This is a genomic window from Roseomonas indoligenes (genome assembly GCF_017813365.1).
GTDB classification, from domain to species: domain Bacteria; phylum Pseudomonadota; class Alphaproteobacteria; order Acetobacterales; family Acetobacteraceae; genus Roseomonas; species Roseomonas indoligenes.
On sequence record NZ_JAGIZA010000010.1, the window covers coordinates 55,442 to 108,672 of the forward strand.

Annotated in this window: 65 protein-coding genes (2 of these 65 running past the window's edge); 45 read left to right on the forward strand and 20 right to left on the reverse strand. The window is 70.2% G+C overall.

All coding sequences use genetic code 11. The features are described 5' to 3' along the window. The 27 genes from rplD to J5Y10_RS16545 form a co-directional block, all read left to right on the forward strand. On the forward strand, nucleotides 1–102 hold the 3' portion of the coding sequence (rplD, locus tag J5Y10_RS16415; RefSeq protein WP_209375120.1) for a 50S ribosomal protein L4. It extends 519 nt beyond the left edge of the window; 102 of the gene's 621 nt are visible here — the last part of the coding sequence; its start codon lies beyond the left edge, outside the window; the stop codon is at nucleotides 100–102. A 26-nt stretch (nucleotides 103–128) separates the two neighbouring features. Continuing rightward, nucleotides 129–425, forward strand: coding sequence for a 50S ribosomal protein L23 (locus J5Y10_RS16420; protein ID WP_432761257.1), 297 nt, complete (start codon nucleotides 129–131; stop codon nucleotides 423–425). Between the two features lie 3 nt (nucleotides 426–428). Continuing rightward, nucleotides 429–1,265, forward strand: coding sequence for a 50S ribosomal protein L2 (gene rplB, locus J5Y10_RS16425; protein WP_209375121.1), 837 nt, complete (start codon nucleotides 429–431; stop codon nucleotides 1,263–1,265). A gap of 5 nt (nucleotides 1,266–1,270) precedes the next feature. Continuing rightward, complete coding sequence (gene rpsS / locus J5Y10_RS16430) at nucleotides 1,271–1,549, forward strand: 30S ribosomal protein S19 (protein WP_209375122.1); 279 nt, start codon at nucleotides 1,271–1,273, stop codon at nucleotides 1,547–1,549. A 4-nt stretch (nucleotides 1,550–1,553) separates the two neighbouring features. Then, nucleotides 1,554–1,952, forward strand: coding sequence for a 50S ribosomal protein L22 (gene rplV, locus J5Y10_RS16435; RefSeq protein ID WP_209375123.1), 399 nt, complete (start codon nucleotides 1,554–1,556; stop codon nucleotides 1,950–1,952). A gap of 1 nt (nucleotide 1,953) precedes the next feature. Continuing rightward, entirely contained in the window at nucleotides 1,954–2,631 is a 678-nt protein-coding gene (rpsC, locus tag J5Y10_RS16440; protein ID WP_209375124.1) for a 30S ribosomal protein S3, read from the forward strand. Between the two features lie 24 nt (nucleotides 2,632–2,655). Then, entirely contained in the window at nucleotides 2,656–3,078 is a 423-nt protein-coding gene (rplP, locus tag J5Y10_RS16445; protein WP_209375125.1) for a 50S ribosomal protein L16, read from the forward strand. A 4-nt stretch (nucleotides 3,079–3,082) separates the two neighbouring features. Next, the gene (gene rpmC, locus J5Y10_RS16450; protein ID WP_209375126.1) at nucleotides 3,083–3,289 is read left to right on the forward strand and encodes a 50S ribosomal protein L29; all 207 of its coding nucleotides are present in this window, start codon (nucleotides 3,083–3,085) and stop codon (nucleotides 3,287–3,289) included. Nucleotides 3,290–3,305: 16 nt separating this feature from the next. After that, nucleotides 3,306–3,611, forward strand: coding sequence for a 30S ribosomal protein S17 (gene rpsQ / locus J5Y10_RS16455; RefSeq protein ID WP_209375127.1), 306 nt, complete (start codon nucleotides 3,306–3,308; stop codon nucleotides 3,609–3,611). Next, nucleotides 3,608–3,976: a 50S ribosomal protein L14 gene (gene rplN, locus J5Y10_RS16460; protein ID WP_073130847.1), complete on the forward strand. Its 369-nt coding sequence runs from the start codon at nucleotides 3,608–3,610 to the stop codon at nucleotides 3,974–3,976. Before rpsQ ends, rplN begins: the two co-directional genes overlap by 4 nt. Continuing rightward, on the forward strand, nucleotides 3,976–4,290 hold the full coding sequence (gene rplX, locus J5Y10_RS16465) for a 50S ribosomal protein L24 (RefSeq protein WP_209375128.1): 315 nt from the start codon (nucleotides 3,976–3,978) through the stop codon (nucleotides 4,288–4,290). The genes rplN and rplX overlap by 1 nt, the downstream gene beginning before the upstream one ends. Beyond that, entirely contained in the window at nucleotides 4,287–4,862 is a 576-nt protein-coding gene (rplE, locus tag J5Y10_RS16470) for a 50S ribosomal protein L5 (RefSeq protein WP_280855281.1), read from the forward strand. Before rplX ends, rplE begins: the two co-directional genes overlap by 4 nt. Nucleotides 4,863–4,925: 63 nt before the next feature. After that, nucleotides 4,926–5,231: a 30S ribosomal protein S14 gene (gene rpsN, locus J5Y10_RS16475; protein ID WP_209375129.1), complete on the forward strand. Its 306-nt coding sequence runs from the start codon at nucleotides 4,926–4,928 to the stop codon at nucleotides 5,229–5,231. A gap of 12 nt (nucleotides 5,232–5,243) precedes the next feature. Beyond that, complete coding sequence (rpsH, locus tag J5Y10_RS16480; RefSeq protein ID WP_209375130.1) at nucleotides 5,244–5,642, forward strand: 30S ribosomal protein S8; 399 nt, start codon at nucleotides 5,244–5,246, stop codon at nucleotides 5,640–5,642. Nucleotides 5,643–5,658: 16 nt separating this feature from the next. After that, entirely contained in the window at nucleotides 5,659–6,192 is a 534-nt protein-coding gene (gene rplF, locus J5Y10_RS16485) for a 50S ribosomal protein L6 (RefSeq protein ID WP_209375131.1), read from the forward strand. Next, complete coding sequence (rplR, locus tag J5Y10_RS16490) at nucleotides 6,192–6,554, forward strand: 50S ribosomal protein L18 (protein ID WP_209375132.1); 363 nt, start codon at nucleotides 6,192–6,194, stop codon at nucleotides 6,552–6,554. Before rplF ends, rplR begins: the two co-directional genes overlap by 1 nt. Nucleotides 6,555–6,564: 10 nt before the next feature. Continuing rightward, nucleotides 6,565–7,209 carry a 30S ribosomal protein S5 gene (gene rpsE / locus J5Y10_RS16495; protein ID WP_209375133.1) on the forward strand — a complete coding sequence of 215 codons (645 nt, stop codon included), beginning with the start codon at nucleotides 6,565–6,567 and terminating at the stop codon, nucleotides 7,207–7,209. Next, nucleotides 7,202–7,390 carry a 50S ribosomal protein L30 gene (gene rpmD / locus J5Y10_RS16500; RefSeq protein ID WP_209375134.1) on the forward strand — a complete coding sequence of 63 codons (189 nt, stop codon included), beginning with the start codon at nucleotides 7,202–7,204 and terminating at the stop codon, nucleotides 7,388–7,390. The genes rpsE and rpmD overlap by 8 nt, the downstream gene beginning before the upstream one ends. Nucleotides 7,391–7,393: 3 nt before the next feature. Then, entirely contained in the window at nucleotides 7,394–7,885 is a 492-nt protein-coding gene (gene rplO / locus J5Y10_RS16505) for a 50S ribosomal protein L15 (RefSeq protein ID WP_209375135.1), read from the forward strand. A 99-nt stretch (nucleotides 7,886–7,984) separates the two neighbouring features. Further along, nucleotides 7,985–9,373, forward strand: coding sequence for a preprotein translocase subunit SecY (secY, locus tag J5Y10_RS16510; protein WP_209375136.1), 1,389 nt, complete (start codon nucleotides 7,985–7,987; stop codon nucleotides 9,371–9,373). Continuing rightward, nucleotides 9,370–10,053, forward strand: a complete 684-nt coding sequence (locus J5Y10_RS16515; protein ID WP_209375137.1) for an adenylate kinase — start codon at nucleotides 9,370–9,372, stop codon at nucleotides 10,051–10,053. Before secY ends, J5Y10_RS16515 begins: the two co-directional genes overlap by 4 nt. 171 nt (nucleotides 10,054–10,224) lie before the next feature. Continuing rightward, nucleotides 10,225–10,602: a 30S ribosomal protein S13 gene (gene rpsM, locus J5Y10_RS16520; RefSeq protein ID WP_209375138.1), complete on the forward strand. Its 378-nt coding sequence runs from the start codon at nucleotides 10,225–10,227 to the stop codon at nucleotides 10,600–10,602. A gap of 1 nt (nucleotide 10,603) precedes the next feature. Further along, nucleotides 10,604–11,002: a 30S ribosomal protein S11 gene (gene rpsK / locus J5Y10_RS16525; RefSeq protein ID WP_043835425.1), complete on the forward strand. Its 399-nt coding sequence runs from the start codon at nucleotides 10,604–10,606 to the stop codon at nucleotides 11,000–11,002. 27 nt (nucleotides 11,003–11,029) lie between these two features. Continuing rightward, nucleotides 11,030–12,043: a DNA-directed RNA polymerase subunit alpha gene (locus J5Y10_RS16530; protein WP_245214795.1), complete on the forward strand. Its 1,014-nt coding sequence runs from the start codon at nucleotides 11,030–11,032 to the stop codon at nucleotides 12,041–12,043. A gap of 25 nt (nucleotides 12,044–12,068) precedes the next feature. After that, nucleotides 12,069–12,494 (forward strand): 50S ribosomal protein L17, encoded by a 426-nt coding sequence (gene rplQ, locus J5Y10_RS16535; RefSeq protein ID WP_209375140.1) that lies wholly within the window; start codon nucleotides 12,069–12,071, stop codon nucleotides 12,492–12,494. A 137-nt stretch (nucleotides 12,495–12,631) separates the two neighbouring features. Continuing rightward, on the forward strand, nucleotides 12,632–12,973 hold the full coding sequence (locus J5Y10_RS16540; protein WP_209375141.1) for an Ivy family c-type lysozyme inhibitor: 342 nt from the start codon (nucleotides 12,632–12,634) through the stop codon (nucleotides 12,971–12,973). A gap of 58 nt (nucleotides 12,974–13,031) precedes the next feature. Beyond that, the gene (locus J5Y10_RS16545) at nucleotides 13,032–13,223 is read left to right on the forward strand and encodes a hypothetical protein (RefSeq protein WP_209375142.1); all 192 of its coding nucleotides are present in this window, start codon (nucleotides 13,032–13,034) and stop codon (nucleotides 13,221–13,223) included. 2 nt (nucleotides 13,224–13,225) lie between these two features. Here J5Y10_RS16545 and J5Y10_RS16550 read toward each other — a convergent pair whose 3' ends face one another. Further along, entirely contained in the window at nucleotides 13,226–14,137 is a 912-nt protein-coding gene (locus tag J5Y10_RS16550; RefSeq protein WP_209375143.1) for an NAD-dependent epimerase/dehydratase family protein, read from the reverse strand. A gap of 10 nt (nucleotides 14,138–14,147) precedes the next feature. Continuing rightward, nucleotides 14,148–15,134 (reverse strand): Bug family tripartite tricarboxylate transporter substrate binding protein, encoded by a 987-nt coding sequence (locus J5Y10_RS16555; protein WP_209375144.1) that lies wholly within the window; start codon nucleotides 15,132–15,134, stop codon nucleotides 14,148–14,150. A gap of 164 nt (nucleotides 15,135–15,298) precedes the next feature. On the opposite strand from J5Y10_RS16555, the gene J5Y10_RS16560 reads away from it, so the two are divergent. Further along, nucleotides 15,299–16,183: an alpha/beta fold hydrolase gene (locus tag J5Y10_RS16560; protein WP_209375145.1), complete on the forward strand. Its 885-nt coding sequence runs from the start codon at nucleotides 15,299–15,301 to the stop codon at nucleotides 16,181–16,183. On the opposite strand, the gene J5Y10_RS16565 is transcribed toward J5Y10_RS16560, so the two are convergent. Next, entirely contained in the window at nucleotides 16,173–17,000 is an 828-nt protein-coding gene (locus J5Y10_RS16565) for an NAD kinase (protein WP_209375146.1), read from the reverse strand. The two genes, J5Y10_RS16560 and J5Y10_RS16565, sit on opposite strands and share 11 nt — an antisense overlap. Before the next feature lie 154 nt (nucleotides 17,001–17,154). On the opposite strand from J5Y10_RS16565, the gene J5Y10_RS16570 reads away from it, so the two are divergent. After that, nucleotides 17,155–18,135 (forward strand): Bug family tripartite tricarboxylate transporter substrate binding protein, encoded by a 981-nt coding sequence (locus J5Y10_RS16570; RefSeq protein ID WP_209375147.1) that lies wholly within the window; start codon nucleotides 17,155–17,157, stop codon nucleotides 18,133–18,135. A 63-nt stretch (nucleotides 18,136–18,198) separates the two neighbouring features. On the opposite strand, the gene J5Y10_RS16575 is transcribed toward J5Y10_RS16570, so the two are convergent. Then, the gene (locus J5Y10_RS16575) at nucleotides 18,199–18,579 is read right to left on the reverse strand and encodes a DUF6481 family protein (RefSeq protein WP_209375148.1); all 381 of its coding nucleotides are present in this window, start codon (nucleotides 18,577–18,579) and stop codon (nucleotides 18,199–18,201) included. A gap of 494 nt (nucleotides 18,580–19,073) precedes the next feature. On the opposite strand from J5Y10_RS16575, the gene J5Y10_RS16580 reads away from it, so the two are divergent. Together J5Y10_RS16580 and J5Y10_RS16585 are read left to right on the forward strand one after the other, a co-directional pair. Then, complete coding sequence (locus tag J5Y10_RS16580) at nucleotides 19,074–20,051, forward strand: isopenicillin N synthase family dioxygenase (protein ID WP_209375149.1); 978 nt, start codon at nucleotides 19,074–19,076, stop codon at nucleotides 20,049–20,051. Nucleotides 20,052–20,138: 87 nt separating this feature from the next. Next, nucleotides 20,139–21,719, forward strand: coding sequence for an ABC transporter substrate-binding protein (locus J5Y10_RS16585; protein WP_209375150.1), 1,581 nt, complete (start codon nucleotides 20,139–20,141; stop codon nucleotides 21,717–21,719). Between the two features lie 31 nt (nucleotides 21,720–21,750). On the opposite strand, the gene J5Y10_RS16590 is transcribed toward J5Y10_RS16585, so the two are convergent. Both J5Y10_RS16590 and trxB read right to left on the reverse strand, forming a co-directional pair. Next, a complete protein-coding gene (locus J5Y10_RS16590; protein ID WP_209375151.1) occupies nucleotides 21,751–22,641 on the reverse strand; it encodes a LysR family transcriptional regulator in 891 nt (296 codons plus the stop codon). Beyond that, nucleotides 22,641–23,630, reverse strand: coding sequence for a thioredoxin-disulfide reductase (gene trxB, locus J5Y10_RS16595; protein WP_342452943.1), 990 nt, complete (start codon nucleotides 23,628–23,630; stop codon nucleotides 22,641–22,643). Before trxB ends, J5Y10_RS16590 begins: the two co-directional genes overlap by 1 nt. Before the next feature lie 229 nt (nucleotides 23,631–23,859). Here trxB and J5Y10_RS16600 point away from each other — a divergent pair, with 229 nt between their 5' ends. The 4 genes from J5Y10_RS16600 (at nucleotide 23,860) to J5Y10_RS16615 (ending at nucleotide 28,105) form a co-directional block, all read left to right on the forward strand. After that, nucleotides 23,860–24,351, forward strand: coding sequence for an Lrp/AsnC family transcriptional regulator (locus J5Y10_RS16600; RefSeq protein WP_245214796.1), 492 nt, complete (start codon nucleotides 23,860–23,862; stop codon nucleotides 24,349–24,351). A gap of 47 nt (nucleotides 24,352–24,398) precedes the next feature. Continuing rightward, on the forward strand, nucleotides 24,399–25,100 hold the full coding sequence (locus tag J5Y10_RS16605) for a GntR family transcriptional regulator (RefSeq protein ID WP_209375153.1): 702 nt from the start codon (nucleotides 24,399–24,401) through the stop codon (nucleotides 25,098–25,100). An 81-nt stretch (nucleotides 25,101–25,181) separates the two neighbouring features. Further along, on the forward strand, nucleotides 25,182–26,762 hold the full coding sequence (locus J5Y10_RS16610; RefSeq protein WP_408901588.1) for an ABC transporter substrate-binding protein: 1,581 nt from the start codon (nucleotides 25,182–25,184) through the stop codon (nucleotides 26,760–26,762). Further along, nucleotides 26,762–28,105, forward strand: coding sequence for an LLM class flavin-dependent oxidoreductase (locus tag J5Y10_RS16615; protein WP_209375155.1), 1,344 nt, complete (start codon nucleotides 26,762–26,764; stop codon nucleotides 28,103–28,105). Before J5Y10_RS16610 ends, J5Y10_RS16615 begins: the two co-directional genes overlap by 1 nt. Nucleotides 28,106–28,108: 3 nt before the next feature. Here the strand turns inward: J5Y10_RS16615 and J5Y10_RS16620 are convergent, their stop codons facing one another. From J5Y10_RS16620 to carA, 9 genes are all read right to left on the reverse strand, one after another. Beyond that, nucleotides 28,109–30,232 carry a PBP1A family penicillin-binding protein gene (locus J5Y10_RS16620; protein WP_342452945.1) on the reverse strand — a complete coding sequence of 708 codons (2,124 nt, stop codon included), beginning with the start codon at nucleotides 30,230–30,232 and terminating at the stop codon, nucleotides 28,109–28,111. 223 nt (nucleotides 30,233–30,455) lie between these two features. Then, entirely contained in the window at nucleotides 30,456–30,908 is a 453-nt protein-coding gene (locus J5Y10_RS16625) for a hypothetical protein (RefSeq protein WP_209375156.1), read from the reverse strand. Between the two features lie 78 nt (nucleotides 30,909–30,986). Next, complete coding sequence (locus tag J5Y10_RS16630; RefSeq protein WP_209375157.1) at nucleotides 30,987–32,219, reverse strand: threonine ammonia-lyase; 1,233 nt, start codon at nucleotides 32,217–32,219, stop codon at nucleotides 30,987–30,989. A gap of 10 nt (nucleotides 32,220–32,229) precedes the next feature. After that, nucleotides 32,230–32,700: a transcription elongation factor GreA gene (greA, locus tag J5Y10_RS16635; protein ID WP_209375158.1), complete on the reverse strand. Its 471-nt coding sequence runs from the start codon at nucleotides 32,698–32,700 to the stop codon at nucleotides 32,230–32,232. Nucleotides 32,701–32,890: 190 nt separating this feature from the next. Further along, nucleotides 32,891–36,139, reverse strand: coding sequence for a carbamoyl-phosphate synthase large subunit (gene carB / locus J5Y10_RS16640; RefSeq protein WP_209375159.1), 3,249 nt, complete (start codon nucleotides 36,137–36,139; stop codon nucleotides 32,891–32,893). An 11-nt stretch (nucleotides 36,140–36,150) separates the two neighbouring features. Then, entirely contained in the window at nucleotides 36,151–36,537 is a 387-nt protein-coding gene (locus J5Y10_RS16645; RefSeq protein WP_209375160.1) for a hypothetical protein, read from the reverse strand. Beyond that, the gene (locus J5Y10_RS16650; protein WP_209375161.1) at nucleotides 36,537–36,782 is read right to left on the reverse strand and encodes a hypothetical protein; all 246 of its coding nucleotides are present in this window, start codon (nucleotides 36,780–36,782) and stop codon (nucleotides 36,537–36,539) included. The genes J5Y10_RS16645 and J5Y10_RS16650 overlap by 1 nt, the downstream gene beginning before the upstream one ends. Further along, a complete protein-coding gene (locus J5Y10_RS16655) occupies nucleotides 36,779–37,411 on the reverse strand; it encodes a LysE family translocator (protein ID WP_209375162.1) in 633 nt (210 codons plus the stop codon). The genes J5Y10_RS16650 and J5Y10_RS16655 overlap by 4 nt, the downstream gene beginning before the upstream one ends. Then, entirely contained in the window at nucleotides 37,412–38,815 is a 1,404-nt protein-coding gene (carA, locus tag J5Y10_RS16660) for a glutamine-hydrolyzing carbamoyl-phosphate synthase small subunit (protein WP_209375267.1), read from the reverse strand. Nucleotides 38,816–38,953: 138 nt separating this feature from the next. Between carA and J5Y10_RS16665 the strand changes: the two genes are divergently transcribed. The 5 genes from J5Y10_RS16665 (at nucleotide 38,954) to cax (ending at nucleotide 45,123) form a co-directional block, all read left to right on the forward strand. Continuing rightward, complete coding sequence (locus tag J5Y10_RS16665; RefSeq protein WP_209375163.1) at nucleotides 38,954–39,412, forward strand: GatB/YqeY domain-containing protein; 459 nt, start codon at nucleotides 38,954–38,956, stop codon at nucleotides 39,410–39,412. Between the two features lie 65 nt (nucleotides 39,413–39,477). Then, nucleotides 39,478–41,373, forward strand: coding sequence for a DNA primase (gene dnaG, locus J5Y10_RS16670; protein WP_209375164.1), 1,896 nt, complete (start codon nucleotides 39,478–39,480; stop codon nucleotides 41,371–41,373). Nucleotides 41,374–41,444: 71 nt separating this feature from the next. Then, entirely contained in the window at nucleotides 41,445–43,382 is a 1,938-nt protein-coding gene (rpoD, locus tag J5Y10_RS16675) for an RNA polymerase sigma factor RpoD (protein WP_209375165.1), read from the forward strand. Between the two features lie 76 nt (nucleotides 43,383–43,458). Further along, complete coding sequence (locus J5Y10_RS16680; protein WP_245214814.1) at nucleotides 43,459–43,974, forward strand: GNAT family N-acetyltransferase; 516 nt, start codon at nucleotides 43,459–43,461, stop codon at nucleotides 43,972–43,974. Nucleotides 43,975–44,052: 78 nt separating this feature from the next. Beyond that, nucleotides 44,053–45,123: a calcium/proton exchanger gene (cax, locus tag J5Y10_RS16685; protein ID WP_209375167.1), complete on the forward strand. Its 1,071-nt coding sequence runs from the start codon at nucleotides 44,053–44,055 to the stop codon at nucleotides 45,121–45,123. Nucleotides 45,124–45,129: 6 nt separating this feature from the next. Here the strand turns inward: cax and J5Y10_RS16690 are convergent, their stop codons facing one another. The 3 genes from J5Y10_RS16690 to J5Y10_RS16700 form a co-directional block, all read right to left on the reverse strand. Further along, nucleotides 45,130–46,026: a tyrosine recombinase XerC gene (locus tag J5Y10_RS16690; protein ID WP_408901587.1), complete on the reverse strand. Its 897-nt coding sequence runs from the start codon at nucleotides 46,024–46,026 to the stop codon at nucleotides 45,130–45,132. Next, the gene (locus tag J5Y10_RS16695) at nucleotides 46,023–46,604 is read right to left on the reverse strand and encodes a hypothetical protein (RefSeq protein ID WP_209375168.1); all 582 of its coding nucleotides are present in this window, start codon (nucleotides 46,602–46,604) and stop codon (nucleotides 46,023–46,025) included. Before J5Y10_RS16695 ends, J5Y10_RS16690 begins: the two co-directional genes overlap by 4 nt. A 99-nt stretch (nucleotides 46,605–46,703) precedes the next feature. Then, nucleotides 46,704–47,633, reverse strand: a complete 930-nt coding sequence (locus J5Y10_RS16700) for a LysR family transcriptional regulator (protein ID WP_209375169.1) — start codon at nucleotides 47,631–47,633, stop codon at nucleotides 46,704–46,706. 84 nt (nucleotides 47,634–47,717) lie between these two features. On the opposite strand from J5Y10_RS16700, the gene J5Y10_RS16705 reads away from it, so the two are divergent. From J5Y10_RS16705 to J5Y10_RS16725, 5 genes are all read left to right on the forward strand, one after another. Continuing rightward, nucleotides 47,718–48,539 (forward strand): dihydroorotate dehydrogenase electron transfer subunit, encoded by an 822-nt coding sequence (locus J5Y10_RS16705; protein ID WP_209375170.1) that lies wholly within the window; start codon nucleotides 47,718–47,720, stop codon nucleotides 48,537–48,539. After that, nucleotides 48,536–49,498: a dihydroorotate dehydrogenase gene (locus J5Y10_RS16710; RefSeq protein WP_245214797.1), complete on the forward strand. Its 963-nt coding sequence runs from the start codon at nucleotides 48,536–48,538 to the stop codon at nucleotides 49,496–49,498. The genes J5Y10_RS16705 and J5Y10_RS16710 overlap by 4 nt, the downstream gene beginning before the upstream one ends. Beyond that, complete coding sequence (locus J5Y10_RS16715) at nucleotides 49,495–50,766, forward strand: Zn-dependent hydrolase (protein ID WP_245214798.1); 1,272 nt, start codon at nucleotides 49,495–49,497, stop codon at nucleotides 50,764–50,766. The genes J5Y10_RS16710 and J5Y10_RS16715 overlap by 4 nt, the downstream gene beginning before the upstream one ends. Further along, nucleotides 50,763–51,431 carry an orotate phosphoribosyltransferase gene (locus tag J5Y10_RS16720; RefSeq protein ID WP_342452946.1) on the forward strand — a complete coding sequence of 223 codons (669 nt, stop codon included), beginning with the start codon at nucleotides 50,763–50,765 and terminating at the stop codon, nucleotides 51,429–51,431. Before J5Y10_RS16715 ends, J5Y10_RS16720 begins: the two co-directional genes overlap by 4 nt. A gap of 111 nt (nucleotides 51,432–51,542) precedes the next feature. Then, nucleotides 51,543–52,514 (forward strand): alpha/beta fold hydrolase, encoded by a 972-nt coding sequence (locus tag J5Y10_RS16725; RefSeq protein WP_209375171.1) that lies wholly within the window; start codon nucleotides 51,543–51,545, stop codon nucleotides 52,512–52,514. Nucleotides 52,515–52,575: 61 nt separating this feature from the next. On the opposite strand, the gene J5Y10_RS16730 is transcribed toward J5Y10_RS16725, so the two are convergent. Continuing rightward, complete coding sequence (locus J5Y10_RS16730; protein WP_209375172.1) at nucleotides 52,576–52,815, reverse strand: hypothetical protein; 240 nt, start codon at nucleotides 52,813–52,815, stop codon at nucleotides 52,576–52,578. After that, nucleotides 52,815–53,231 carry the 3' portion of a fructose-6-phosphate aldolase gene (gene fsa, locus J5Y10_RS16735; RefSeq protein WP_209375173.1) on the reverse strand. The gene runs 240 nt beyond the window's last position, so the window shows 417 of its 657 coding nt (coding positions 241–657); the start codon falls outside the window, past its right edge; the stop codon is at nucleotides 52,815–52,817. The genes J5Y10_RS16730 and fsa overlap by 1 nt, the downstream gene beginning before the upstream one ends.

Genomic DNA, 53,231 nt, shown 5'->3' on the forward strand with positions numbered 1-53,231 from the left:
GTGCTGCCGACCGTCGGCGCCAACGTGTACGACATCGTGCGCCACGACGTCCTCGTCGTGACCCGCGCGGGTGTCGAGGCCCTGAAGGAGCGCCTGTCGTGAGCGAGACCAAGGCCAAGAAGCCGGTCATCTCGCAGGAGCGGATGTACCAGCTGATCGTCGCCCCGGTGATCACCGAGAAGGCGACGGTGCTGAACGAGGTGGGCCAGGTGACCTTCAAGGTCATCTCGGACGCGACCAAGCCTGAGATCAAGGCCGCGGTCGAGGGCCTGTTCGGCGTGAACGTCACCGCCGTGAACACGGTGGTGGTGAAGGGCAAGTCCAAGCGGTTCCGCGGCCGTCCCGGCCAGCGCTCCGACTGGAAGAAGGCGATCGTCAGCCTGGCCGAGGGCCAGAGCATCGATCTGACGACGGGGCTCGCGTAAGCCATGGCGCTGAAGCAATTCAATCCGGTCACGCCGAGCCTTCGCGGCACGGTGCTGGTCGACAAGTCCGAGCTGTGGAAGGGCAAGCCCGTCAAGCAGCTGACCGAGGGCAAGAGCCATTCGGGCGGGCGTAACAACCACGGTCGCACCACCGTCCGGTTTCGTGGCGGCGGACATAAGCAGACCTACCGCTATGTGGACTTCAAGCGCCGCGCGAAGTTCAACATGCCCGGCACGGTCGAGCGCCTGGAGTACGATCCGAACCGCACGGCCTGGATCGCCCTGATCAAGTACCAGGACGGCGAGCTGTCCTACATCATCGCGCCGCAGCGCCTGAAGGCGGGTGACACGGTGGTTGCGGGCGACCGCGTGGACATCAAGCCCGGCAATGCGATGCCGCTTTCGGCCATTCCGGTCGGCACGATTGTGCACGCGCTGGAGATGAAGCCGGGCGCCGGCGCCAAGATCGCCCGTTCGGCCGGCACCTACTGCCAGCTGGTCGGCAAGGATGCCGGCTATGCCCAGGTCAAGCTGATGTCCGGCGAGGTGCGGCTGCTCCGCGGCGAGTGCCTGGCTTCCATCGGGGCCGTGTCCAATCCGGATAACTCCAACCAGCAGCTCGGCAAGGCCGGGCGCCGACGCTGGATGGGCTTCCGTCCGCACAATCGCGGCGTCGTCATGAACCCGGTCGATCACCCGCATGGTGGTGGTGAGGGCCGGACCTCGGGCGGCCGGCACCCGGTTACCCCCTGGGGCAAGCCGACCAAGGGTTACAAGACCCGCACCAACAAGCGCACGGACCGTCTCATCGTCCGTCGCCGTACCGCGAAGAAGGGCTGATCGCCATGTCGCGCAGCGTTTGGAAGGGGCCGTTTGTCGACGGCTACCTGCTCAACAAGGCGGAGGCGGCCCGGGCGTCGACGCGCAACGAGATTATCAAGATCTGGTCGCGCCGTTCCACGATCCTGCCGCAGTTCGTCGGGCTGGTCTTCGGTGTCTACAACGGCAAGAAGTTCATCCCCGTCCAGGTGACCGAGAACATGGTGGGCCACAAGTTCGGCGAGTTCTCGCCGACGCGCACCTTCACCGGCCACTCGTCGGACAAGAAGGCGAAGCGGGGCTGATCCGATGAGCAAGCCGAAGCACGAGCGCAGCCTCGCCGAGACCGAGGCCCAGGCCATCACCCGGAACATCCGGGTGTCGCCGCGCAAGCTCAACCTGGCGGCGGGCCTTATCCGCGGCCGCCGGGCCCAGGATGCGGTCGCCACGCTGACCTTCAGCAAGCGCCGCATCTCCGACACGGTGAAGAAGACGCTTGAGAGCGCCATCGCGAACGCCGAGAACAACCACAGCTTGGACGTGGACAAGCTGGTTGTGGCTCGGGTCGAGGTGGGTCGTTCCATCGTCATGAAGCGCTTCCAGGCGCGTGGCCGCGGCAAGGCGGCGCGCGTGGAGAAGTGGTTCAGCCACCTGAAGATCGTCGTCGCCGAGCAGCAGCCGGTGCCGGTGGCCGAGGAGGCCGCATAGTATGGGTCACAAAGTCAATCCGATCGGGCTTCGGCTCGGCATCAACCGCACCTGGGACAGCCGCTGGTACGCCGGCGCTGACTACGCGTCCCTGCTTCATGACGACCTGAAGCTCCGGACCAAGCTGCGCGAGCGCCTGAAGGGCGCCGGCGTGGCCAAGGTGGTGATCGAGCGCCCGGCCAAGAAGCCGCGCGTCACGATCCACGCCGCCCGTCCGGGTGTCGTGATCGGCAAGAAGGGCGCCGACATTGAGGTGCTGCGCAAGGACCTGGCCAAGATGGCCGGGGCCGAGGTGTCGCTGAACATCGTCGAGATCCGCAAGCCGGAGCTGGACGCCGTTCTCGTCGCCGAGAGCATCGCCCAGCAGCTGGAGCGCCGCGTGGCCTTCCGCCGCGCGATGAAGCGCGCCGTGCAGTCCGCCATGCGCCTCGGCGCCGGCGGGATCCGCATCAACTGCGGTGGTCGCCTCGGCGGCGCCGAGATCGCCCGCATGGAGTGGTACCGTGAGGGCCGCGTGCCCCTGCATACCCTTCGCGCCGACATCGACTTTGGAACGGCGACCGCGAAGACCAACTACGGCACCTGCGGTGTCAAGGTCTGGATCTTCAAGGGGGAGGTCATGGGGCACGATCCGATGGCGCAGGACAAGCGCGCCGCGGAGCAGGCGCCTCAGCGCTGAGCGACGGTCTAGGGAACACGAACAATGCTGTCGCCGAAGCGGACGACGTATCGCAAGGCCCATAAGGGCCGCATCAAGGGCGTGGCGAAGGGCGGGTTCACCCTGTCCTTCGGTGGCTACGGCCTGAAGGCGCTGGAGCCGGAGCGGGTGACCGCACGGCAGATCGAGGCGGCCCGCCGCGCGATCACCCGCGCTATGAAGCGTCAGGGGCGCGTGTGGATCCGGATCTTCCCGGATGTGCCCGTCTCCACCAAGCCGGCTGAGGTCCGTATGGGCTCCGGCAAGGGGGCCCCTGAGTACTGGGTGGTCCGGATCAAGCCGGGCCGCATCATGTTCGAGATCGACGGCGTGAGCCAGGAGACGGCCCGCGAGGCGCTGGCTCTCGGGGCCGCCAAGCTGCCGATCAAGACGAAGGTCGTCGCCCGTCTGGGCGCGGCGGAGGCTTGAGGCTATGACGAAGATCGCGGATGTCCGCGGCAAGACCGCGGACGAGCTGAAGACCATGCTGCTCGACCTGCGGAAGGAGCAGTTCAACCTGCGCTTCCAGCGGGCGACTGGCCAGTTGGAGGCCGTTGGGCGAATTCGTGCTGTTCGGCGCGACATCGCCCGTGTTAAGACCGTGCTGGGCGAACAGGCCCGCACATCCCAGAAGTCCTGAGAGGAGACCCCGGCTGATGCCGAAGCGAGTCCTCACGGGGCGGGTCACGAGCGACAAGCAGGACAAGACGGTCACCGTCTTGATCGAGCGTCGCGTGATGCACCCGCTCTATAAGAAGTTCATCCGGCGCTCGAAGAAGTACGCCGCGCACGACGAAGAGAACCTGTGCCGCGAGGGCGACATGGTCTCCATCGAAGAGTGCCGGCCGATCTCCAAGAGCAAGTCCTGGTTGGTCGTTCAGCGCAACGGCGAGACCGTGGCGCGGCCCGTGGCCTATGAGCTGCTCGAGAACATCGAGCTGCCAGAGGAGCAGGGCGCATGATCCAGGTTGAGTCCAACCTCGACGTTGCCGACAACTCCGGCGCGCGTCGGGTCCAGTGCATCAAGGTGCTGGGCGGCTCCAAGCGCAAGACGGCCTCGGTGGGCGATATCATCGTCGTCTCCGTTAAGGACGCCATTCCCCGCGCTAAGGTGAAGAAGGGCGAGGTGCATCGCGCCGTGATCGTGCGGACGGCCTACGCCGTTCGCCGTCAGGACGGCACTGCGATCCGTTTCGACAACAATGCGGCCGTTCTGATCAACAAGCAGAACGAGCCGATCGGTACCCGCATCTTCGGGCCGGTCGTGCGTGAGCTGCGGGCCCGGAAGTATATGAAGATCATCTCCCTGGCTCCGGAGGTGCTGTGATGGCTGCGAAGATCAAGAAGGGCGATCGCGTCCAGGTCCTCGCCGGCAAGGACAAGGGCAAGCGCGGCGAGGTTCTCTCCGTGATCCCGACCGAGAACCGGGCCGTCGTCCAGGGCGTGAACGTCGTGAAGCGCCACGCCAAGCCGCAGGGCATGAACCAGCCCGGTGGCATCCAGGAGAAGGAGGCGCCGATCCACCTCTCGAACCTGGCGGTGATCGACCCGAAGAGCGACAAGCCGACCCGCGTCGGCTTCCGCATGGACGGTGACAAGAAGGTCCGGGTGGCGAAGGCCTCCGGCGAGGTGATCGCATGAGCGACGCGACCACGCCCCAGGAGAAGGGGCCACTGCCGCGCCTGCAGCAGCAGTACCTGGAGCAGATCCGCAAGGCTCTGTCGGAGGAGTTCGGCTACAAGAACCCGATGGAGGTTCCGAAGCTGGAGAAGATCGTCATCAACATGGGTGTCGGTGAGGCCGCGGGCGACCAGAAGAAGCTGGACGCCGCCGTTGCCGAGCTGACGGCCATTGCCGGCCAGAAGCCGGTGAAGACGAAGGCGAAGAAGGCGATCGCGGGCTTCAAGATCCGCGAGGGTCAGCTCATCGGCACGAAGGTGACGCTGCGCCGCGCCCGGATGTACGAGTTCCTCGACCGCCTGGTCACGATCGCGCTGCCGCGCGTGCGCGACTTCCGCGGCATCTCCGGCAAGGGCTTCGATGGCCGTGGCAATTACGCCTTTGGCCTGAAGGAGCAGATCATCTTCCCGGAGATCGCCTACGACAAGGTCGATGCGATCCGCGGTATGGACATCGTTTTCGTCACCACGGCGAAGACGGACAAGGAAGCGAAGGCCCTGCTCAAGGGCTTCCAGCTTCCCTTCATCAATTGATCTTGGAAAACCGCCCGCCCCTGCCTGAGCAGGGCCGGGCAGGTTCCGGAGGACACTGATCGAATGGCCAAGACTTCGGCAGTCGAGAAGAACAAGTACCGGATGCACCTCGCGAAGGCGCATGCGGAGAAGCGCGCCGCGCTGAAGAGCGTGGTGATGGACCGCGAGCTTCCGGTGGAGGACCGCTTCGAGGCGACGATCAAGCTGGCGCAGCTGCCGCGGAACGGTGCGAAGAACCGCATCCGCCTGCGTTGCGAGCTGACCGGCCGCCCGCGCGGCAATTACCGTAAGTTCAAGCTGAGCCGGAACATGCTCCGCGAGCTGGCCTCGAGTGGCCAGATTCCGGGGCTGGTCAAGGCCTCCTGGTAAGGACAAGGGGCCATGCAGCTCTCCGATCCCTTGGGTGACATGCTCACCCGTATCCGCAACGGCCAGCGCGCACGCCAGGCCCGCGTGGTTTCCCCCGCCTCGCGTCTGCGCTCCGACGTGCTCGAGGTTCTGAAGCGCGAGGGCTACATCCGTGGCTTCCGCGGCGAGGAGCTCCGCCCGGGCATCAAGGTGCTCGACATCGAGCTGAAGTATTCCGAGGGCGAGCCCGCCATCAAGGAGATCACCCGCGTCTCCAAGCCGGGCCGCCGGGTCTACTCCAAGATCAAGGAACTGCCGAAGTTCTACAACGGGCTCGGCATTTCCATCCTCTCCACGCCTCGCGGCGTGATGAGCGACCTCGAGGCCCGCGCCGCCAATGTTGGCGGCGAGGTCCTCTGCCGCGTGTTCTGACGGAGGGCAGAGGGATATGTCTCGCGTAGGCAAATACCCGGTGAAGGTGCCGTCCGGCGTCACTCTCACCATGGACAACAACGTGATCGTCGCGAAGGGCAAGCTCGGCGAGCTTCGCCTGCCGCTGACGGACAAGGTCGATGTCACGATCGGGGACGGCGAAGTGGCCGTCGCCCCGCGGGGCGAGGACCGCGCCGCCCGGACGATGTGGGGCACCACGCGCTCCCTCATCAACGGGATGGTGATCGGCGTCTCCACGGGCTTCACCAAGTCCATGGAGATCACCGGCACGGGCTACCGTGCGGCGGTCCAGGGCAAGGATCTGGTGCTGAGCCTCGGCTACAGCCACGAGATCCGCTACCCGATCCCAGAGGGTATCAAGATCACCACCGAGCGCCCCACGGCGATCAAGGTCGAGGGTGCTGACAAGCAGCGCGTCGGCCAGGTGGCGGCGGAGATCCGGGCGTATCGTGGTCCCGAGCCCTACAAGGGCAAGGGCATCAAGTACGACAACGAGACGATCCTCCGGAAGGAGGGTAAGAAGAAGTAATGTCGAACAAGCTCGCACTGACCCAGCGCCGGCGCTCGCGCACGCGCTATCAGATCAAGCTGAAGGGCGCGGGGCGCGTGCGCCTTTCCGTCCACCGCTCCGGCCGCCACATCTACGCCCAGGTGATCGACGACGTGCAGGGCCGTACCCTCGCCGCCGCCTCCACCCTGGAGAAGGAGGTGCGCGACGCCAGCAAGACCGGTGCCGACACCGAGGCGGCTTCGGCCATCGGCAAGCTGGTTGCGGAGCGTGCTCTCGCGGCCGGCGTGACCGAGGTGGTATTCGACCGCGGTCCTTATCTCTACCATGGCCGGGTCAAGGCCCTGGCGGACGGCGCCCGCGAGGGCGGGCTGTCGTTCTGAGGAGCTGAGCATGGCTTACGCACCGCGTTCCAACGCGCCGCGTTCCGGCGAAGGCGGCGAGGGCGGCGATCGCCGCCGTGGCCGTCGTCGGGACGAAAATCGTGATGCTCGCCAGGATCGCGAGCAGGATGAGTTCAAGGACAAGCTCGTCACCATCAATCGCGTCGCCAAGGTCGTGAAGGGCGGCCGGCGCTTCTCCTTCGCGGCCCTCGTGGTCGTGGGCGATGAGAAGGGCCGGGTCGGCTGGGGCGCCGGCAAGGCGCGCGAGGTGCCGGAGGCGATCCGCAAGGCGACGGAGAGGGCCAAGCGCGGCCTGATCCGCGTGCCGATGCGCGAGGGCCGGACCCTGCACCACGATGTGATCGGCGAGTTCGGCGCCGGCCGCGTGATCCTGCGCGCGGCCCCGGCCGGCACGGGCATCATCGCCGGCGGCCCGATGCGCGCCGTCTTCGAGGTCCTCGGCATGGGCGACGTGGTCGCGAAGTGCACGGGCACCACGAACCCGCACAACATGGTCAAGGCGACCTTCGCCGGTCTGGCCCGCTGCACCTCCCCCCGGGCGGTTGCTGCGCGCCGCGGCAAGAAGGTGGCTGACCTGCTCCCCAACCCGCCCCGCGGCGGCGCGGAGCCGGCGACGGAGGCCGCAGGTGTCTGAGACGACGAAGAAGACCGTGAAGGTGACCCAGATCGGGTCGCCGATCGGCCGCAAGCCCGGTCAGCGCGAGACGCTGATCGGCCTGGGGCTGAACAAGATGCATCGGTCCCGCGAGCTTGAGGACACCCCTGCCGTGCAGGGGATGATCCGCAAGGTCGCGCACCTGATCAAGGTGGGCTGAACCATGCCGAAACTGAATGAGCTACGCGACAACGCGGGCGCCCGCCCGAAGTTCAAGCGCATCGGCCGGGGCATCGGCTCCGGCAAGGGCAAGACCGGTGGTCGCGGCGTGAAGGGCCAGAAGGCCCGCAGCGGCGTGTCCCTGAACGGCTTCGAGGGTGGTCAGCTCCCGCTGTATCGCCGTCTGCCGAAGCGCGGCTTCCACAACCTGTTCCGCAAGGAATACGCCGTCATCAACCTCGGCACGCTGGACAAGGCGATCGAGGACGGCAAGCTCCCCGCGGGTGAGACGGTTGACGAGGCTGCTCTGGAGAAGGCCGGTCTGGTCCGCGTCGGCAAGAAGGCGGGCGTCCGCCTGCTGGCCAAGGGCGAGATCAAGCGCGCCGTGACCCTGTCGCTGGCCGGTGCCTCCGAGGCGGCCATCGCTGCGGTGCAGGCCGCGGGTGGCACGATCACCGTCCGCGTCCAGGCCGCTGAGGAAGCTCCGGCCGCTTGATTGCGGTCAAAGCCCACCCCAGTCTGATTCTGCTGTAATGTGCTGCGGCGCCGCGGGCTCTCCCTCGGCGCCGCAGTCGTGAGGAAGAGGGTCTATCCCATGGCGTCCGCCGCCGAGCAGCTCGCGGCCAATCTGAACCTTGGCGTGCTTTCCCGCGCGACCGAGCTGAAGAAGCGGCTGTGGTTCACCCTGGGTGCGCTGATCGTGTACCGCCTGGGCACCTACATTCCCGTGCCGGGCGTGGATGCGGCCGTGATGGCCGAGATCCTGAACCAGCACGGCGGCGGCATCCTCGGCATGTTCGACATGTTCACGGGCGGGGCCCTCGGGCGCATGACCGTCTTCGCCCTGAACATCATGCCCTATATCTCCGCCTCTATCATCGTGCAGCTGATGTCGGCGGCGATCCCGGCCTGGGAGGCCCTCAAGAAGGAGGGTGAGTCCGGCCGCAAGCGGCTGAACCAGTACACGCGGTACCTCACCGTCCTGATCGCCTTTTTCCAAGCCTACGGCATCTCCGTCGGGCTGGAGGGAATGCGCGGGAACTTCGGGGCCGCCGTGCTGGATCCCGGCCTCTTCTTCCGCGTTTCCTGCGTCACCACGCTGGTGGGCGGGACGATGTTCCTGATGTGGCTGGGTGAGCAGATCACGGCGCGCGGGGTCGGCAACGGCATCTCGCTCATCATCTTCGCGGGCATTGTCGCTAATATCCCGCACGCCCTGGTCTCCACACTCGAGCTGGGCCGCACCGGCGCCCTCTCGCCCTTCTTCATCCTATTCTTCCTGCTGCTGGCCCTCGCGGTGATCGCCTTCGTGGTCTTCATCGAGCGGGCGCAGCGGAAAATCCCCATCCAGTATCCCAAGCGCCAGGTGGGGCAGCGCATGTTCGGCGGGGACTCGACGCACCTGCCCCTAAAGCTGAACACCGCCGGCGTCATCCCGCCGATCTTCGCCTCCTCCCTGTTGCTGCTGCCGGCCACCTTCTCCGGCTTCGCGGCCACCCAGGGCGAGGATAGCTGGCTGACACGCACGGCGGCGCTGCTGGCGCACGGGCAGCCCCTCTACATGGGCCTCTACATCGCGCTCATCATCTTCTTCGCCTTCTTCTACACGGCGGTGGTCTTCAACCCCGTAGAGACGGCGGACAACCTGAAGAAGTACGGCGGCTTCGTGCCGGGCATCCGCCCGGGTGCGGCCACGGCAGAGTATTTCGACCGGGTTCTTACCCGCCTGACCCTGGTGGGCGCGGTCTATCTCTGCATCGTCTGCCTGATCCCGGAATTCCTGATCAGCCAGTACGGCGTTCCCTTCTACTTCGGCGGCACCTCGCTCCTGATCATCGTCTCCGTCACCATGGACACGGTGGCCCAGGTGCAGTCCCATCTGTTCGCGCACCAGTATGAGGGCCTGATTCGCAAGGCCCGGGTGGGGGGCCGCGGCGCCGGCCCCGCGCCCGTCACCCCGCGCGGAGGGAGCCCCCGCCGATGAACCTGATCCTTCTGGGCCCGCCCGGCGCGGGGAAGGGGACCCAGGCCAAGATCCTGCAGGACCGGCACGGCATCGCCCAGATCTCGACCGGTGACATGCTGCGGGCCGAGGTAAGGTCGGGCTCGGAGATCGGGAACGAGGCGAAGGCGATCATGGAACGCGGTGACCTGGTGCCGGACGCCATCATCACCGCCATGCTCGCCATCCGCGTGCAGAAGCCGGACTGCGTGGCCGGCTTCATCCTGGACGGCTTCCCCCGTACCGTGCCCCAGGCCGAGGCGCTGGACGTGATGCTCGCCGAGATGGGTCTGGCGCTGAACCACGTCATCGAACTCAAGGTGGACGACGGGGCGCTGGTCGAGCGAATCGCTGGTCGCTTCACCTGCTCCTCCTGTGGGGCGGGCTACCACGACCGCTTCAAGCCCACCCAAATCCCCGGGATCTGCGATGTTTGCGGCAGCCACGACTTCACGCGTCGCGCGGACGACAAGGCGGAGACGGTCGCGGCGCGGCTGGACGCCTACCATCGCTCGACAGCGCCCCTGCTGCCCTACTACGCCGAGCAGGGTAAGCTGAAGCACGTGGACGGGATGGCCGACATGCCCACGGTGGCCGCCCAGATCGGGGCGATCCTCGACCAGTCGGAATCCGGGCTTGACTCCCGGGGCACCAGCACGTAAATCGCCGACCTTCGCGGCGGGGCCCAACTCTGCCGCCATTCCGCTTGCACGGACGGTTTCCGTCCAAGAATCGCCGTTGATCCGGGGGCCATTGCGGCGCCCGGGTCAGGATCACCTCGCCGGACGGTTCCCGCCCGGCCCGAACGGAACCCCGGGTTCCAGGAGAGCAACGTGGCGCGCATCGCCGGCGTGAACATCCCCGACAATAAGCGCGTGCATATTTCGCTGCGCTACATCTTCGGCATCGGCCCCAAGAACGCGGCCGACATCTGCGAGAAGCTCGGCATCCCCGAGGAGCGCCGGGTGAACCAGCTCTCCGAAGATGAGCTGCTTCGCCTGCGCGAGACGATGGATCGCGACTACCGCGTGGAGGGCGACCTTCGCCGCGAGGTGGCGATGAACATCAAGCGCCTGATGGACATGGCCTGCTATCGCGGCCTGCGTCATCGCCGCGGCCTGCCGGTGCGCGGTCAGCGCACGCACACGAACGCGCGCACCCGCAAGGGCAAGGCCGTCGCGATCGCCGGCAAGAAGAAGGTGACGAAGTAAGATGGCGCGTCAGCCGAATGCGGGGTCTCGTCCCCGCAAGAAGGAGCGGAAGAACATTTCTTCCGGCGTGGCCCATGTGCTCGCCTCCTTCAACAACACGATCGTGACGATCACGGACAGCCAGGGCAACGCGATCGCCTGGTCGTCCTCCGGCTCCCAGGGCTTCAAGGGCAGCCGCAAGTCCACCCCCTACGCCGCCCAGGTGGCGGCGGAGGACGCGGGCAAGAAGGCGCGCGAGCACGGCATGGAGACGCTGGAGATCATGGTCTCCGGTCCCGGCTCGGGCCGCGAGAGCGCGCTTCGCGCCCTGCAGGCCGTCGGCTTCTACGTCACCGCGATCAAGGACGTGACGCCGATCCCGCACAATGGCTGCCGCCCCCGCAAGCGGCGCCGCGTCTAAGGGGGTAACACCACCATGAGTGGCGCGATGGATCGCAACTGGCGTTCCCTCATCAAGCCCGAGCGTCTGGACGTGGAGGGCGGCAACGACCCCTCCCGTTCCGCGACCATCGTCGCGGAGCCGCTGGAGCGCGGCTTCGGCATGACGCTCGGCAACGCTCTGCGCCGCATCCTGCTGTCGTCCCTTCAGGGCGCGGCGGTGACGGCGGTCCAGATCGACGGTGCGCTGCACGAGTTCAGCAGCCTGCCCGGCGTCCGCGAGGACGTGACGGACATCGTGCTGAACATCAAGCGCTTGGCCATCCGCATGCAGGGCGAGGGCTCCAAGCGCCTTTCCCTGACGGCGACCGGCCCGGGCGAGGTGACGGCTGGCCAGATCCAGGTGACCGGCGACATCGAGATCGCCAACCCGGAGATGGTGATCTGCACGCTGGACGACGGCGCGAGACTCAATGCCGAGCTGACCGTCTCCACGGGCAAGGGCTATGTCCCCGCCTCCGAGAACCGCCCCGAGGATGCGCCGATCGGCCTCATCCCCGTGGACGCCATCTACTCCCCGGTGCGCCGCGTGGCCTATCGCGTGGAGCCGACCCGCGTCGGTCAGCGCACGGACTACGACAAGCTGGTGCTGAACGTGGAGACGGACGGCACGGTCACGCCGGATGACGCCGTGGCGCTCGCCGCGCGCATCCTGCAGGACCAGCTGCAGCTCTTCATCAACTTCGACGAGCCGCGCGAGGCGCGCCCCGCCGAGGTCGAGGACGACCTGCCGTTCAACCGCAACCTGCTCCGCAAGGTGGACGAGCTCGAGCTCTCCGTCCGCTCGGCGAACTGCCTGAAGAACGACAACATCGTCTATATCGGCGATCTCGTTCAGAAGTCCGAGCAGGAGATGCTGCGTACCCCGAACTTCGGCCGCAAGTCTCTCAATGAGATCAAGGAGGTTCTCACCTCCATGGGGCTGCAGCTCGGCATGAACGTCCCGGGCTGGCCGCCCGAGAACATCGAGGACCTGGCCCGCAAGGTCGACGAGCCCTTCTAGAGCGGCCGAGGAAAGGACTAAGTCAATGCGTCACGGGGTCTCGGGCCGGAAGCTCGGCGTCACCTCTTCTCACCGGCTCTCCATGTTCCGTAACATGGCGACCAGCCTGCTCAAGCACGAGCAGATCACCACCACGCTGCCGAAGGCCAAGGAGCTGCGCCCCTACGTGGAGCGCATCATCACCCTCGGCAAGCGTGGCGACCTGCACGCCCGCCGTCAGGCGGCCGCGCAGATCCGCGATGCGGCGGTGGTTCGCAAGCTGTTCGATACGCTTGCGCCGCGCTACTCGGCCCGCAACGGCGGCTACACCCGCGTGCTGCGCGCCGGCATTCGCTACGGCGATGCCGCCCAGATGGCGGTGATCGAGCTGGTTGAGCGCGACATCGGCGCCAAGGGCCTGGACAGCGGTCCGAAGCCCGAGGTGGTTGAGGAAGAAGCGGCCGAGGCGTGATTTCGCTTCGCCGCAACGTTCTGCGAAGGGCGGGTGGGAAACCACTCGCCCTTCTGCTTTTCGCCATCCTGCTAGCCGGTCCTGCCAGCGCGCAGCCGCTGCCGGAACCTTCACCGCTGACGCTGGCCGGGCAACCCGTGACCCGGCTCGCCGCACATCCCGACGTCTCGATCGGCTTCCGTTCCGTGACGCGAGGCCGCCAGACCTACATCCTGCGCCACCTGCACGCCGCCGATCCGGGGGCCTTGCGGGTGGCGGAGAACCGCTACGTCTTCGGCTGGACCTGCGACGGCGGGGACTGCGCGGAAGCCGGGCTCTTCCTGGGCTACGACAGCCGCACGGAGCGCTTCTACCTGCTGCTGCTGGACGAAGGTTCCGCCAGCCTCACCGTGCCGACCCGCGGCGCCCCCTGGCCCGCGCCGCTGGCCGAGGCGGTGCTGGCGATCAAGCCGGATCTCCGATCCTTCCGTTCGGAGTAGCGCGCGCAACGACCGGCCTGCGGCACCGTTGCCCTGGGGATCGGGAAGGATCCTTACGATGATGCGCTGGGCCCTCGGCCTCGCCGTTCTCTTCGCGGTTCTCGCGCTGGTAGCGCGGGTGCTGCAGTTCGGCTTCTCCGTCGCGCTGCTTGTGGTGGCGGGCATCGCGCTGGTGGCAGCCCTGGTCACCGGCTTGATGGCGAAGGCCGGGGCTGGCCGGGACACGCCACGACCCCCGCCGGATCGCTAGGCCTAAGCCACGACTCTCCCTAGCCGGATGGCGTGCTCACTGATGATCGCGCCAAGCCCGGCATCGGCCAGGTCGGCCGAGAAATCCGGGTGCAGCGTTTCCAACCGTTCCGGCCAGCCAGCCACCAGGGCCTGCACGGCCGGGTCTGGGCGGCACTCGATCCGGCCTTCCACGCCCTGTGCGACCAGAGCGTCGCGGGTGGACTCGGCCGATGCAGCGAGCGAAGGCACATGCAGGAGCCGCTCCGGCAGAACCTCCAGGGCCGCCCGCAGGATCAGGCCCACCGTCGCGCGGTAGGAAGCAACGGGGATGGCATGCCCTGGCGTGAAAGGGGCCGTGCAGGGCAATTCCCGCAGCGCCGCGTCGATGTAGGCGGAAACGAAGCCCGCGCCCGGCGGCGCCGTGCGGGCGCCTGTCCGCACCACCACCACGGGCAGGCGCAACACCACCCCGTCCACCTCGCCCCGGCGCGTGGCGTCCATCATCAACCGCTCTGCGATCAGCTTCGTCGTGCCATAGGCGCTGCGCGGATCCGGAGGTGTCGCCTCGGTCGCCACCGCATCCCCGGCGCCGAACACGGCGACGCTGGAGAGCAGCACCACCCTTGGCGGCCGCGGCTGGGCCCGCGCCCAGCGGAGCACGGCTCGCGTGCCCTCGACGTTGATGGCGTAGGCGAGGTCGGGGTCGTCCTCGCTGGCCTGGGTGGTGATGGCGGCGGCATGGACGACCAGATCCGCCGCTGGCACCAACTCCGGGATCCGCGCCACCTCGCCCCGAATACCGGCGAAGGGCGCACCGGCCGGCGCAGCCACCCTGTCCAGCCCCGTCACGGCGTCCACGCGCGGATCGGCGGCCAGCCCCGCCGCAATCATCCCGCCGAGGAAGCCGGAAGACCCGGTGACGACCGCCTTCAAGCAACGGCCCTCATTCCGGCTTCACGTTCGCCACGCGGATCACCTCGGCCCAGCGCGCGATGTCCTCCCTCAGGAAGGCCCCCATTGCGTCGGCGTTCCGCACATTCACCGTCATGCCCACCTCGGTCGTCCGCGCGCGCACCGGCTCCCGCGCCATGGCGGCGAGCGCCAGGGCCCGCAGCCGCGACAGCGCCGGGGCAGGGACGGCCGCCGGGGCGAAGAGGCCGAACCACGCATCGGCTTCCACCCCCTGCACGCCTGCCTCGGCCAGGGTGGGCAGTTCCGGCAGATGCGGCGACCGCCGCGGCGAGGCCACGGCGAGCCCGCGCAGCTTGCCCGTCTGCACCTGGGTCAGCACGGTCGGCGCTGTGGCGAAGCTGACCTGCACATGCCCGCCCAGAAGGTCGTTCAGCATCGGCGAGGAGCCGCGATAGGGCACGTGCACCATGTCCGCCCCCGTCTTCGCCCGGAACAGCTCCAGCGTGAGGTGGGACGCGGAGCCCTGGCCGGTGGAGGCGCAGGTGATCGTGCCGGGCTTCGCCTTCGCTAGGGCCAGGAGCTCGGCTACCGTCTTCGCCGGCACGTCCGGCCGCACCACCAGGATGTGCTGCAGGTCCGCCAGCCCGGCGATCGGGGTGAAGTCCTTCACCGGGTCGTAGCCGCCACCATCCGGCAGCAGCGAGAGGTTGGTGGCGTGGGTCTGGTTGGAGGCGAGCATGATGGAGGTGCCGTCCGCCGGCCCCGTCGCCACGCGGCGGGAGCCGATGGAGCCGCCGCCGCCCGCCACGTTCTCCACCACCACGGCCGTGCCGAGGTCCTTCGCCATCTCCCCGGCCACCATCCGCGCCAGCACGTCGGTGGGGCCGCCGGCGGGGTAGGGCACCACGAGCACGATCGGACGCGTCGGTACCCAGTCCGGGCTACCGGTCTGGGCGCGCGCGACGGCGGGCATGGCGAGAAGGCCCGTCAGGGCCAGGGCGTGGCGGCGAGTGAGCATGGCGGGGACCTCCCATCCCTTGATTGGCGATCCGCGCCGGGCGCGGGGGATTACCCGGACGGATCGCACGGATCGCGGCATCTGGAAACGGTGTCCCGCCCAGGGCTGACGCGCGCCGCGCGCCGGAGCAGGATGCGCGCGGACCGGATGGGGGAAGGGGCCGCATGATCTTCGAGGGCTTCACGATGGAAACCCGGGAGGTGAACGGCACCACCCTGCGCCTCCGCCGCGCGGGGGAGGGGCCGCCGCTGCTCCTGCTGCACGGCAACCCGCAAACCCATGCCATGTGGCACAAGGTGGCACCGGTGCTCGCCCGGCGCTTCACCCTGGTCCTTCCGGACCTGCGCGGCTACGGCTTCAGCGGCAAGCCGCCCGTCGCCCCCGGCAGCGCCGCCTTCAGCAAGCGCGAGATGGCGGCCGACATGGCCGCGCTGATGACCGCCCTGGGCCATGAGACCTTCGGCGTCGTGAGCCATGACCGCGGCGCCCGCGTGGCGCACCGCCTCGCGCTGGACCACGGCGACAGGGTGGAGCGGCTCTGCACGATGGACATCGTGCCGACGCTCGCCCATTTCGAGCGCACCGACATGGACTTCGCCCTCGGCTACTACCACTGGTTTTGGCTGGCCCAGCCGCACCCCCTGCCGGAGCGCCTGATCCGCCGCGACGTGGAGGACTGGTTCCGCCTGCACACCTCCCGCGAGCCCAAGGATGACGGCTTCTTCCACCCGGAGGCGCGGGCCGACTACCTCGCCGCGCTGAACCTGCCGGGCACGGTCGAGTCCATCTGCGAGGACTACCGCGCCGCAACCGGCATCGACCTGGAGCACGACCGCGCGTCCCGCACCGAGGGGGGGCGGGTGCGCTGCCCGATGCTCGTGCTCTGGGGCGCGAAGGGGAAGATCGGGAAGTGGTACGAGCCCCTGAAGCTCTGGCGGGACTACGCGGACAACACGATCGAGGGGGGCGCGGTGAACAGCGGCCACTACCTCGCCGAGGAGGCGCCGGAGGAGGTCCTCGCCGCCCTGGAGGGCTTCCTCAGACCGTGAACTGCTCGGCCAGGATTCGCTCGGGCAGCCCGTGGTCGGGATCGAACAGCATGGTCAGCCGCACGCGCGCGTCCTCGCAGATCTCCACCCGGCGGATGTCGCGCACCTCCGTGTAGTCCGCCACCGCCGCCACGGGGCGCTTTTCCCCCTCCAGGATCTCGAAGGCGACGGAGGCGTTGCCCGGCAGCAGCGCCCCGCGCCAGCGGCGGGGCCGGAAGGCGGAGATGGGCGTCATCGCCAGCAGGTTCGTCCCCAGCGGGATGATCGGCCCATGGGCCGAGAGGTTGTAGGCCGTGCTGCCCGCCGGCGTGGCCACCAGGATGCCATCGCAGATCAGCTCCGCCATCCGCTCCTTCCCATCCACGAGGATGCGGATCTTCGCGGCCTGCCGGGTCTCCCGCAGTAGGGAGACCTCGTTGATCGCCAGCGCCTCCGCCACCGTCCCGTCCGAGCGCGTGGTGCGCATCCGCAGGGGCTGCAGCAGCGCGGCCTGGGCGGCCTGCAGCCGCTCCACCAGCCCCTCCTTGCGGTAGGGGTTCATCAGGAACCCCACGCTGCCGCGATTCATGCCGTAGACCGGGATGTTGCGGCCGAGCAGCCGATGCTGCGTCTCCAGCATCGCGCCATCGCCGCCCAAAGCGACCACCACGGCGGCTTCCTCTGCTGGCACGTCGCCGTAGATCTGCACCAGCTCCGCATGGGCGGCCGCGGCCTCCTCCGAGGTGGCGGCGACGAAGCCGATCCGGCCGGACAGATCCTCCGGCAACTCGCGCAGCCCGTCGGGATCGGGCGCGCCGCCGAGAAGGGCGGCCGTCATGCCCGGAGGAAGGGGGCGTGGGCGCGCCCGGCGATCAGTGTCATCGGCATAACCCCATGAAGCGCGTCCCCTGAGCGCACCGCAAGCCGCGGGGGTTGACCTTCGCCGCGCCCGCGGCATCCATCCCCGGAACGACAGGGGAGGAGAGGGGGCCATGTTCGAACGCCGCAGGATGCTGGGCTGGGCAGGCGCCACCATGGGGGTGCTGGCCGGGCCGCGCGCTCTCCGCGCCCAGGCGCCCTGGCCCAACCGCCCCATCCGCCTGATCGTCGCCTTCGCCGCCGGCGGCGCCGCGGACAGCGTGGCCCGCGTGCTGGCGCCGCGCCTGGGCGACCGCCTCGGCCAGACGGTGGTGGTGGAGAACCGCACGGGCGGCAGCGGCTCCAACGGCGGCGCGCTGGTGGCCCAGGCCGCGCCGGATGGCCACACCTTGCTATGGGACGCCTCCTCCCACCTCGTGAACCCCAGCCTGCTGAAGGGCCTGTCCTTCGACTACGCCACCGCCTTCCTGCCAGTGACGCTGGCTACCACTTTCCCGCAGGTGCTGGCGGTGAAGGCCGACAGTCCCATCCGCAGCGTGGCGGAGTTCATCGCGGCGGCGAAGGCGCGGCCGGGCACGCTGAACATGGGCACCCAGGGCAACGCCACGGCGGGCCATCTGGCGCTCGCGCAGTTGCAGCGGCTGGCGGGAATCGAGGTGACGCACGCCCCCTATCGCGGCGGCGCCGATGCGGCGCGCGACCTGGCGGCAGGGGTGCTGGACGGTGCCTTCATCACCGTCCTCTCCGCCGGACCTATCGCGGACTCGGGCCGGGCGCGGCTGCTGGCGGTGGCGACCGAGTCGCGGATCGCCGCGCGGCCGGATGTGCCGACCTTCGCGGAGGCCGGGCTGCCCGGGCTGACCATCGCCGAGTGGTGCGCCCTCTTCGCCCCGGCCGGCACGCCGATGGGCATCGCGGAACGGCTGCATGCCGCCACGGCCTCCGCCCTCGCGGATCCGGAGGTGAAGGCGCGGCTGGACGGGCTGGTGGCGGTTCCCGTCGGCTCCTCCCCCGCCGATTTTGCCCGCTTCGTCGTGCAGGGGCGGGCGGAGATGGGAACCCTGGTGCGGGAAGCCGGGATCAGGGCCGAGTAGCGGACACGAAAACGCCGCCGGCCCCTGGGGACCGGCGGCGCGAAACGGGCGGCGTAAGGGCGCCTACTTCTTGCCCTTCGCCCGGGCCTTGCGGGCCGCGTAACGGCGGTCGCGCTCCAGCTTGGCCTCGATCAGCTCCTGGCGGGCGCGCTCGGTGGCCTCGGCGGCCTCGCGGGCCAGCTCGGCCTGCCGCGCTTCCTCCTCGGCGATCAGCCGCAGGCGCTCGGCCTCCTGGCGGGCCTTCTCCTCCTCCTTCAGGCGGCGGCGCTCGGCCTCCCGGGCTTCACGGGCCTGGATGATCTGCCGGCGCTCCTCCTGTCGGGCCGCCACGGCCGGATCTTCCGCCGCCGTCGGGCGCGACTTGAAGCGCTCGAGAAGGGCCTTCTTGGCCTCGAGGGAGTTCTTGCTACGATCGTTGAAGTCTGTGCCCTTGAGGGTTCGCATCGTGTCTCTCTGATGGGGGCCGGTGCGGGGCCCCGCCGGCTGGTCCTGCCCGCCCGACGGTCCGCGCCGCGCGTCCGCGCTCACGTGGCATCGCGCGGGCAAAAAAGAAAGCCCGGAAAGCCGCGGCCTGAAGCCTGAGCCTTCCGGGCAAGTACATACAGGGAGGCTTCACGTCTGGGAGACGCGGGGTTCCAAGAACCCGGTCCGGATCAATCACCGGACGGAAGGAAGGTTAGGCCTCGCCGGATGGTGCAGCGCGCGCCAAGAACGTCCACCCGCCATGCGGGCGATGCATGACGCGGCGCAGCACGAAACGGATGCCCGTCGGCCAGGGGCGATGCCGCCAACCCAGGCAATATGGGTCTGTCGTGCCCGGGATGGCAGCACTGACAGGGAGGCGCCGCCGAAATATGCGGCAGGCTTCACTTGACGTCGCGCGCCGGACGCCCGGAGGATCGCCCCGCGTCCTGACGCCCAAAATGCGGAGCCCGCCCATGCCCCTCGATTCCGACCGCACGGATTCCATCCCGGTCATCGACCTCGGCCCCTGCTTCGCCGGGGAACCAGGGGCGCTGGAGGCCACCGCCGCCGACCTGCACCGAATCTGCGAGACGGTGGGCTTTCTCTTCATCCGGAACCACGGCGTGCCCGTGGACCTGATGCGCGAGACCTTCGCCGCCGCCGCCGCCTTCCACGCCCTGCCGCTGGAGGAGAAGATGGCCCTGAAGCTGGACGACCGAATGCAGGGCTACCTGCCCTACAAATCCAGTGTCGCGCGGGCCAATGGGCTGAATGCCGTCCGCAAGCCGAATGAGAACGAGGCCTTCTTCGTCAATCCGGAGCGCGATCCGGCCCACCCTGTGAACCGCTGGCCCGACTCGCTGCCCTCCTTCCGGGAGGTCACGCTCCGCTACTACGCGGCGGTGGAAGCGCTGGCGCTGCGGATGCTGCCGATCTACGCCCGCGCCCTGGACCTGCCGGCCGACTATTTCGGCCCGCTCTGCGACCGCTCCCTCAGTTCCCTCCGCCTGACCCACTACCCGCCGGTGGAATACGGCGCGGACGAGTTCGGCATCGCCCCGCACACGGACTCCAGCTTCATCACCCTGCTGGCCCAGAACCCCGTCCCCGGCCTGCAGATCCGCACCCAGGCCGGCGAGTGGATCGACGCGCCGGTGCTGCCCGACACCTTCGTGGTGAACACGGGCGACGTGCTGAACCGCTGGACCAACGGGCGCTTCCTCTCCACCCCGCACCGGGCCTTCAACAAGGAACCGAAGCCCCGCTACGCCATCCCCTTCTTCTTCCACCCCAACCCGGAGACGCTGATCGAGGCGCTGCCGGGCTGCACGGACGCGGCGAACCCGCCGAAGTTCCCGCCGCAGACGGTGGGCGACTACATGGCCGCCTTCCGCGGGGCGAATTACGACCACTTCCGTCAGAAGAAGGGGGAGGCCGCCCCCGCCAGCTGAGGGGGGCAGGGAAGGGGAGAAGGACCGCCGCCCCCGTTCCCCGGGGCATCGCACGGCAGCGCGACGACCACGAACAAAGGAACGGCGATGCGATTCTCTCGGCTGGCGGGGGCCTGCGCCCTCGCCTCCATGGTCCTTGGCGCGGGCATCCTTCCTGCTGCGCCCGCGCGGGCGCAGGGCAGCACCCTCCGCGTCTCGTTGAACACCGAACTGCAGGTGCTGGACCCGATCGTGACCACGATCAACTCCGCCCGGGTCTTCGCCTATCTCGTCTTCGACACGCTGGTGGCCATCGACAGCCAGGGCAGGTTCCACCCGCAGATGCTGGAGGGGTGGGAGGTCACCCCGGACCGGATGGCCTGGCGCTTCACCCTGCGCGACGGGCTGGAGTTCCACGACGGCACGCCCGTGACGGCGGAGGACTGCGTCGCCTCCATCCGCCGCTGGGCGAAGCGCGAGGCCTTTGGCACGGCGATGATGGACGCGGTGCGAGAGGTTCAGGTCACCGGCCCCAAGACCTTCGAGTTCCGGATGAGCCGGCCCTTTGCTTTCGTGATCGAGGCGCTGGGCCGATCCGGCCACCAGGTGCCGGTTATCATGCCGGCGCGGCTGGCGAACATGGACGCCGCGGTGCCGGTGCCGGAGGTGATGGGCTCCGGCCCCTTCCTCTTCCTGCGGAATGAGTGGCGGCCGGGTGAGCGCGCCAGCTTCATCCGCAACCCCCGCTACCGCCCGCGCGCGGAGGCGCCGGACGGCCTCTCCGGCGGCAAGGTGGCGCGGATGGAACGGGTGGAACTGCTCAGCGTGACGGACCAGTCCACCCGCGCCGCCGCCCTGCAATCCGGCGAGCTGGACTACCTGGAGATCCTGCCGCCGGACTTCGTGGCGCCGATGCGCCGGAACCGCAGCGTCGTCGTCGGCAAGCCGGCGGGAGTCGACCAGTTCCTGGCGCTGGTGAACGTGAACCACGCCGCCCCGCCTTTCAACGACCCCAAGGCGCGGCAGGCCCTGCAGGCGGCGGTGCTGCAGCCCGAGGTGATGGCGGCCATGGGCCTGCCGGAGGACCTCGTCGTGCCGCAATGCGGCTCGATCTACATGTGCGGCTGGGCCGGGGCGAGCGAGGCCGGGACCGAGCCGCTGCGCCAGGCCGGGACGGAGCGGGCGCGACAGCTGCTGCGGGAATCGGGCTATCGCGGCGAGCCGGTGGTCTTCCTCCACGCCCAGACCTCGGCCCTCCTGAACCCGATCGGGCTGGTCGTCTCCGACCAGATGCGCCGCGCCGGGTTCAACGTGGACCTGCAGTCCTCGGACTACGCCACGGTGGCGGCGAAGAGGCTGAACCGGACGGGATGGGCAGTGGCGCCGATCGTGAACAACGGGATCGACCTGGTGAACCCCATCGCCAACCCGCTGGTGGCCTTCAACTGCGCCGACAGCTCCCCGGGCTGGTACTGCGATCCCGCCATGACGGACCTGCTGCGGCGCTATGCCGTGGCCGCCGATCCGAAGGAGCAAAAGGAGCTGGCCGATGCGATCCAGACGGCCATGCACCGCAACGTGGACTACGTGCTGGCCGGCCAGTTCGCCGGGCCGCCGGCCTGGAGGGCCGACCTGAAGGGCGTGGTGCCCTTCAGCTTTCCCGTGTTCTGGGGGATCGAGCGCCGCTGAGAGGTGCCGGGGGAGGGACCTCCCCCGGCCGTCAGCCCTGGGCCGCGAGCTCGGCCACGAGGAAGTCGCGGAACACGGCCACGCGCTTGGAGTTCCGCATCTCCTCCGGATAGACGAAGAAGGCCTCGATCTTCGGCGTGTTCAGCTCCGTCAGCACCGGAACCAGATCGGCCAGGTCATCACCCATGTAGTCGGGCAGGGCGGCCAGCCCGAGACCGGAGCGCACGGCCCGCAGCATGGCCGGAAGCGAGTTCACCTCCACCGCCGCGCGCCGCGGGGAACCAGGGCGGCGCCCCGCCTCGGCCAGCCAGTTGATGTCCTCCACCGGCGGGTGATAGTCGCCGTAGATGATCAGCCGGTGGGCATCCAGGTCCTCCACCCGCTGCGGCATGCCGGCGCCGCGCAGGTAGTCGGGCGAGCCCACCACCTTCCAGCCGAAGGTCGCGATGTGCCGCTGGATCAGGTCCGGCTGACGCGGGGCGTGCATGCGGATGGCCAGGTCCGCCTCCCGCATCGCCAGGTCCAGCTCCGTGTCGTCCAGCAGCAGCGTCACCGTCATGTCGGGGTGCAGCTTCAGGAAGCGCTCCAGCCGGGGGGCGAGCCAGTTGGCGCCGAAGCCGGTGGTGGTCGTCACCTTCAGCCGCCCGGCCGCGCGCTCCCGGCTCTCCGTCAGCAGGGCCTCGGTCATCGCCAGTTTGGCGAAGACCTCGCGCACCGTCTTGTTCAGCGTCTCGCCCTGCTCCGTCAGGATCAGCCCGCGCGCGTGCCGGTGGAACAGCGGCACGTTCAGGCTCTCCTCCAGCGCCTGGATCTGGCGGGAGACGGCGGACTGGCTGAGGTTCAGCGTATCCCCGGCATGGGTGAAGGATCCCGCCTCCGCGACGGCGTGGAAGACCCGGAGCTTGTCCCAATCCAGCGGCATCAGCCGTCCACCGCGTCATAGGCTGCGACCGCCGGGGCGTCGTCCGGCATGTGGGCCAGCCACTTCTCGGCGTCCAGCGCGGCCATGCAGCCGGAGCCGGCGGCCGTGACGGCTTGGCGGTAGATCCGGTCCTGCACGTCGCCGGCGGCGAAGATCCCGGGGATGCTGGTGCGGGTGGAGCCGGGCTCGGTCACGATATAGCCGTCCTCGTCGGTCTTGAGCTGGCCACGGAACAGGGCGGTCGCGGGGTCGTGCCCGATGGCGACGAACATGCCGTCCACCGGCAGTTCGTAGCTGCCGCCGCCAGCCAGATCCCGAAGCTTCAGCGCGCGCAGGGCGCGGAACTTGCCCTCGGTTGCCAGCGCCTCCTCCACCACCGTGTTCCAGACCACGGAGACCTTGGGGTGGTTGAACAGCCGCTCCTGCATGATCCGCTCGGCCCGCAGGCTGTCCCGCCGGTGGATCAGCGTGACCTTGGACGCCAGCCCGGCGAGGTAGAGGGCCTCCTCCACCGCCGAGTTGCCGCCGCCGATCACCGCGACCTCCCGGTTGCGGAAGAAGAAGCCGTCGCAGGTGGCGCAGGCGGAGACGCCGAAGCCGGACAGCTCCTTCTCACCGGGGATGCCGAGCCAGCGTGCCTGGGCGCCGGTCGCGATCACCATGGCGGAGGCCTCGTAGGTGTCGCCCGAATCGCCGGTGGCGCGGAAGGGCTTCCCGCCCAACTCCACCCCGGTGATCACGTCCTGGATGATGCGGGTGCCGACATGGGCGGCCTGGGCCTGCATCTGTTCCATCAGCCAGGGGCCCTGAACCGCGCTGGCGAAGCCGGGGTAGTTCTCGACATCGGTCGTGATGGTGAGCTGCCCGCCCGGCTGGAGTCCCGCGACGAGGATCGGCTCGAGCCCGGCGCGTGCCGCGTAGATGGCGGCGGTGTAGCCGGCCGGGCCGGCGCCGAGGATGAGCAGTCGCGTACGATGGGTGTCGGGCACGTCCATGTCCTGAAGGCAGTGCAGAGTCGCAGCGCCACCATATCGGTGCGCGCGCCGCGTTGCACCACCCCTGCATCCCGATCCGGTGAGCCGGGCCTTGAAGCCGCCCCCCCGCTCAGAGGATAGTCCAGGGTGGAGCGTCCGGCCCGCAGCATGGGTCGCCAAGTCTGAACCTGGACCCCTGACCCCAAGATTGGCCCCGGAAGACGGCCCGAGAGAAGAACCGACCTTGAAAGACCCCGGCAACGGCTTTGCGCCTGGCGCCCTCGACGCAACCGACCGGGAGATCCTGCGCGAGCTGCAGGACGATGGGCGCATGACGAACGTGGCGCTGGCGGCAAGGGTCGGCCTGTCCGCGCCGCCCTGCCTGCGCCGCGTCCGCCGGCTGGAGGAGACGGGGGTGATCCGCGGCTACCACGCCGATGTGGACCCCGCCTCCCTCGGCTGGGAGATCACCTTCTTCGCCGTGGTCGGGCTGGAGAGCCAGAAGCTGCCCGTGCTGGAGTCCTTCGAGGCCATGGTGCGGGACTGGCCGGAGGTGCGGGAGTGCCACATGATCCGCGGCGGCGGCGACTTCCTGCTGCGCTTGGTGGCCCGCAACCCCGCGCATGAGAACGAACTGACGAACCGGCTGACCGGCTCTGAACTCGTCATGCATGTCCGCACCCTCCAGACCATCCGTACCTCCAAGGACGAGGCCGGGGTGCCTGTAGAGGGCTGACGCCAGCCGGGCTAAGATGCCGCGAATTTCGAAATTCGGAGTGTTCCTTGCCCGAGGACCGCGAGGTCTCCTCCACCCAGGCCAGCCGCGTCTATGCCCGCCTGCGGGATGATGTGATCGCCGGCGCCCTCGCGCCCGGTAGCAAGTTGGCGCTGGACGGGCTGCGTGCCCGCTACGGCGTGGGCATGACGCCTCTGCGGGAGGCGCTGTACCGGCTCTCCGCCACCCTGCTGGTGGAGGCGCATGACCAGCGCGGCTTCCGTGTGGCGGCGCTCAACCTCGTCCATTTCGAGCAGGTCGTGTGCGCGCGGGAGCGGCTGGAAACGCTGATGCTGGAGGATTCCATCCGGGCCGGCGATCTGGCCTGGGCGGAGCGTGTCGAGGCATCGCACGCCGCGCTCCGCGCCCTGCCGATGTATGCCTCCGCCGGATCTGACGCGCTGAACCCTGACTGGCGCCGGGCGCATCACGCGTTCCACTACGAGATCCTCTCCGGCAGCCGCCACTTCATCCAGGACATGTTCCACGCGATCCTGTGGGACCATTCCAGCCGCTATCGGAACATCCTCCGCCCCCCGCCGCTGGACGAGGCCCTGCTTCGGACCGACCACGCGCGGCTGGCAGAGGCGGTGCTGGCGCGGGACGGCGAGATGGCCGTCTTGGTCCTGTGCCGCCACATCCGCCACGGCTCCGCCGCCATCCTAAAGGCTCTTCAGGGGGCGGCCGGAGATAATTTCGAAAATACTTGACCCCTCATTGCTTGCGCCTAGGCTCGTCCGAAACGGAAACGCAGTCGGCACGGCGCCACACCGGACCGGGGGTATCGGATGATCGGACGCAGAGGGATCCTCGCCATGGCCGGCGGGGCGGCGCTGGGCGCGCCTTCCCTGGCAAAGGCTCAGGCGGAGCGCACCCTGCGCTTCATCCCGCAGACGGATATCACGAGCTACGACCCGGTCTTCTCCTCCACCCAGGTCACACGCAACTACGCCTACCTCGTCTACGACACGCTCTTCGGCCTGGATAAGAACCTTCTGCCCCAGCCCCAGATGGCCGAGGGCTTCACCACCGAGGATGGCGGAAAGCGCTGGACGATCCGCCTGCGCCCCGACCTCGCCTTCCACGACGGCACGCCCGTCCTCGCCCGGGACTGCGCGGCCAGCATCCGCCGCTGGGGATCGCGCGATCCCTTCGGCCTCTCCCTCATGGCCGCGACGGACGCGATCGAGACGCCGGACGACCGCACCCTCGTCTTCCGGCTGAACAAGGCATTCCCGCTGCTGACCTTCGGCCTGGCGAAATCCACCGCCAATTGCGCAGCCATCATGCCGGAGCGGCTGGCCAGGACCCCCGCGCACCAGCAGGTCACGGAAGTCATGGGCAGCGGACCCTTCCGGCTGCTCCGCGACGAGAGCGTGATGGGCGCCCGCATCCTCTTCGCCCGGAACGACAGGTATCGCCCGCGCGAGGGCGGGGAGCCCGGCTGGACCGCCGGCCCAAAAGTCGCGCACTTCGACCGTGTGGAGTGGGTCATCATCCCCGACGCCTCGACCGCCGCAGCGGCCCTGCAGAACGGCGAAGTGGACTGGTGGGAGACGCCGACCCCGGACTACCTCCCCCTGCTCGGCCGCCGGCGCGAGCTGGCGGTGGAGGTGAACGACCCCTCCGGCGGCATGCCAGTGATGCGCTTCAACTTCCTGCACCCGCCCTTCGACAATCCGGCCATCCGCCGCGCCGTGCTGGCCGCCACGAGCCAGCTGGACTTCATGCAGGCCATGGCGGGCACGGACCCGAGCCTGTTCCGCACGGGCGTCGGCTTCTTTCCGCCGGGCACGCCCTATGCCAGCGATGCCGGCCTCTCCGTCCTCAGCGACACGCCGGACCTCGCCAAGGCGCGGCGCGATATCCAGGCCGCCGGCTACAAGGGCGAGCAGGTGGTGGTGCTCGGCCCCGGCGACCGCGCCTCAGTGAAAGCCGCGAGCGACGTGGCGGCGGACCTGCTGGCGAAGATCGGCCTGAACGTCGATTACCAGGTGGCGGACTGGGGCACGGTGAACGCCAAGGCCGTGAAGAAGGACGCGCCCGACCAGGGCGGCTGGAGCGTGTATTTCGGCATCTGGAGCGGGCTCTCCGTCATTAACCCCGCCGTCCACCAATCGCTCCAGGGCAATGGCGCCAAGGCTTGGACGGGCTGGCCGGACCTGCCGGAACTGGAGGCGCTTCGCCAGTCCTGGTTCGACGCGCCGGACCTGCCCGCCCAGCAGCGCGCGGCCCGCGCCATCCAGGAGCGCGCCTTCCAGGACGTGCCCTACGTCCCGCTCGGCCAGTTCTTCGCCCCGGTGGCCTATCGCCGGAACCTGACGGGCATGGTGACAGGCTTCCCTGTCTTCTGGAACGTGAGGCGGGCCTGATGCCGATGAATAAAATGGTGCTCGCCGCCAATGCCAACGCCGCCGGCAGCCATGTCGGCGAATGGCGCCACCCCGATGCCTGGGACCACCCGGCCGCGAACATTCGCAACGCCGTGCGGCTGGCGCAGATCGCCGAGGCCGGGAAGTTCGACCTCCTCTTCCTGGCCGACGGCAACGGGGTCCGGCAGCTCGACAAGCCCGACCTGTTCCGCGCCACCAGCCCCTCCGACCGGCCGGGCGTTTTCGAGCCGGTGACGCTGCTCTCCGCCCTGGCGATGGCGACGCGGCACATCGGCCTCGTTGCCACCGCCACCACCACCTATGACGAACCCTTCCACGTCGCGCGCCGCTTCGCCTCGCTCGACCATATCAGCGGCGGCCGCGCCGGCTGGAACCTTGTGACCACCTCCAACCCCGAGGACGCGCTGAACTTCAGCCACAGCGAGCATGTGGCGCGGGACACGCGCTACGCACGCGCCGGCGAGTTCGCGGCGGTGGTGAAAGGCTTGTGGGACAGCTGGGCGGACGATGCCTTCCCGCAGGACAAGGCGAGCGGCACCTTCCTGCGCCCGGAGAAGGTCCACATGCTCGACCACGCGGGCGAGCATTTCCGGGTGCGCGGCCCGCTGAACGCGCCGCGCTCGCCGCAGGGGCACCCCGTGATCTTCTCCGCCGGGCAGTCCGAGACGGGCAAGGACCTTTCCGCGCAGCACGCGGACTGTGTTTTCGCGATCGAGGGCAACCTGGCCAACGCGCAGCGCCTCTACGCCGACATCAAGGGCCGCTTGCCGAAGTTCGGCCGCGCCGCCGACGCCATGCGGATCCTGGCGGGCGTGACGATCTTCGTCGGCGAGACCGAGGCCGAGGCGGACGCGCTGTTCCAGGAGCTGGAGGATCTCGTCCCACCTGCCGTGGGCGTGGACTACCTCTCCAAGATGCTCGGCCGGTCCATGCGGGACCTCCCGCTGGACGAGCCGATGCCCGAGCTCGACGAGGAACATGTCGGCCACACCGGCATCGGCAAGGCCATCCTCCGCGTCGCGCGGGAGGAGGGGCTGACCGTGCGACAGACCTATCAGCGCATCCTGCCGCAGATGGGCGGCAACATGTTCAAGGGCGACGCGAGGCGGATCGCCGACATCATGGAGGAATGGTTCACCACGGGCGGCTGCGACGGCTTCATGATCGCCGCCCCGGTCGTCCCGACGGGGCTGGAGCGCTTCATCCGGCTCGTGGTGCCGGAACTGCGGCGGCGCGGGCTGTTCCGCGAGGAGTACGAGGGCCCGACCCTGCGGGACAACCTCGGCCTGGCACGGCCGGCCAATCCCTTCTTCCCCAGCTAAGCCCTACTGCCCCGACCAGACGCCCCGTCCGGCCTCCCGCGCCTCCGTCTCGCTCCGCCGAAGCTCGGGTGCGGCGTCGGCGCTGGCGCGGCCGCCGCCGTTGAACAGCACCACGTCGGATAGGTCGCGCCCTTCCACGTTGCAGCGATGGGCGCCGTCCGAGACGGGTTCGCAGACCACCTCCCGCCCGGCGAGGTAGAGGGCGAGCTGGCGGGCGTACTCCCCGCGCATGCCGATCACCCCGGTCAGCTGCAGGGCGCGGTTGCCGATCCGCAGCGTGGCGGTGTCCACCACGTTCGCCACGCCCCGGACCGGCGGGGCGCCGCGGGCTGGTTCCGCCGTGCGGGCGGGCGTGGTGGCGGGCATCGGGGCCTCCGCGGTCTTCGCGCGGTCCGCGTTGCGGACGAAGTCCTGCCAGATGCGGGCGGGCAGGGCGCCGCCGGTCACGTTCCGCATGGGGGAGTTGTCGTCATTCCCCACCCAGACGCCGACGACCACATCCGCGGTCATCCCGATGAACCAGGCGTCACGGCTGTCCTGGGTGGTGCCGGTCTTGCCCGCCACGGGCCGGTCCAGCCGCGCGGCGGTGCCGGTGCCGTTCTGGACCACGGCCAGCATCAGCTCCAGCAATCCCTGCTGGGCGGCAGGGGAAAGGATCGGGGCGCCGCCGGGCATGGTGTCCGGCCGGGTGAACAGCGCCCGATCCCGCGCGCGGACGCTGCGGACGATGTAGGGCTCCACCGCCCGGTTGCCCGCGGCCGCGGCGAAGGCGGAGGTCATCTCCAGCAGCGTCGCCTCTCCGGCGCCGAGGGAGACGGCGGGCGCGTCCGGCATCTCCGAGCGCAGCCCCAACTTCCGCGCCATGTCCAGCACCCGCCGCCGGCCGAGCTGCGTGTAGAGCTGCACCGCCACGGTGTTCACGGAATGGGCGAAGGCGTCCTTCAGGCTCATCGGGCCGAGGAACCGATCCCCGTAGTTGCCGGGCTCCCAATCGCCGATCCGCACGGGCTGGTCGACCACGGTGGTGCTCGGCGTCATCCCTGATTCGAGCGCGGCGGCGTAGGTGAAGAGCTTGAAGAGGGAGCCGGGCTGCCGGCGGGCCTGGGTGACACGGTTGAATTGGCTGGTCGCGTAGTCCCGCCCGCCCACGGCGGCCAGCACGGCGCCGTCATGCGTCATGGCCAGCAGGGCGGCCTGGCTGGCATTCACACGCTTTCCCTCGCCGTCCAACCAGCCTGCCACAACCTTTTCCGCCAGGTCCTGCAGGGCCGGGTCCAGCGTGGTGCGGACGGAAAGGTCCACGGGCAGGGGGCCGATCAGGCGCCGCGCCTCGGCCTCGACCCAGTCGGCGAAGTAGCCACGGCCGGTGGAGGTCTCCGGCGGGGCGCGCAGAACCGGGGGAGCGGCGCGTGCGGCCGTGACGGCCTCCGGCGTGGCGTGGCCGGTCTCCTGCATAACGGAGAGCACGAGCTCGGCCCGCCTCCAGGCACCCTCCGGATTGCGGTTGGGCGCGAGGCTGGAAGGGGCGCGGACCAGGCCGGCGAGCATCGCCGCCTCGCCCAGGCTCAGCTCCGAGGCGCCCTTGCCGAAATAGCGGCGGGCGGCGGCGTCCGCCCCCCAGGCGCCGGCGCCGAAATAGGCCGAGTTGAGGTAGCGGGCGAGGATCTCCTCCTTGCTCAGCCGCGCCTCCAGCCAGAAGGCGATCACCGCCTCCTGGATCTTGCGGGTGAGAGAGCGGTCCTGGGACAGGTAGCTCAGCCGGGCCAGCTGCTGGGTGATGGTGCTGGCCCCCTGCCGCGCCCGCCCGGCCTCCGCGTTCCGCAGCACGGCGCGGATCAGGCCGCGCGGGTCGACCCCGAGATGGTCGTGGAAGCGGCGATCCTCGATCGCGACGATGGCGTCGGCCAGAGGCCTGGGGAGCTTGTCCGCCTCGATCGCATCGCCCCGCAGCACGCCCCGGGCGGCGAAGGCGGTGCCGTCGCGGGATTCGAGGATGAGGGAGGCCGGCGTGGCGTCCGGCTGCATGCCCCCGCCGACGGGAACCTGGAACATGATCCAGGCGAGGGAGCCCAGGCCGAGCAGCGCAAGAAGGCAGATGGCGAGGAGCACCCGGCCGGGCCGCAGCACGCTACGCAGTCTCCCGAGGACGCGGCCGACAGGGTGTGCCCGCCGGGGTTGGGGTGCGGCGGCCGAGAACGCCGGCTGAGGCGGCGGTGCCGGGGCGGGCGGCGGCAGGGTCGCGGGTTCCGCGCCCACCACTGGTCCTGCCCCGGCTTCCCTCTCGGGCCGGCCGAAGCTGTTGCGTCCCGTTCCGCGGGCCATGCTCAACCCCGCCCTGGCCGGATCGGCATCAGCGGACGGGATCGACCCAACGGCTCCGCTCCGGCGTGCGGGCCGTGGCGGAGGTGGAGGCGGCGGGCTGGAGGAGCGCGGCGGGGGCGGCCGGCGCTGCCTGCGGCGCAGCTGCCGCCAGGGCCGGGGTCGGGCTGGCGGGCGGGAGCGGCTGCGCCGCAACCGGCGCGGGCGGGGCAGGGGAGGCGGACCGGGGCGAGGCGGCCGCGAGGACCGGCGCTTCGGAGGGCGGAGGAGCCGGGTTCCCCCGTGCCGGGGCGGCCCGGCGCGCGCGGCGGGGCGCGGCGTAGCGGGGCGCGGGTGCGGAGAGGCGCAGGCCGAAGATGCTGGCGATCGCCGCCTCCGGCCCCCAGCTCCGGCCACGCCGCCCCGCCTCTGCCTCTGAAGGAACCAGCAGGGAAAAGGCCAGCACGGCCATGACCAGGGGGATCGTGCGGGCAAGGGCGGACACGGAAGGACACCTCCAGGCGGCTACTCGCCCCGGAGAACCGTTCGGACGCCCATCCGGTTGCGCCATGGCCCGCCTGTGTCAGCCGCGGCGCACCACGTAGTCGCCGGCTTCCAGCGCGGCGATCAGCGCCGTGCCCTGGGCGGCGTCGCGCACCTCGATCATCAGTTCCAGCTCCGTGGATTGCACGGTGGGGGCGCCGAAGAGCTGCTGGTGCTTCACCTCGATCACGTTCCCCCCGGCTGCCGAGATGCGGCGAGAGATGTCGGCGAGCACGCCGGGGCGGTCGGGAATGTCGAAATGCAGGCGCAGGATGCGGCCGTCGCGCAGGAGCTGCCGCAGGAGCACGTTGGAGAGGGCCCGCGCGTCGATGTTGCCGCCGCAGACGGGGGTGCCCACGCGCCGGCCGGCGAACCGGGCAGGGTGGGCCAGAAGGGCGGCAACGCCGGTAGCGCCCGCGCCTTCGGCCACCACCTTCGCGCCCTCGGCCAGCAGGGCGATGCCCTGCTCCACCGCGCGTTCCGGCACCACCAGGACTTCGATGCCCAGGCGCCGCAGCAGGGCCAGCGGGGCCTCGCCCACGTCGCGCACGGCTATGCCCTCGGCGATGGTCGGGCCGCCGACAGAGACGGGCTGGCCCGCCAGGCGCTGCGCCATGGCCGGATAGCCCTCCACCTCCACCCCGTAGATGCGGAGGTTCGGGTTCATCTCAAGCGCCGCCGCGGCACATCCGGCCAGCAGCCCGCCGCCGCCCACGGGGAAGATGAGCGTATCGAGGGCCGGGGCATCCTCCAGCATCTCGATCGCCATCGTGCCCTGGCCCGCGATCACGCCGGGGTCGTCATAGGGATGGATGAAGGTCAGCCCCTCGCGCAAGGCCAGCGCGTGGGCATGGGCCGCGGCCTCGGCCAGGGTCTCGCCGTGGAGCACCACCGCGGCGCCCCAGCTCTCCGTCCGCACCACCTTCGTGGCAGGGGTGAAGCGCGGCATGACGATGGTGGCGCGGACGCCAAGCAGGCTGGCGTGGCGCGCCACGGCCTGGGCGTGGTTGCCGGCCGACATGGCGATCACGCCCGTCGCCCTCTCCCGCGCCGTCAGCAGGGCGAGGCGGTTCGCCGCCCCGCGTTCCTTGAAGGCGCCGGTGGCCTGGAGATTGTCCAGCTTCAGCCAAACGTCGCAGCCCGTCGCGCGGCCCACGGCCGGGGCCGGGATGGTGGGCGTGCGCATCACGGCGCCACGGATCCGCTCCGCCGCCGCCCGCACATCGGCGAGCGTGACGGCCGGCGCCACCAGGGCGTCCGCGACGGCGCTCATCACGGCCGCCTCAGAAGACGACCTTGGTGATCTCGACGGAGCGGGCGCCGCCCGGCGCCGGGACCTCCACACTGTCACCCACCTTGCGCCCGATCAGCGCCTTGGCGAGCGGGGAGGAGATGGAGATCGACCCGTTCTTCATGTCCGCCTCATAGGCGCCGATGATCCGGTAGGTCTTCTCGTCCTCCGTCTCCTCATCGACGATCGTGACCCTCGCGCCGAAGCGCACCTGGTCGCCGGACATCTTGGAGACGTCGATCACCTCGACGGAGGGGATCACCCCCTCCAGGTCGGCGATGCGGCCCTCGATGAAGGACTGCTTCTCGCGCGCCGCGTGGTACTCGGCATTTTCCGAGAGATCGCCATGGGCGCGCGCCTCCGCGATGGCGCGGATCACGGCCGGGCGCTCCTCGGCGCGCAGGACGCGCAGCTCGTCCTCGAGACGAGCGAGGCCCTCGGCGGTCATCGGGAACTTCTGCATGGCGGGTTTCCCCCGGGACTGGCGGTCACGTCTCACGAAACCGGCCCCGCACCCCTTCATGGGGCACCGGGCCGGCCTAGATGCGGCCGCCGCGCCCCCGCAAGGGGGACGCGGCGGCTGAAACACTTGGGGCGGGTGCCGGCCTTTCGGCCGGTCCCGCCCCGGATAGGGTGGGGTCCCGAAGGGCCCCTTACGAGAACGAAGGCTGAAAATACGCCTGGAGCGGCGCCACATCAAGAGTGCCCGCCCGGAGCGCCGCGATGGCGTGAACCGCCGCCCGCGCACCCGCCACGGTTGTGTAGTGCGGGACCCCCTGGGTCAGCGCCCCGCGGCGGATGTCGAAGCTGTCGGAGACGGAGCGCCCGCCGCCGGTGGTGTTGATCACCAGCTGGATCTCGCCGGACTTGATGGCGTCCACGCAGTCCGGGCGGCCTTCCAGCACCTTGTTCACCACGCGCACGGCCAGCCCCGCCTCCCGCAGCCGCGCCGCGGTGCCGCGGGTGGCCATGATGTCGAAGCCCATCTCCGCCAGGCGGCGGGCGAGGGAGACGGCCGCGTGCTTGTCGGAATCCTTCACCGAGATGAAGGCCGTGCCCTTCTCCGGGAGCTTCACCCCCGCGCCCATCTGGGACTTGAGGAAGGCGCGCTCGAAGGAGAGGTCGAGGCCCATCACCTCGCCGGTGGACTTCATCTCCGGGCCCAGCAGCACGTCCACGCCGGGGAAGCGGTTGAAGGGGAAGACCGCCTCCTTCACCGCCACGTGCCGGTTGATGACGGTGTCGTCCAGCTTGAACTCGGCCAGCCGGGCGCCGGCCATCACGCGTGCACCGATCTTCGCCACGGCCACGCCCGTGGCCTTCGCCACGAAGGGCACGGTGCGGGAGGCGCGGGGGTTCACCTCCAGCACGAAGATCTCGCCGTCCTTCACCGCGTACTGCACGTTCATCAGGCCACGCACCTTCAGCGCGCGGGCCATGGCCTCCGTCTCCGCCTTCAGTTCCGTCACCACTGCGGGCGGCAGGGAGTAGGGGGGGAGGGAGCAGGCGCTGTCGCCGGAATGGATACCGGCCTCCTCGATGTGCTCCATGACCCCGGCAACGTAGACCTCGCCGTCGGCGTCGGCGATGCAGTCCACGTCCACCTCGATCGCGTCCTGCAGGTACTGGTCAATGAGGATGGGGTTCTCGCCCGAAACCTTCACCGCCTCCTTGCCGAAGCGCAGGAGCTGCTCGTGGTTGTGCGCGATCTCCATCGCCCGGCCGCCGAGCACGTAGGAGGGGCGCACCACCACCGGGTAGCCGATGCGCTCCGCCTCCTTCGCCGCCTCATCGAGGTTGCGGGCGATGCCGTTCTGCGGCTGCTGCAGGCCAAGGCCCTGGAGAAGCTGCTGGAAGCGCTCCCGGTCCTCCGCGATGTCGATGGCCTCGGCGGAGGTGCCGAGGATGGGAATGCCCGCCTTGTCCAGCGCCTGGGAGAGCTTCAGCGGCGTCTGCCCGCCATACTGCACGATGCAGCCGAGCAGCGTGCCCTTTTCCTGCTCCTTGCGGATCAGGGCGATCACGTCCTCGCCCGTCAGCGGCTCGAAGTAGAGGCGGTCGGAGGTGTCGTAGTCGGTGGAGACGGTCTCAGGGTTGCAGTTGACCATGATGGTCTCGAACCCGGCCTCGCGCAGGGCATAGGCGGCGTGGACGCAGCAGTAGTCGAACTCGATCCCCTGGCCGATCCGGTTCGGACCGCCGCCGAGGATCACCACCTTCTGCCGGTCCGTCGGGTCGCTCTCGCAGACCGGCGTGCCGAAGCCGCCCTCATAGGTGGAGTACATGTAGGGGGTGGAGGAGGCGAACTCTGCCGCGCAGGTGTCGATGCGCTTGTACACGGGGTTCACGCCCAGCCGCTCGCGCCGCACCTGCACCTCCGGCTCGTGCAGCCCGGCCAGCTTCGCCAGGCGCTTGTCGGAGAAGCCCATGGCCTTCAGGCGGCGGAAGCCGGTGGCGTCGGTCGGCAACCCGTGCTCGATCACGCCGGCCTCGGCGCGCACGATCTTCTCAGCCTCCCGGATGAACCAGGGGTCGAACTTGCAGGCGTTGTGGATCGTCTCCACCGAAAGCCCGGCGCGCAGCGCCTGGGCCACCGTCAGGATGCGGTCCGGCGTCGGCGTGGCCAGCGCGCCAATCATCGCCTCCTCGGAGCCATCGCCGGGGATGGTGATCTCGTCCAGGCCGGAAAGCCCCGTCTCCAGCCCGCGCAGGCCCTTCTGCAAGGCCTCCGCGAAGGAGCGGCCGATGGCCATCGTCTCGCCCACCGACTTCATGGCGGTGGTCAGCGTCGCCGGGGTGCCCGGGAATTTCTCGAAGGTGAAGCGGGGAATCTTCACGACCACGTAGTCGATCGTCGGCTCGAAGGCGGCCGGGGTGGTCTTGGTGATGTCGTTCGCCAATTCGTCCAGCGTGTAGCCCACCGCCAGCTTCGCCGCGATCTTGGCGATCGGGAAGCCGGTGGCCTTGGAAGCCAGCGCGGAGGAGCGGGAGACGCGCGGGTTCATCTCGATGACGACCATGCGGCCATCCACCGGGTTAATCCCAAACTGCACGTTGGAGCCGCCGGTATCCACGCCGATCTCGCGCAGGCAGGCGATGCTGGCATCGCGCATGCGCTGGTATTCCTTGTCCGTCAGCGTCAGCGCCGGTGCGATCGTCACGCTGTCGCCGGTATGGACGCCCATCGGGTCCAGGTTCTCGATGGAGCAGACGATGATGCAGTTGTCCGCGGAATCGCGGACCACCTCCATCTCGAACTCCTTCCAGCCGAGCACGCTCTCCTCGATCAGCACCTCGGTCGTCATGGAGGCGTCGAGGCCGGCGGCCACGATCTGCTCGAACTCCTCCTTGTTATAGGCGATGCCGCCGCCCGTACCGCCGAGCGTGAAGCTCGGGCGGATGACGCAGGGCAGCTTCACCAGCTCCAGCGCCGCGCGCGCCTCCTCCATGGAGTGCGCGATGCCGGAACGCGGGCTCTCGATGCCGATCTTCGTCATGGCATCGCGGAACTTCAGCCGATCCTCGGCCTTGTCGATCACCTCGGCCTTGGCGCCGATCAGCTCGCAGCCGTACTTCGCCAGCACCCCGGCCTCGGCCAGCTTCAGCGCGGTGTTCAGCGCGGTCTGACCGCCCATGGTGGGCAGGATGGCGTCCGGCCGCTCCTTGGCGATGATCTTCTCCACCACCTCGGTCGTGATCGGCTCGATATAGGTGGCGTCGGCCAGCTCCGGGTCCGTCATGATCGTGGCGGGATTGGAGTTCACCAGGATCACGCGGTAGCCCTCGGCGCGCAGCGCCTTGCAGGCCTGGGCGCCGGAATAGTCGAACTCGCAGGCCTGGCCGATGATGATCGGCCCGGCGCCGATAATCATGATGGATTGGATGTCGGTGCGCTTCGGCATGGGCGTTCCGTTCAGCGAGAGGGCGGGACGGCGGGCGGGGCCGCGTCGGGAAGGTTGCGCAGCAGCAGGATCGCCACCGGCACATGGGCGAGGACAAGGGCGCCGGCCACGGCGCCTGGCCCGGCATCGGGCGCGAGCCCGGCGAGAGGGTTCGAGCCGTCCCACCAGGCCAGCCCGTGCAGGGCCAGGGATCCGATAAGGGCCGCGGTCACCCGCAGGGCGGGCGTGAGGAAGAGCTTGAGCGCCCAGCGGATCAGGAGCGTGGTGGCCGCGCAGGCCGCCGCAAAGAGCGCGTAGGTGATCGCGAAGAGGTAGATGGCCTGCACCAGCGTCAGGTCCAGGATCAGCGCCAGCACGCCGATCATCGCGATGGCGCCGGCAATCAGCTGCACGCTCATCATGCCCTCCCCAGGAAAGGCCGGCCGAGCAGGTAGAGCACGGCATGCACCCCCGCCCAGAGCCCGGCGGCCAGGGCACGCCCGCCCCCGTGATCGTCATCCGCGAAGAACACGATCCCGCCGAGCGCGACGAAGGAGAGTGCGACCCCGCGCAGCCACGCCTTGTCCCGCGGCTGGCCCACGCGGGTCAGCGCCCACCAGGCCAGCAGGGAAAGGGGCAGCGCCAGGATCAGCAGGCGGATCATGCGCGGCGGTCCGTCGCCAGCTTCACGGCCAGCAGCGCCAGCGCCCCGCCGAGCACCCAGCGCTGCACCGCCAGCCAGGCCGGGCGCGTCGAGAGGAAGCGCGCAACGCCACCGGCACCCGCCACCATCACCGCGTCGGAGACCGTGCAGATGGCGATCTGGACCGCACCGAGGATGAGACCCTGCGCGAAGAGGCTGCCGCGCGCCGGGTCCATGAAGGCCGGCAGGATGGCGACGTAGAACAGCGCCACCTTTGGGTTCAGCGCCGCGGTGGCGAAGCCCAGGGTGAACAGGCGCACCCCGCTCTCCGGGGGGATGGGCCGCGGTGAGAAAAGTGCCTGCCCGCCCGGCCGAAGGCTCTGCCACGCCAGCCAGCCGAGATAGGCGGCACCGGCCAGCCGCATGCCGTCATAGGCATAGGGCACGGCCAGCAGCGCGGCCGTCACGCCCAGCGCCGCGCCGAGCATGATGACGAGGCTGCCGAACTGGCACCCGATCAGCGACAGCATCCCCGCCCGCGTCCCCTGGGTCAGCGTGCGCGACACCAGGTAGAACAGGTTCGGCCCGGGCGTGAGCGCGAGCCCGACCGAGAGCGCCGCGAAGGCGAGGAGGGAGGCGAGGGAGGGCATTCAGCCCGCCTTCACCCGCTCGATCATGGCGGTGAAGCGGTGGAACAGGTGGTGGCTGTCGCTCGGGCCCGGCGAGGCCTCCGGGTGGTACTGCACGGAGAAGGCGTTGCGCGCCTCGCAGGCGATGCCCTCGTTCGAGCTGTCGAAGAGGCTGACATGCGTGACCTTCACACCCTCGGGCAGCGACTTGTCGTCCACCGCGAAGCCGTGGTTCTGGCTGGTGATCTCCACCTTGCCGGTGGCGAGGTCCTTCACCGGCTGGTTCGCGCCACGATGGCCGCGGTCCAGCTTGTAGGTCTTCGCGCCCAGAGCGAGCGCGAGGAGCTGGTGGCCGAGGCAGATGCCGAAGACCGGCTTGCCCGCGTCCAGCACGCCCCGGATGACCGGCACCGCGTACTCGCCCGTCGCCGCCGGGTCGCCGGGGCCATTGGAGAGGAACACGCCGTCCGGCCCGTGCCGCAGGATCTCCTCCGCGGTCGCGGTGGCGGGCACCACCGTCACCTCGCAGCCGGCATCGGCGAGGCAGCGCAGGATGTTGCGCTTGGCGCCGTAATCCACCGCGACGACCTTGTGCTTCGGCTGCGTCTTCTTCGCGTAGCCCTCACCCCAGGCCCAGAGCCCGCCATCCCACTTGTAGGACTGGGTGCAGGAGACCTGCTTCGCCAGGTCCATCCCTTCCAGACCCGGCCAGCCCGCCGCCTCGGCGCGGAGCGCCGGCAGGTCGAAGGTGCCGTCGGGGGAATGGCAGATCACGCCGTTGGGGGCGCCGGCATCCCGGATCAGGACCGTGAGCGCCCTTGTGTCCACCCCGGAGATGCCGGGCAGGCCGTTGCTCTTCAGCCAGTCGTCCAGGTCGCGCGTGGCGCGGTAGTTGGACGGCTCCGTAATGTCCGCCTTCACCACCAGCCCGAGCGCGGCGGCGGTAGTGGCCTCGGCGTCCTCGGCATTGGCGCCGACATTGCCGATATGGGGGAAGGTGAAGGTGATGATCTGGCCGGCATAGGACGGGTCGGTCAGCGTCTCCTGGTAGCCGGTCATGCCCGTGTTGAAGCAGACCTCGCCGACCTTCTTGCCGACCGCCCCGAAGCCACGGCCCCAGACCACCTCGCCATTGCCCAGCACGAGGCAGGCCGTCGCTCCCTCGGGCACGGCGTCGGCGTCCGGGGCGGGGGTGGCGGCAGGGCTCATCTCGGGCTCCGGGGTCGGGTGGATCTGCGGTTCGGCGTCAGGATGGGGAAGATCTGCCAGGGTCAGGCCGGTGGCGGCCAGGACCGCCGTCCAGTGACGAGGCGGGATGGCGCGGGCCTGGCGCCACTTGCGGATGGCCTCCGTGCCCACGCCGCAATGCGCCGCCGCAGCGCTGGCGCCACCCATCAGGGTTAGAATCTGCTCGACCGTCCGCATGGCCAACATATGTGGGAAATGTCTTCCCATTGGAAGGCCGGTCGGCATGTTTGGCTGGGAAATCTCTTCCCAGCTCTGCGCATGGCCCAACCTGCTAATTCGATCTACACCGCGCCCCCGAGACCAGGAGAACCCGAGATGAGCCTGCGCGCCCGCTTCACCGAAGAATTGAAGGCTTCCATGCGCGCCGGCAACGCGGCCCGCACCTCTGCCATTCGCATGATCACCGCCAAGCTCAAGGACGCCGACATCGCCTCCCGCCCGAGTGGCGTGCCGGAGATCGGGGACGAGGCAATCACCTCCCTGCTGCGCGGCATGGTGAAGAGCCGTCGGGAAAGCGTGGAGATGTACCGCCAGGGCAACCGCCCGGAACTGGCGGAGAAGGAGGAGGCGGAGATCGCGGTGATCGAATCCTTCCTGCCCCAGCAGATGGACGAGGCCGCGATGGAGGCCGCCGTGAAGGAAGCCGTGGCCGAGACCGGCGCGACCTCCGTGAAGGAGATGGGCAAGGTCATGGCGGCGCTGAAGGCGAAGCACGCCGCGGTGCTGGACATGGGCAAGGCCGGGCCGATGGTGAAGGCGGCGCTGGGGGGGTGAAAGCCGGGGGCTGAGGGCTGCCCGCTGGGAGGATGTAGCCGGACGGGATACAAGGGAGGGGCAAGATGCCTCTTCCCCCCAACTTCCTGGACGAGCTCCGCGCCCGCACCCCCCTGCCGCCGCTGATCGGGCGGAAGGTCAAGCTCGCCCGCAACGGGCGCCAGTGGAAGGGCTGCTGCCCCTTTCACAACGAGAAGACCCCCTCCTTCTACGTCTATGACGACCACTACCACTGCTTCGGCTGCGGCCAGCACGGGGATGCCATCGGCTTCACGATGGGCACGGAGGGCCTAGCCTTCCGGGAGGCCGTGGAGCGCCTGGCACATGAGGCCGGGCTGGAAGTGCCGAAGGAATCCCCCCGCCAGGCCGCGCGGGAGGCCAAGGCGCGGACCCTGCACGACGTGCTCGCCGCTGCCGCCGAGCACATGGCGCGCCAGCTTCGCGCGCCGGAGGGCCGGGAGGGGCTGGACTACCTTCGCCGCCGCGGCCTCACGGACGAGACGATCGAGCGCTTCGGCCTGGGCTGGTCCGGGGCCGGGCGGGGCGCGCTGTCCGCCGCCCTGAAGCCGCTGGACATCGAGCCCCGGCAGCTTGCCGAGGCCGGGCTGGTCAAGCCGGTGGAGGGGCGGGACGGGGCCTATAACGACTTCTTCTACAACCGGGTGATGTTCCCCATCCGCGATCGGCGGGGCCGCATCGTCTCCTTCGGCGGCCGCATCCTCGGGGACGGCCAGCCGAAATACCTGAACGGGCCGGAGACGGACGTCTTCGCCAAGCGCCGCACCCTCTACGGCCTGGACCTCGCGCGGGAGGCGGTGTTCCGCGGCAAGGCCGAGTTGATCGTGGCCGAGGGCTACATGGACGTGATCGCCCTGCACCAGGCGGGATTCGAGGGGGCGGTGGCCCCCCTCGGCACGGCGCTGACGCAGGAGCAGATGGAGGAGATCTGGAAGGTCACGCCCGCCCCGATCCTCTGCCTGGACGCGGATGCGGCGGGGATGCGGGCCGCGGCGCGATCGGCCGAGATGGTGCTGCCCCTTCTGGGGACGGAGCGGACCCTGCACTTCGCGACGGTGGAGGGCGGCAAGGACCCGGACGAGCTGATCCGCGCCAAGGGGCCGGCGGCCTTCAAGGCCGTGCTGGATGCGCGGAAGCCGCTCTCCACCGCCCTCTACGACCTGATGGCCGATGGGCGGCCGCTCGGCACGCCGGAGGGGCGCGCGGCCTTCCGCAACGATCTCGTCGCCGCCGCCGGCCAGATTCCCGACAAGTCCCTGGCCGCCGAGTACCGCAGCGCCCTTCTGGACCGCTTCTTCCAGAGCACCCGCCGCCCGCGGGAGGCTCGCCCGGCCGGCGGATCCTTCTCCGCTGCTTCCTCCTCCCGGGGTAGCCGCCAGCCTTTCCGCCCGCCGGTGCGCCTGCCGCCCCGGCAGGCCCCGGAGCAGGAGGCCACCCGCAAGGAGCAGGCCCGCTGCCTGCTGGCCATCACCCTCGCCCATCCCTGGCTGCTGAACGAGGTGGAGGAGGCCTTCGCCCTGCTCGATCTCCCGCACGGCCACCCCGCCGCCCTGCAGGCGGCGCTGCTGGCCTGGCATGCCGGCGTCGCCCTCACGGAAGCGTCAGACGGCGGCGCGGGCTCGCTTGACTCGGCCGATCTGGTTTCCCACTTGCAGAAGACTGGCCTCGAAGAGGCCCGCGGCTGGGTGATTCGCGCGACCGGTCTCCCGCGGGAGGCCGGACCGGATGCCCAGCCCGGGGAAGCCCTCGCCGGCTGGTGGCATTTCTTCGGCTTCCTGCGGGGCGAGGGCGCGCTGGTCGAGGACCTGGAAGAGGCAAGGCGGGAGCTGGAAGCGGGAAACACCGCCGCCCAGGCCCGTGTCGTCAGCCTGTCCCGGACCCTGCTGGCCTATCGCAGCGGCGAGACGGGGCTGGAGGATGGCGCCGAGGGCGCCAGCGCATAGGATAGGGAAGCTTCGTTCCGGCGGCGATCGCAATTGCCCGCCGGTTTCGTGATCCGTGGCGGGAGAGTGGCATGGCGACGAAGGTGGCGAACGGCACGGAGACGGCTGAGCACCGCGACGAGGCGGTGGAGGGCGCGCTGCTCGATAGCCTCCTGGCCTCCGTCAAGAAGCTCATGGCGAAGGGCAAGGAGCGTGGGTACATCACCTACGACGAGTTCAACGCCGCACTCCCCCAGGGCCAGGTTTCCTCGGAGCAGATCGAGGACACCATGGCCCTCTTCTCCGAGCTGGGCATCAACCTCGTCGAGGCGGAGGAGAGCGCCGACGAGGACGGCGACAAGAAGACCGCCAAGGCCGAGGGCGACGAAGAGGGCGAAGAGGGCAAGGAGAAGTCCGAGGACGAGGAGGGCGGCGGCAACGTCGACGAGGAGTCCCTCGGCCGCACCGACGACCCCGTCCGGATGTACCTGCGGGAGATGGGCAGCGTGGAGCTGCTCTCCCGCGAGGGCGAGATCGCCATCGCCAAGCGCATCGAGGCCGGGCGCGACATGATGATCGGCGGGCTCTGCGAGAGCCCGCTGACCTTCCGCGCGATCATCGGCTGGCACGAGGCCGTGATGGCCGGGAAGCTGCTGCTGCGCGACGTCATCGACCTCGATGCCACGAACAACGTCGGCATGCCCGACGGCCCGCCGCCGGAGGCCGAGGAGTTCGAGGAGGGCGAGGAGGGCGAGGGCGTCGGCCTGTCCCTCTCGGCGCTGGAAGAGAAGCTGAAGCCGGAGGCGCTGGCCGCCTTCGAGGCGATCGAGGCCGCCTACGCCAAGCTGGAGAAGATGTCCTCCAAGCGGATGGACACCTACACCTCGGGCGGCGAGCTCGCGGGCAAGTCCGAGAAGTCCTACGAGAAGCAGCGCCAGGAGCTGGTGGCGCTGGTGCAGAAGGTGCACCTGCACAACAACCGGATCGAGGAGCTCGTCGACCAGATCAAGGGCCTCTACCGCCGCATGGTGGGCTTCGAGGGCCAGATCCTCCGCCTCGCCGAGAGCCACAAGGTCAAGCGGGCGGAGTTCCTGGAGCAGTGGGCCGGCGCCGAGATGGACCCGCAGTGGTTCGACCGACTGGCTAAGTTGAAGGGCAAGGCCTGGCAGGCCTTCGTGGCGAACAGCCGCGAGGAGGCGGAGAACATCCGCGCCGAGATCGCCAAGGTCGCCGCCATGACCGGCCTGCCGGTGGCGGAGTACAAGCGCGTCTACCAGACCGTGTCGCGCGGCGAGCGCGACATGACCCAGGCGAAGAAGGAGATGATCGAGGCCAACCTCCGCCTCGTGATCTCCATCGCCAAGAAGTACACGAACCGCGGCCTGCAGTTCCTGGACCTGATCCAGGAGGGCAACATCGGCCTGATGAAGGCGGTGGACAAGTTCGAGTACCGGCGCGGCTACAAGTTCAGCACCTACGCCACCTGGTGGATCCGGCAGGCGATCACGCGCTCCATCGCCGACCAAGCGCGCACGATCCGCATCCCCGTGCATATGATCGAGACGATCAACAAGCTCGTCCGCACCAGCCGCCAGATGCTGCACGAGATCGGGCGCGAGCCGCAGCCGGAGGAACTGGCCGAGAAGCTCGGCATGCCGCTGGAGAAGGTCCGCAAGGTCCTGAAGATCGCGAAGGAGCCGATCTCCCTCGAGACGCCGATCGGCGACGAGGAGGATAGCCACCTCGGCGACTTCATCGAGGACAAGGCGGCCATCATCCCGCTGGACGCCGCCATTCAGTCGAACCTGCGCGAGGCCACCACCCGCGTGCTGTCCAGCCTGACCCCGCGCGAGGAGCGCGTTCTGCGGATGCGCTTCGGCATCGGCATGAACACGGACCACACGCTGGAGGAGGTCGGTCAGCAGTTCAACGTGACGCGGGAGCGCATCCGGCAGATCGAGGCGAAGGCGCTTCGCAAGCTGAAGCACCCGACGCGGTCGCGGAAGCTCCGGTCCTTCCTGGACAACTGACGTGGCGACGACGGCCCCCGATCCCACCAGCCGGGTCCCGACCGCCCTGGTCCAGGTCGATGTCACCTTCCTCCGCATGGAGCACCCGCCGGAGGATCCGCCGCCGGCGCTGCCCGGCGATGCGGCGGTGGTGCGCGTGCCCGGCTGTAGCGTGGCCTTCTACCGTTACCTCTACGACACGGTGGGGCGCGACTACTGCTGGTGGCTGCGCCGCACCGTGCCGGACGCGAAGATCGCCGCCATCCTGCGCGACCCTTCGGTCTCCATCCACGTCCTCTACCGCGGCGGGGAGCCGGCGGGCTTCTACGAGCTGGAGCGGCGCTGGGACGGCACCACCAACCTCTCCTATTTCGGGCTCATGCCGCACGCCATCGGGCATCACATGGGCCGGGCCTTCCTGCGACACGCCATCGACACGGCCTGGGATGGCCCGTGCAACCTGATGACGGTGAACACCTGCACCGCCGACCACCCGCGCGCCCTGCCGAACTACATTGCCGCCGGCTTCCGCGTGGTGCGCCGCGTGCGGGAGGAATGGCCGGTGCCTACGAATCTCGGGCTCAGGCTGCCGCCGCCGCCGCGGGCGGGGTAGGCCGAGGCCCTCCTATGCTAGCGGCGTAACCCGCGCCGCTCCCAGCGGTTCTCCCGGTCTCACCCCCGGGGGCCGTCCGTGCTGAAGTATCTTCTCCTGGCTCTCGTGCCGGTATCGCTCGGCCTCCACTACCTGGAAGGCCAGCCTGTGCTCGTCTTCCTCACCGGGGCGGCGGCGGTGGCCGTGCTGGCGGATTGGGTGCGGCGCGGCACGGAGGGGCTGGCGGCCCATGCGGGCCCTGCCATCGGCGGGCTGCTGAACGTCAGCTTCGGCAGCGTGGCGGAGCTGATCCTCGCCCTCTTCGTGCTCGCCAGCGGGCAGGTGGCGGTGGTGCAGGCGCAGATCACCGGCTCCATCCTCGCCACCACCCTGCTGGGGCTGGGCCTGGCCATGCTCGTGGGCGGGATCGGGCGGGAGAAGCAGGAATTCAACCCGGCCAATGCCGGGCTCCTCTCCACCATGCTGATCCTGCTGATGGTCGCCATGCTTCTGCCCGCGGTCTTCGACCTGACGGAGCGCAGCACGGCCACCCCCGGCGATGCGCTGATCACGGACGAGCAACTCAGCCTCGGCATCGCCGCCGTGCTGCTGCTCCTTTATGTGGCGAACCTCGTTTACACCCTCGTCACCCACCGCGACGTCTTCTCCCGCGAGGAGGAGGAAGGGGGCGAGGGGCCGGGATGGAGCGTGGCGAAGTCGCTCGGCATCATGGTGGCCGGCACCGCCCTCGTCGCCTGGGAGGCGGAGGCGGTCTCCGACGCGCTCTCGGCCACGGCGGAGCAGCTCGGCCTCTCCACCGTCTTCCTGGGCGTGATCCTGCTGGCCGTGGTGGGCACGGCGGCCGACCTCTTCGCCGCGGTGGTCTTCGCGAAGCAGGACCGCATGGGACTGGCCTTCAGCATCTGCATCGGATCGGCCGTGCAGGTGGCGCTGGTGCTGGCGCCGCTGCTGGTCATCATCTCCTGGTTCCTCGGCCATCCGATGAACCTCGTTTTCCACAGCCCCCTGGACCTCTTCGCCATCGCCGGCGCTGCCTTCATCGTGCGCGCGGTCGCGGGCGACGGGCGCTCCACTTGGTTCGAGGGCCTGCTGCTGGTGGGCGTCTACGTGATGCTCGGCCTGGCCTTCTTCTTCCTTGGCCCGGCCTGAACGGGTTCAGTCCGCCCGCGGATGTGCCCGGCGCCAGGTGTCGAGCAGCCCCGCCTGGTCCACCGCCGTGTATCGCTGGGTGGTGGAAAGACTGGCATGGCCCAGCAGCTCCTGAATGGCGCGAAGGTCCGCGCCGCCGCCCAGCAGGTGGGTGGCGAAGGAGTGGCGCAGGGAATGGGGCGTCGCGTGCTCCGGCAGGCCGGTGGCGCGGCGCAGGTCCTGCAGCGCCCGCTGCGCCACGGTGGCGGCCAGCCGCCCGCCCTTGGCGCCGGTGAAAAGTGGATCGTTCGGGCCGGCGGGGCTACGGTGGCGCAGCCACTCGGCGACCGCGCCCTCCACCGCCGGCAGCACGGGCACCACCCGTTCCTTCTGCCCCTTGCCCAGCACGCGCAGGCCCTGGCCCGCCTTCGGCGCGTCGCGCATGTCCAGCGCCAGCGCCTCCGAGATGCGGAGGCCGCAGCCGTAGAGCAGGGTGAACAGCGCCTGGTTCCGCGCGGCCAGGGCCGGGCTGTCCTCGAAGCTGTCCGTGGTGGCGGTGCGGGCCTGGGATTCCGTCAGCGCGCGCGGCACCGGCGGCTTGCGGCGCGGCCCGGTCAGCCCGCCCAGCGGCAGCGGCGCCAGCCCGTGCCGGCGGACGAGGAAGCGCAGGAAGGTCTTGATCGCCGAGAGCTGCCGCGCGCGGGACGAGTTCCCGATCCCCTCTGCCGCGCGATGGGCGAGGAAGGCGCGCAGGTCGGCCAGCTGCAGGGCGGCGAGATCCGGCTCCCCGCCCTGGTGCGTGCCGAGGAAGGCCAGCAGGTCGGCAATGTCGCGCCCATAGGCCTCCACTGTCTCCGGGCTGGCGCGGCGCTCGCCGGTCAGCCAGTCCAGGAAGGCCTGGCGGGCGGCCAGTGGCGCGATCACGCCGCGCCATCCAGCGCCCGGGCCAGGGCATGGGCCAGCAGGCGCAGCGGTGCGGTGGCACCCCGCAGCGGCAACCGTCCCGCCTCCCTCGCCCCGAGCACGAGCAGCCGGGGCCGGGGGCCGGGCAGGCGGGCCAGGGCGTCACGGGCGATCAGGGGATGCGCCTCGCCGTGCAGGGCGGCATCGGCAGGGGCGTCGCGCAGCAGAACCTCCCGCCCGGCCAGCAGCCGCGAGACGGCGCCCGGCGGCAGGTCCCGCAGCGCGGGGGAGGGCGGGCCCTCGGCGGCCAGCGCCGCGCTCTCCAGCCCCAGCAGGGCGGGCCACTCGGCCGAGACCACGGCCAGCGGATCGGGCGCGCCGATCAGCGCGGTCACGGCCGTCGCGGCGCGCAGCGTCAGGTCCTGCCCGGCCCGCGCGGCATCCGCCACCGCGCCGGTCTCCGCCCGGGCGGCGGCCAGCAGCGCCTCCATGTGGTCGGCCAGGGTCTCCCCGTGGACGCGCACCGGGGGTTGCAGGGCGCGGTAGAGGGCCGGGCGCTCCGCCAGGAAGCCGGGATGCGCGGCCAGGTAGGCGGCCACGCGCCCCGCCTCCTCATCGGCGGTCTCTGCGGGTTGAGAGGCGGGGCGGGTCATCCGCCCCAGATTGCCAGCCTCCGCGGCGCCGCGCGAATCGTGCCGCTACGGTGGGGGCGGGCCGTGCAGCCGGGCCATGGCCTCTCCCAGCTGCCCCGCGAAAGCGCCCGCGGCGGCGGGCAGGGCCGTTCCCGTCCGTGCGTAGAGGCCGAGGGTGCTCCGCACGGCCTCCCGACCCTGGCGCAGGGGGATGTGCACCAGCCGTCCCGCCTCCAGCTCCGTCTCAAGGCCGACGCGGGTCATGAAGGCGATGCCGAGGCCGCGCAGGACCATCGCCTTCATCAGCTCCACCGAGCCGGCCTCGTGCCGCACGCCGCCCGTGCCGAGGAGAAGCTCGTCGATCTGCCCGCGATTGGCGAAATTGCCGCGCGGCAGGATCAGCGGCGATCCCGCGCAGTCGCCCAGCCGGATCGTGGCGCGCCCGGCCAGCGGATGGCCGGGCGGCATTACCGCGCCGAGTTCCAGCGTGACGGAGGCGAGCTGCCGCAGCCCTGGCCGGCGCCGCACCTCGAAGGCAAGGCCGAGATGGGCATCGCCCGCCAGGACGGCGTCCGGAATGGCGGCGCTCCCCTGGATGGCCGTACTCACGGTCACGCGCGGATGACGCTCCGCCAGGGCGGCCAGGGCTTCCGGGACGATCCGGTGGCACAGCCCTTCCAGCGTCGCCAGCTCCACATGGCCTGTGCGGAGGCCACGCAGCCCGTCTAGTTCCCCCCGCGCCCGCTCCGCATCGCGCAGCACGGTCGCGACATGGCCGGCCAGCACCTCGCCGGCCGCGGTCAGGCGCAGCCCACTGGGCAGGCGATCGAACAGCTTGGCGCCCAGCTCCTCCTCCAGCTTCAGCACCTGCCGGTTCACGGCGGAAGAGGCGATGTTCAGGCGCCGCGCCGCCTCCCGGATCGAGCCGGCGCGGCGCACCGCGTCGAAGTAGGGCAGGGCGGGCGCGTGAATCCGGAAACCGGAAGGTGATGCCATAACGGCATCAGCCTGACCGAAACTCTGTTCTTTTGCGAGCGGGGCAGTTGGGTCTCTGATGCGACCTTGGTTGGAGAGGCCAAGATGCCCGACACCGCTGCGCCGTCGATGCGCCCCGTATCCGCCGAACCGGCGGGGGTGCTGTCCCACACGGCCCTGAATGCCGAGTACCGCCACCTGGTCCTGCGCGCCGGGCCCCGCGCCACCGCGGCGCGTCCCGGGCAGTTCTTCCAGCTGCTCTGCCCGGCACCGCCGGGGGAGGCACCCTTCCTGCGGCGGCCGATGAGCCTATACGGCGCCGACACCGCCGCTGGCACGGTGGAGTTCCTCTACAAGGTCACGGGCGCGGGCACGCGCGGCCTCGCTACCCTTTCGCCTGGGGACGAGCTGGACATCATGGGGCCGCTGGGGCGCGGCTTCGCGCTGGACCGGGGCTGGCGGAACATCGTGGTGGTCGGGCGCGGGGCGGGGCTGGCCACCCTGGCGCCGCTGGCCCGCGCCGCGCGGGCGGCGGGGATCGGCGTCACGGCCCTGCTCAGCGCCCGCCGGCCTGAGCTGGTGGTTTCCGAGGCCCTGTTCCGGGAGGAAGGCGCCGAGGTGATCGCCGTCACCGATGCGGAAGGCACGAGCGGCCCCGCCCATGCGGAGCGCCTGTTGCGGGGGCTGGTGGCGGAGGGGCGGGCCGATGCCTTCCTCACCTGCGGCTCCGCCCGCCTGCTGCGCGTCCAGCAGCGGCTGGCGCGGGAGTTTGGCATCCCCGGCCAGGTGGCGATGGAGCAGCAGATGGCCTGCGGGTTGGGCATGTGCTTCTGCTGCGTCCGGGACTTCGAGGTGGAGGGCGAGACGGTCCACCGGCGCGTCTGCTGGGACGGCCCGGTCTTCGACATGCTGGAGGCGGTGGCATGACGCAGCGGGGCATGACCGATCTTTCCGTCCGCGTCGGCGGGCTCACCCTCAAGAACCCGGTGATGCCGGCCTCCGGCACCTTCGCCGAAGGGCTGGCGCTGGCCGCGGATCTCGATCGGCTGGGCGCGCTGGTGACGAAGACCATCACGCGCGAGCTCCGCACCGGGAACCCGCTGCCCCGCGTGGCGGAGGTGCCGGGCGGGATGCTGAACGCGATCGGCATCCCCTCCAAGGGCATCCCGTACTTCCTGAGCCATATCCTGCCGGAGATGCGCCGCTTCGCGCCGCCGCTGGTGGTCAGCATCTCCGCCCCGACGGCTGAGGGCTTCGCGAGCCTCGCCGCCGAGGTCTCCGTGCCCGGCGTCGCGGCGATCGAGGCCAATATCTCCTGTCCGAACATCGAGGAGGATGGCCGCGCCTTCGCCATGCGCGCCGATTCCACCGAGGCCGTGATGCGCCGCATCCGCGCGGCCACGGCTCTGCCGGTCTGGGCGAAGCTGACGCCGAACACGGGCGACATCCCCGAGGTCTCCCGCGCCGCGGAGGCGGCCGGCGCCGACGCGCTGGTGGTGGCGAACACGATCCTCGCGATGTCGGTGGACCTGAACACCTTCAAGCCCCGCCTGGGCAACGTGATGGGCGGGCTCTCCGGCCCCGCCATCAAGCCGATCGTGCTGCGGCAGGTCTATCAGGCCGCGCGCAGCGTCCGCATCCCCGTGATCGGCTGCGGCGGCATCAGCACCGCGGAGGACGCGGCGGAATACATGGTCGCCGGCGCGACGGCGGTGCAGGTGGGCACCGCCACCTTCGTCCAGCCCGGCGCGATGGAGGCGGTGATCGATGGGCTGGACCGCTTCTGCGCCGCGCGCGGCATCGCGCGCGTGGCGGCGCTGACGGGCGCCATCAGCCGCGAGGAGACGGACGAGGCGGAGCTGGAATGGACGGAGCCGGTGGCATGAGCGCGACGCTGGAACCGGCGCTGGACCGCGCCCTGGCCGAGCGGCTGTTCGGCCGGCTGCGCGAGGCCTCCTTTGATGGCGTGGGCATCAGCCGCGAGAGCTACGGCGCCGGCGAATCGCTTGCCCTGGACATCGTGGAGGAGGAGGCCCGCGCCCTCGGGCTGGAGACGGCGCGGGACGCGGGCGCGAACCTCGTCATCACCCTGGCGGGCCTCGACCCCTCCCTCCCGGCCGCCGCCTGCGGCTCGCACCTCGATTCCGTTCCCCAGGGCGGGAATTTCGACGGTGCGGCGGGGGTGGTGGCCGGCCTCATGGCGCTGGCGCGGTTCCGGGCGGAGGGGTTCCGCCCCGCCCGCCCCATCCGCCTCATGGCCCTGCGCGGGGAGGAGAGCGCCTGGTTCGGCCGGGCCTATATGGGCTCCTCCGCCCTGTTCGGCCGCCTCTCGCGGGAGGACCTGGCGACTCCGCATGTCGTCACTGGCCGCCCGCTGGCCGAGTCCATGCGGGAGGTCGGGGTGGAGATCGACCGGGTGGCGCGGGGCGAGGCGCTGCTGGACCCCGCCTCGCTCGCCTGCTGGCTGGAGCTTCACATCGAGCAGGGGCCGGTGCTGATCGCCCGGAACCTGCCGGTGGCGGTCGTCACCGGCATTCGCGGCAACATCCGCCACCGCGCCGTCGAGTGCATCGGGGAGGCCGGGCACTCCGGCGCCATCCCGCGCTGGCTGCGCCACGACTCCGTCTTCGCGACCGCGGAGCTGATCACCCGCCTCGACCGCCACTGGCGTACCCTCCTGGAGCGCGGGCGGGACCTCGTGGTGACCAGCGGCATCGTCGGCACGGACCCGGCGGAGCACGCGCTGGCCCGCATCCCCGGCCGCCTGCGCTTCTCCATGGAGGCGCGGAGCCAGAGCCTGGAGGTGCTGGAGGCCTTCTACGATCTCTTCCTCTCGGAATGCGCGGGCATCGCGGAGGAGCGGGGCGTGGAGTTCCGCTTCGACCGCCGCCTGGACACGGCCCCGGCACGGATGGATGAAGGGCTGATCGGGCGGCTGCGGGCCGGCCTGCGCGCTATGGGCCAGCCGGACGAGCCGGTGCCCAGCGGTGCCGGCCACGACGCCGCCGTCTTCTCCGGGGCGGGGGTGCCGAGCGCCATGATCTTCGTCCGCAACCAGCACGGCTCCCACAACCCGCAGGAGGCGATGGAGATGGACGACTTCCTGGTCGGTGCCGAGTTGCTGGCCCGCACCCTCAGGGAGATCGCGGCGTGAGCGGCGACCGGATGGCCCGCCTGCTGCTGGAAGGCGGCGCGGTGCGGGTGAGCCACGAGCAGCCCTTCATCCTCGCCGCCGGCTGGGCCAGCCCCGCCTATGTCGATGTGCGCCTGCTGATCGGCGAGCCCCGCCTGCGCCGCGCCGCCGCCGCCCTGGCCGTGGAGGCCATCCGCGCCGCGCTGCCGGAGCCGCCAGAGGCCGTGGCGGGCGCCGAGACCGCCGGCATTCCCTGGGCCGCCTGGCTGGCCGAGGCGCTGGACCTGCCGCTCCGCTACGTCCGCAAGCGCCCGCTCGGCATCGGCCGCAACGCCCAGGTGGAAGGCGGCTCCGTGGAGGGGATGCGGGTCCTGCTGGTGGATGACCTGATGACGGATGGCAGCAGCAAGGCCGCCTTCGCGCGCGGGCTGCGATCCGCAGGCGCCGCGGTCACGCACGCGCTCTGCCTTTTCCACCACGGCACCTTCCCCGGTGGCGCCGAGAGGATGGCGCATCTGGGGCTGGAACTCGTGGCGCTGGCGAGCTGGCGGGACGTGCTGGCCGTGGATGGTGCGGCCGCGCTGCCGGAGGCCGACCGGGCGGTGCTCGGGGCCTTCCTGGCGGACCCGGTGGGGTGGTCGGCCGCGCATGGCGGGCGGGCGACGCTCGCAAGGCCCGCTCTCTGAGGCAGCGGAGGGCCGCCACCCGCCTCGCTTCCGTCGCGCTCCCGTTCCTGCCAGCCTGCGCGCGACCGGGCGGCCGGCATGGGCTGCGCCCGAGAAGCGATGGGGATGGAAATGGACGGGAATCCGGGAATCCGGCGGCGTGCGATCGGGTTGGGGAGCGCGGTGATCGGCGCCGGGCTCCTCGCCGCGACTGGCAGCCGCGCCCAGCCGGCGGCGGTGCCATCGGCGCCCCCGACGGAGAAGGCGCCCTATAATCCCCGCTTCGTCGCCTCGCCGGACGGCGTGCGCCTGGCGACCTATGAGTTCGGCAACCCGCAGGGGCCCGCGATTCTCTTCCTGCACGGCTTCGCGCAGGCCGCCTTGTCCTGGGACCGGCAGCTGCGCGATCCCGCGCTCGCGCGCGAGTTCCGCATGGTGGCGATCGACCTGCGCGGCCATGGGATGAGCGCGAAGCCGGAGGGTGATGCCTTCTACAAGCCCGGCCAGGTCTGGGCGGATGACGTGAAGGCCGTCATCGCCGGGCTGGGACTGCAGCGGCCGGTCCTGGTCGGTTGGTCCTATGCGGGGCGGGTGGTCGGCGACTACCTCACGGCCCACGGCGCTTCCGCCCTGGCTGGCATCAACTACGTGGATGCCAGCAGCACGCTGGGCAACGCCGCCTTCTTCGGGCCGGATGCCGGGCTGCTCGGGCCCTCGGCCATGCTCGCGCCGGGGATCGACGGGTTCATCGACGGCACGGTCCGCTTCCTGCGCTCCTGCTTCGCCACGCAGCCGGACCCGGCGGATTTCCAGACCATGCTGGCCTTCAACATGCTGGCCCCGCACTACGTGCGCGCCGGCCTCGCGGGACGCCCGGCCAATTACGACGAGGTGCTGAAGGCCCTGCGCCTTCCCGTGCTGGTCAGCCATGGCGAGAAGGACCGCATCCTCACCACGGCGATGGCCCGCTTCACCGCGGCCACGGTGCCGGGCGCCACCCTCTCGCTCTATCCGGAAAGCGGCCACGCTCCCTTCTGGGAGGAGCCCGCGCGCTTCAACAGGGAACTGGCCGGCTTCGTCCGGCAAGTCCAGGCCGCGCGCTAGGACCGATCCGGGCCGGAGCAGCGGGGCAGAATGCCGCTTGCTCCGGCCGGGATGCGGAGCCCTAGCTGCCCCTGCCGCGCCCGATCAGGCGCGACGCCACCATGAGAACCACCCCCAGCCCGATCACCGCGAAGGTGAGCGGGGCGGCGGCGATCGCGTCCACCAGGGCCAGTGGCACCCAGAACAGGGAGTCGAGGACCCAGCGCGGGAACCAGAGAAGCTCCTCCCACCCCACCGCATGGGCTGCGACGCCCACCGCGACGAGGAGGATTCCGAGCGTCCAGAGTGCCCTGGCCTGCATCAGAGGATGGACTGGCCGGTCTTCTTCCAATCCGCCAGGAAGCTTTCCAGCCCCTTGTCGGTCAGCGGGTGCTTGTAGAGGGACTTGATCACGGCCGGGGGCAGGGTGGCCACATGGGCGCCGAGCTTCGCCGCCTGGATCAGGTGAATGGGGTGGCGGATGGAGGCGACCAGAACTTCCGTCCGGATCGCGTCGTAGTTCTCGTAGATCTGCATGATGTCGGCGATCAGCTCCATGCCGTTCTGACCGATGTCATCCAGCCGCCCGACGAAGGGGGAAATGTAGGTCGCACCCGCCTTGCCGGCGAGCAGCGCCTGGGCGGGGGAGAAGCACAGGGTGACGTTGACCATCACCCCGTTGTTCACCATATGTTTGCATGCGCGCAGCCCCGCTTCCGTAAGCGGCAGCTTGATCAC

Excerpts from the sequence above, each read along its gene's own strand:
- rplB (WP_209375121.1), top strand. The coding sequence starts at position 429 with ATGGCGCTGAAGCAATTCAATCCGGTCACGCCGAGCCTTCGCGGCACG.
- rpsS (WP_209375122.1), top strand. The coding sequence starts at position 1,271 with ATGTCGCGCAGCGTTTGGAAGGGGCCGTTTGTCGACGGCTACCTGCTC.
- rplV (WP_209375123.1), top strand. The coding sequence starts at position 1,554 with ATGAGCAAGCCGAAGCACGAGCGCAGCCTCGCCGAGACCGAGGCCCAG.
- rpsC (WP_209375124.1), top strand. The coding sequence starts at position 1,954 with ATGGGTCACAAAGTCAATCCGATCGGGCTTCGGCTCGGCATCAACCGC.
- rplP (WP_209375125.1), top strand. The coding sequence starts at position 2,656 with ATGCTGTCGCCGAAGCGGACGACGTATCGCAAGGCCCATAAGGGCCGC.
- rpmC (WP_209375126.1), top strand. The coding sequence starts at position 3,083 with ATGACGAAGATCGCGGATGTCCGCGGCAAGACCGCGGACGAGCTGAAG.
- rpsQ (WP_209375127.1), top strand. The coding sequence starts at position 3,306 with ATGCCGAAGCGAGTCCTCACGGGGCGGGTCACGAGCGACAAGCAGGAC.
- rplN (WP_073130847.1), top strand. The coding sequence starts at position 3,608 with ATGATCCAGGTTGAGTCCAACCTCGACGTTGCCGACAACTCCGGCGCG.
- rplX (WP_209375128.1), top strand. The coding sequence starts at position 3,976 with ATGGCTGCGAAGATCAAGAAGGGCGATCGCGTCCAGGTCCTCGCCGGC.
- rplE (WP_280855281.1), top strand. The coding sequence starts at position 4,287 with ATGAGCGACGCGACCACGCCCCAGGAGAAGGGGCCACTGCCGCGCCTG.
- rpsN (WP_209375129.1), top strand. The coding sequence starts at position 4,926 with ATGGCCAAGACTTCGGCAGTCGAGAAGAACAAGTACCGGATGCACCTC.
- rpsH (WP_209375130.1), top strand. The coding sequence starts at position 5,244 with ATGCAGCTCTCCGATCCCTTGGGTGACATGCTCACCCGTATCCGCAAC.
- rplF (WP_209375131.1), top strand. The coding sequence starts at position 5,659 with ATGTCTCGCGTAGGCAAATACCCGGTGAAGGTGCCGTCCGGCGTCACT.
- rplR (WP_209375132.1), top strand. The coding sequence starts at position 6,192 with ATGTCGAACAAGCTCGCACTGACCCAGCGCCGGCGCTCGCGCACGCGC.
- rpsE (WP_209375133.1), top strand. The coding sequence starts at position 6,565 with ATGGCTTACGCACCGCGTTCCAACGCGCCGCGTTCCGGCGAAGGCGGC.
- rplO (WP_209375135.1), top strand. The coding sequence starts at position 7,394 with ATGCCGAAACTGAATGAGCTACGCGACAACGCGGGCGCCCGCCCGAAG.
- secY (WP_209375136.1), top strand. The coding sequence starts at position 7,985 with ATGGCGTCCGCCGCCGAGCAGCTCGCGGCCAATCTGAACCTTGGCGTG.
- J5Y10_RS16515 (WP_209375137.1), top strand. The coding sequence starts at position 9,370 with ATGAACCTGATCCTTCTGGGCCCGCCCGGCGCGGGGAAGGGGACCCAG.
- rpsK (WP_043835425.1), top strand. The coding sequence starts at position 10,604 with ATGGCGCGTCAGCCGAATGCGGGGTCTCGTCCCCGCAAGAAGGAGCGG.
- J5Y10_RS16530 (WP_245214795.1), top strand. The coding sequence starts at position 11,030 with ATGGATCGCAACTGGCGTTCCCTCATCAAGCCCGAGCGTCTGGACGTG.
- rplQ (WP_209375140.1), top strand. The coding sequence starts at position 12,069 with ATGCGTCACGGGGTCTCGGGCCGGAAGCTCGGCGTCACCTCTTCTCAC.
- J5Y10_RS16545 (WP_209375142.1), top strand. The coding sequence starts at position 13,032 with ATGATGCGCTGGGCCCTCGGCCTCGCCGTTCTCTTCGCGGTTCTCGCG.
- J5Y10_RS16555 (WP_209375144.1), bottom strand. The coding sequence starts at position 15,134 with ATGCTCACTCGCCGCCACGCCCTGGCCCTGACGGGCCTTCTCGCCATG.
- J5Y10_RS16560 (WP_209375145.1), top strand. The coding sequence starts at position 15,299 with ATGATCTTCGAGGGCTTCACGATGGAAACCCGGGAGGTGAACGGCACC.
- J5Y10_RS16565 (WP_209375146.1), bottom strand. The coding sequence starts at position 17,000 with ATGACGGCCGCCCTTCTCGGCGGCGCGCCCGATCCCGACGGGCTGCGC.
- J5Y10_RS16570 (WP_209375147.1), top strand. The coding sequence starts at position 17,155 with ATGTTCGAACGCCGCAGGATGCTGGGCTGGGCAGGCGCCACCATGGGG.
- J5Y10_RS16575 (WP_209375148.1), bottom strand. The coding sequence starts at position 18,579 with ATGCGAACCCTCAAGGGCACAGACTTCAACGATCGTAGCAAGAACTCC.
- J5Y10_RS16580 (WP_209375149.1), top strand. The coding sequence starts at position 19,074 with ATGCCCCTCGATTCCGACCGCACGGATTCCATCCCGGTCATCGACCTC.
- J5Y10_RS16585 (WP_209375150.1), top strand. The coding sequence starts at position 20,139 with ATGCGATTCTCTCGGCTGGCGGGGGCCTGCGCCCTCGCCTCCATGGTC.
- J5Y10_RS16590 (WP_209375151.1), bottom strand. The coding sequence starts at position 22,641 with ATGCCGCTGGATTGGGACAAGCTCCGGGTCTTCCACGCCGTCGCGGAG.
- J5Y10_RS16615 (WP_209375155.1), top strand. The coding sequence starts at position 26,762 with ATGCCGATGAATAAAATGGTGCTCGCCGCCAATGCCAACGCCGCCGGC.
- J5Y10_RS16630 (WP_209375157.1), bottom strand. The coding sequence starts at position 32,219 with ATGAGCGCCGTCGCGGACGCCCTGGTGGCGCCGGCCGTCACGCTCGCC.
- greA (WP_209375158.1), bottom strand. The coding sequence starts at position 32,700 with ATGCAGAAGTTCCCGATGACCGCCGAGGGCCTCGCTCGTCTCGAGGAC.
- carB (WP_209375159.1), bottom strand. The coding sequence starts at position 36,139 with ATGCCGAAGCGCACCGACATCCAATCCATCATGATTATCGGCGCCGGG.
- J5Y10_RS16645 (WP_209375160.1), bottom strand. The coding sequence starts at position 36,537 with ATGAGCGTGCAGCTGATTGCCGGCGCCATCGCGATGATCGGCGTGCTG.
- J5Y10_RS16650 (WP_209375161.1), bottom strand. The coding sequence starts at position 36,782 with ATGATCCGCCTGCTGATCCTGGCGCTGCCCCTTTCCCTGCTGGCCTGG.
- J5Y10_RS16655 (WP_209375162.1), bottom strand. The coding sequence starts at position 37,411 with ATGCCCTCCCTCGCCTCCCTCCTCGCCTTCGCGGCGCTCTCGGTCGGG.
- carA (WP_209375267.1), bottom strand. The coding sequence starts at position 38,815 with ATGCGGACGGTCGAGCAGATTCTAACCCTGATGGGTGGCGCCAGCGCT.
- J5Y10_RS16665 (WP_209375163.1), top strand. The coding sequence starts at position 38,954 with ATGAGCCTGCGCGCCCGCTTCACCGAAGAATTGAAGGCTTCCATGCGC.
- dnaG (WP_209375164.1), top strand. The coding sequence starts at position 39,478 with ATGCCTCTTCCCCCCAACTTCCTGGACGAGCTCCGCGCCCGCACCCCC.
- rpoD (WP_209375165.1), top strand. The coding sequence starts at position 41,445 with ATGGCGACGAAGGTGGCGAACGGCACGGAGACGGCTGAGCACCGCGAC.
- J5Y10_RS16680 (WP_245214814.1), top strand. The coding sequence starts at position 43,459 with ATGGAGCACCCGCCGGAGGATCCGCCGCCGGCGCTGCCCGGCGATGCG.
- J5Y10_RS16700 (WP_209375169.1), bottom strand. The coding sequence starts at position 47,633 with ATGGCATCACCTTCCGGTTTCCGGATTCACGCGCCCGCCCTGCCCTAC.
- J5Y10_RS16705 (WP_209375170.1), top strand. The coding sequence starts at position 47,718 with ATGCCCGACACCGCTGCGCCGTCGATGCGCCCCGTATCCGCCGAACCG.
- J5Y10_RS16710 (WP_245214797.1), top strand. The coding sequence starts at position 48,536 with ATGACGCAGCGGGGCATGACCGATCTTTCCGTCCGCGTCGGCGGGCTC.
- J5Y10_RS16715 (WP_245214798.1), top strand. The coding sequence starts at position 49,495 with ATGAGCGCGACGCTGGAACCGGCGCTGGACCGCGCCCTGGCCGAGCGG.
- J5Y10_RS16725 (WP_209375171.1), top strand. The coding sequence starts at position 51,543 with ATGGACGGGAATCCGGGAATCCGGCGGCGTGCGATCGGGTTGGGGAGC.
- J5Y10_RS16730 (WP_209375172.1), bottom strand. The coding sequence starts at position 52,815 with ATGCAGGCCAGGGCACTCTGGACGCTCGGAATCCTCCTCGTCGCGGTG.